Here is a 57,671-nt window from a genome sequence, read left to right on the forward strand (position 1 = left end):
TAATTTAAGTTGGTAATGTGATGTAGTATATTTTGAAACTGCTTGGAAGCCATATTGCACCTGCCGTTGTTGGGTTTCAGTACATTAACTATAGTTCACCAACACCGAAAGACAACATAGCCATAAAAAAACAGTATCTAGCATTTGCTTTAAGTAATCAAGAGTCGGTTAGTTGTTTTAGAATATCAGCCATAACTTGATTGTTATATTGATGGACGATGCGTTGACTCTTAAAAAGCTGTGGTAATTCAATTAACAAAACGACGATGATTAAAAATACGCCAAAGCTATAAATAGTGAGTATGCCAATTAGCATCAGCGTTAAATTCACCGCACCACGTTGAAATCTACCTAAGTAAAAGTGGTGTAAACCTGCGGCAAAAAACCAATTCAGTACCGCATAAGTATCAGGGTCTTTAACGAGACGCTTTTCTTGCTGGTAAAATAGTTTACGCTGTTCAGGGGACAATGCATTTACTTCTGAACGAAGCTGCTCTTCTTGAGCATTTAGTTGTTCTGATGTCATGGCATTAATAAGAAGCCTTAAGGAAGTGGATCGGATTTTACGGTTACACAGTCGGGGTTATTGCAACGCCGTATTCTTTTTACGCCAATAAACAGACCTTTCACTAGCCCATATTTAGTAATTGCTTGATGAGTAAACTCTGAGCAGGAAGGACTGAAATTACAACTAATATTAAAATGTGCCTTAGCGCCGCCATTTTTTTGATAGCGGCGAATTGCACTAAGCGTCATTGCTTTAAGCACGGTTTCTGCCTAACGTTAAGATCACAGCTTCGCGTGACCAAAATAGCAAAAAACGTTTGCTTTCGATAACCTGAAATACCAGTTGCCAGCCATTTTGTGCTTCATCATTAAGTGTTGCTTCTAGCCTTTTAAGTGGTAACCCGCTCGAACCTAGCAGCAATGTGCCACAGCCACCTTCAACAACATGCAATACTTTATATTCATTAAAATTAGACATCGAGTTTCCTATAGTTTGTTTTTTTTGATAGATAATTCTGTGATTTTAAAAGTGACACCTGAGACTAACCAGATATGATTTTCAACCTAATATAGCTGATTTTTGTATCATTTACTTAAAAAACAGCTGTTTTTCAATTTTTTTCGCAACTTTTTTCTAAGCCGATTTATCAACGCTAGTACAGTTACTTAGGGTCACTTAGCTCTCTTCATTTTAGCCTATTCACAGTTTGTCAACCTTGAATTATCAGTTCCATTACTTTAACCTTTATTTTTATTGAACGTTCAATTAATAAAAATATGCCTAAAGTTGGAATGGAACCTGTCCGTCGTCAGCAGCTAATTGACGCTACTATTAGTTCGGTTGCTGAATTTGGCTTACAAGCAACAACCATTAATAGTATCAGTAAAAAAGCAGGATTATCGTCGGGCATTATTAGTCATTATTTTGGTGGTAAGCAGGGCTTGATAGAAGCCACTGTGCGTTATTTATTAACCAATCTAAAACACGAGCTGATCAAACAAGTAACGCCAACAACGACCCCTGAGCAAAGGTTAATGCTGATAATAGAAGCTAACTTTGCCAGATTACAACAGCGCAGCGATACCACTAAAACTTGGTTAAGCTTTTGGGCGCAATCGATGCACGATGTTCAGTTGCATCGCTTACAGAACGTAAATAGCCGACGACTTCTTAGTAATTTAGTCAGCTCATTTAAACAATTGATGGGTGATGATGAAGCCAAACTTGCAGCGCAATTATGTGCGGCAATGATCGATGGCTTATGGTTAAGAGCGGTACTAAGTAAGTCTGATCAAGATCAATTTGCACATTGTGAACAGCTAGCAAAAAACTTTGTATGTTCACTTATCAAACAGTATGGAGCTTAATGTGACAACACCTGTTTATCAAAACTTTATCAATGGTCACTTTTTAAAAAATCAAAGTGGCGAAACATTTGCAGTTAAAAACCCAGCAACAGATGACGTAATTTATTATGTAGAAGTGGCAGATGCGTTTATTCAAAATGCGGCTATTCAAAGTGCTAAACAAGGATTTGCTGCATGGTCAACTATGAGTCCGATTGAACGTAGTCGTATCTTACTAAAAGCGGTTGCATTATTGCGCGAGCGTAATGATTTACTTGCAAAAATAGAAGTGCTAGATACCGGTAAACCATGGCAAGAAGCCGAGTGTGTTGATGTGCAAACTGGCGCTGATGTAATCGAGTATTTTGCAGGGCTAGCACCTGCCCAAGTTGGCCAGCAGCAAATGGTTGGCGAAGATTTTTATTATACCCGTAAAGAGCCATTAGGGATTTGTGCCGGAATCGGTGCGTGGAACTACCCGCTGCAAATCGCTTGTTGGAAATCAGGCCCAGCTTTGGCTGCCGGAAATGCATTTATTTTTAAACCTTCTGAAGAAACGCCACTTGGCGCAATTAAGCTTGCCGAAATATTCATCGAAGCGGGTGTACCTGCAGGCGTGTTCAACGTGGTGCAAGGTGCAGCAGAAGTTGGCCAGTGGTTAACACAATCAGCTGATATTGAGAAAGTATCGTTTACCGGCGAAGTAGGCACAGGTAAAAAAGTAGTTGCTAGTGCTGCGGGTTCATTAAAAGATGTCACCATGGAACTTGGTGGTAAATCACCACTGCTAGTATTTGATGATGCCGATATTTCACAGGCAGTAAGTGCTGCAATGTTAGGTAATTTTTATACGCAAGGTGAAATTTGCACTAACTGCACCCGTATTTATGTTCACAAAAATGTTTATCAGCAATTTATTGATGAGCTTAAAACACGCACTGAAGAAAATATTATAGCGGGCGATCCACTCGATCCTAACGTTAACTTTGGCGCATTAATTTCCAAAAAGCATCAACAATTAGTGATGAGCTATATCGATAAAGGCATCAGCGAAGGTGCAACGTTATTAACGGGTGGTAAAACGCTTAGCCCAGCCTCTGCACCAAACGGTTACTTTGTTGCACCAACGGTATTTATTGATTGCACTGATGATATGACGATCGTCAAAGAAGAAATCTTTGGTCCCGTAATGAGCGTATTAACGTTTGATGACGAAGATGATGTAATTCACCGTGCTAACGATACTCACTTAGGCCTTGCTGCAGGCGTGTTTACCAAAGATATTAAGCGCGCACACCGTGTTATTCATCAGCTGCAAGCAGGCATTTGTTGGATCAACAGCTACGGCAATTCGCCAGCAGAAATGCCTGTGGGCGGTTATAAGCAGTCAGGTATCGGTCGTGAAAATGGTATTGAAACACTTGATCATTACACCCAAACTAAATCGATTTATGTCGGTATGACTAATATAGAGAGCCCATTTTAATGACTGCACTAACGTATGATTACATCATAGTGGGTGCAGGGTCGGCAGGCTGTGTACTGGCTAATCGTTTATCCGAAGATAGCAGCAACCGCGTTTTATTATTAGAGACTGGCGGCAGCGATAAAAGCATTTTTATTAAAATGCCTACCGCGCTATCAATTCCGATGAATTCAGATAAATACGCGTGGCAGTTTCATAGTGAAGCTGAACCGTATCTAGATGATCGTCAAATGCACTGCCCGCGTGGCAAAGTGTTAGGTGGCTCATCATCTATTAATGGCATGGTGTATGTACGTGGCCATGCTAAAGACTTTGATGAATGGCAACAACATGGTGCACAAGGGTGGGATTATCAATCCTGTTTACCGTATTTTCAAAAAGCAGAATCATTCTATTTAGGTAAAAACGACTATCGTGGTGATCGTGGCCCTTTGGGTGTGAACAACGGTAATGAAATGGCGAACCCGCTTTATAAAGCCTTTATCAAAGCGGGCCAGCAAGCCGGATATGCAGCCACTGACGATTATAACGCAGCGCAGCAAGAGGGTTTTGGTCCAATGCACATGACCGTTAAAGACGGTGTGCGCAGCTCTGCAAGTCGTGAATATTTAGACCCAGTGAAGTCACGTAAAAACTTAGTTATTGTTACTGGTGCGTTGGCTGAAAAGGTGTTGCTTGAAGGCAAAAAAGCCGTTGGCGTGCAGTACAAAGTTAATGGCGATATTGTTAAGGCAAAGGCCAGTAAAGACGTTATTTTAAGTGCCGGTCCGATTGGTTCGCCGCATGTCTTGCAACTTTCGGGTATTGGCGACAGCGAAATACTTAAAGCCGCAGGTATCGAGGTTAAGCACCATTTACCTGGAGTTGGGCAAAACCTGCAAGATCACTTGGAGTTTTATTTCCAGTATAAGTGTAAGCAGCCAATTACCTTAAACGGCAAGCTTGGCCTTATTTCAAAGGGCCTTATTGGCGCGCGTTGGTTATTAAACCGCAGCGGTCTTGGGGCGACTAATCATTTTGAATCTTGTGCATTTATTCGCTCAAAACCGGGGGTTGAGTGGCCTGATATTCAATATCACTTTTTACCTGCGGCAATTCGTTATGACGGTAAAAGTGCTTTTGATGGCCATGGTTTTCAAGTCCATGTAGGGCATAACAAACCTAAAAGCCGCGGTGCAGTAACAATTAAATCGGCTGATCCATCGGTTGCACCTAAGATCCAATTTAACTATTTACAGCATCAAGATGATATTGAAGGGTTTAGAGCCTGTGTGCGTTTAACGCGTGAAATCATTGAGCAAAGTGCGTTTGATGATTACCGCGATGGCGAAATCCAACCAGGTAAAGAGATTCAAACCGATGAACAAATAGATGCTTTTGTACGTCAGGCAGTTGAGAGTGCTTACCATCCTTCATGTTCATGCAAAATGGGTGAAGATGAACTGGCAGTAGTAAACTCAAACACTCAAGTACATGGCATTGAGGGACTGCATGTGGTGGATTCATCAATCTTCCCAACGGTTCCTAACGGAAATTTAAATGCGCCAACCATTATGGTGGCAGAAAAAGCGGCTGATCTAATTTTAGGTAGGCCACCACTTAGTAAATCGCAAGCAAAGGTTGCTGTTGAATCTCAATGGCAAACTGTGCAGCGTAGTTCGGAGATCTAATAAAGTCACCTGCAGCATACTTTGTGCTGTGGGGCTTGCAGTGGCGCGCATCATAAGTTGTTTGTGGTGCGTTAATGCGAGACTAAAAACACGGAGACATAATGATGTATTTTCATTTATTTTGGGGAGGGAATTATGACCTTATGGCTTAGCGCAGGCATTATTTTCACCCTACTAACAATTGTTGCAATTTTAGTAAAATGGGGCAATGTAAAGTGTGTTGGCGTCACACCGGTAAGAACATTTACCTTTATCGCCATCTTATTCACATCAGGCTTAGATGTTGGCTTGATCATGTTTCCACTCACTGAGTTTGCAGGTTATGCAGACATAAAAGCAAGCCCAGAGTACGCGTTTGCCAATCCACTAGCTATCGAGTTTGGTTATTGGGGCTTTCTGATCTGGGGATTCTATTTCCTTACGTGCTTTTATTTCTGTGTAATAGAACCTAAAGTGAAATTTTTCGAAATTCCTTGGGTTAAATTAATCAATAATGTAGTTATTATTGGTACTTGTGCCTTCACCGCTTTCTTATTGCTCTCTAACCTACCTTGGTATTTACCTAGTCTAGGTGATGGTGAGTCGATTATTCCGTCATTTTATTTAATTGTATTCGCAGCTATTTGCTTTGCGGTGTATTCAAGCACCGATATTAAATATGTACGTTTTCTAAGTATTTCAACTACCTGGTTATTTATAGCGCTAATTGGTTTTATGTGGTTTGGCGCATTTATGGGCGAAAATGGCCAAGTGTCAGATTTTACAAATAATTTAACGTTAATTGGTAGTTACTTTGGCAATATTAATCAGTTTGTACTGCCACTCAATGATTACCATGAGTTTTATTTATTTTGGTGGTTTGCGTGGAGTATTATGATTGGTCAATTCACATCGCGTTTTGTCGGTGGATTAAAAACCTATCAAGTATTGGGGGCAATGTTAATTTTCCCTTCAATCCCAATCGCAATTTGGTTTGGCGTGCTTTATCAGTATCACGAAGCAGGTATTGCTACGCAAGGGATCAAAAATATTGCAATGGTATTTGTTGGCGTAGTGTTTGTGATCAACTCGCTTGATTCACTGATCCGTTTATACACCGACAATATGGGTATGACGGTTAAACGTTTAGGTAAATTTAAATATATTGCGCTAAATGTTGTCGCTCTTTCATTATTAACCCTATTATTTAAGCAGAACTTTCTACAAATCCAGTGGGTCGGGGTGTTAGTGATTGGTTTGTTCTTTGCGTGTGCAGCCTATATTGCCTATAGCAAAGTTAAAACTGTGAGTAACATTGATAGTTCGCCGAAAGACAACAAAATTGACTACACAAAAATTGAATCAGCTAGCTAGATATTAGCTTATACAGTAGCGAAGGAATTAACATGACAACACAAAAAACATTATTAGCAGTCGCATTACCGTTTGCACTTTTTTCAACCTCAGTATTGGCTGATTGGTCAGCAACCGTAACCGGCGCATCAGATTATACCTTTAATGGTGTGAGCCAAACGCAAAACGACCCAGCGCTACAAGGTAGCCTTGATTATTCATTTGGCGAGTCAGGCATGTATGCTGGCACGTGGGCGTCAAACGTTGACTTTGGTGACGACACAAATATTGAATGGGATGCTTACTTCGGTCGCTATGCGCAGTTAAATGAAGCGCTCAGTATTGATTACGGCCTTGCGTATTACAGTTACCATGGGCAAAGCAACTCAAGCGATGGTAACTACTTTGAAGCTTACACTAAATTTGGTTACGCAAGTGAGTTAGGGCAAACAGAGCTTAACTTCTGGTATAGCTGGGATTATTTTGGTACCGGCGCAGGTCATGTGATTTCTATGGTTGCACACACCATTGAACTTGCACCTAATCACGCACTGCGTGCCAGCTTTGATATTTCAAATTCACTCGATGGCGATAAGTTTGCATGGGATACCGATGGTAAATCGTATAACCACTATCGTCTTGCTTATCAAACAAGTTTAGCGGGTTTTGACATTGAGGTAGCGGGCGAGAACACCAGCCTAGATATTGATACTGCAGATGAGCGTATTGTATTGTCGATAGGCCGTACATTCTCACTATAATTACAGTGCTAGGCAATACTTTTTACATGCGCGGCATAAAGCCGCGCATTATATCTATAAGTCATAGATGATTCGTTATCATTTGTTACATAGAAAATAAACTATGTATTGATTAATTGGTGAAACATATAAGGCCATTGTTAAACCGTAAATTTAGCTATTCGTTGTTGCGCTTATCAGTGTTACGCAGCGAGATTTATAATGTCTCGCTGTACTCAGTCATGATCTGTTCAACCCAGTTAGCGATACGCTCATCACTGTGTTCGTATTGGCTGTCTTCATCAAGGGCTAAACCAACGAAGTGTTTGCCATCTTCGGTGAGTGCCTTAGAGGCTTCAAACTCATACGTGCTGTCGTTCGGCCACAATCCTAATAAAGTATATTGTTGGCTACTTATTTCATCATGTAACATACCAAGTGCATCTTGAAACCATTGACCATAACCTTGTTGATCGCCCATGCCAAATAAAGCGATGGTTTTGCCATTGAGATCAACATCTTTAATGTCGTCCCAAATCGACTCCCAATCTTCTTGTAACTCGCCAAAATCCCATGTGGAGATACCAAAGATGATAAAGTCGTAATTTTCTGCATTTTTTAATGGTTCATCTTTGATGTTATGCAGGCTGACAATGTCTTGACCGATAATATCGCGAATTTTTTCTGCTGCTATTTCTGTATAGCATGTGGTAGAACCATAAAATAAACCAATTTGCATCGTATTTATCACTGTGTATTTGCCTGATATGATAGGCTGAAGTTTACCGTAAGGTATTATTAATTGATACCTTGATAACTATGAGAATAACTGTGACCACGTTACCTGATCATGAGTCATTAGACTCAGCCATTACAGATCACGACGAACTACTCGGTAATAGCGATTATCTTGAATCTTTTTTAGATAACCTCTATTTAGAACAACACGTAAGCGATAACACTTTATCTGCGTATCGCAGCGACTTGGATAAATTTTGCCACTTTTTAAAAGGTCAAGATTTGCTCACCGTGAGTGGCCAAGATATTGAAAGCTATTTAGCGCATCGTGTTGATTTAGGTTTAAAGCCTCGCAGTACGGCGCGCAGTATTAGCGCGTTAAAGCGCTTTTACCAATACTTTGTGCGTGAAAAACACATTACTGATTCGCCAATGGTAAATATTGCTCAGCCTAAAGCGGGCCTATCATTGCCGAAAACGTTGTCAGAAAATGAAGTAGAAGCACTTTTGGCGGCGCCTAATGTTGAAGAGCCGATGGGCTTGCGCGACAAAGCTATGTTAGAGCTATTATATGCAACGGGTTTACGGGTTAGCGAGTTAGTTGGGTTGCGTATTGAACAAATTAATTTGCGCCAAGCGGTGGTGTTTGTTAAAGGTAAAGGTAATAAAGAGCGTTTGGTGCCGCTTGGCGAAGAGGCTATGTATTGGCTCGAGCAATTTTTAAAAGTGGGGCGCGCGCAAATGATCAAACATGCCACCGATTTTGTGTTTCCGTCAAAGCGTGGAGTCGGTATGACTCGACAAACTTTTTGGCATCGTATTAAACACTATGCTATTTTGGCAGCAGTTGAATCGCCTTTATCGCCCCATACGTTGCGCCATGCGTTCGCAACACACTTACTAAATCATGGTGCTGACCTAAGGGTTGTACAGATGATGTTAGGGCATAGTGATTTATCAACCACACAAATTTATACCCATGTAGCTAATGAACGGTTAAAATTGGTACATCAACAACATCATCCGCGCGCTTAGTGAGAATTTTTTCGTACTTCGGCGGTCTGAGTAGTTAAGAATTATCAGGATATAAGAGAACATTATGAAAAAGTTAGTATTAGCCGGTGCGATATTAGGCACCAGTATAAGTGCGTTTGCCAATGGCGTTGCAGCCATTCCTGATGCCAACGATCCAATCGTGACTAAGTTTGCAGAGCTAGGTGTTACTGTTAAGCAAATTAGCCCAAGCCCAGTGGCCGGTTTAAAAGAGTTGATCACTGATAAAGGCGTGCTGTATGCAAGCGCAGATGGTCAATACTTAATGCAAGGCACCTTGATTGATTTAAATAACCGTAACAATCTAACCGAGCAAGCGCTTAATGGCGTTCGTAAAGAAGGCCTAGCGCAATACGAAGACTCAATGATTGTTTACAAAGCTAAAAATGAGAAACATAGCATAACTGTGTTTACTGATATTAGCTGTGGTTATTGCCGTAAGTTACACCGCGAGCTTGATGATTTACTTGAAGCGGGTATTACCGTTAAGTATTTAGCGTTTCCACGTGGTGGTTTACAAGGCTCAGGCTATGCAGATCTAATGAATGTTTGGTGTGCTAAAGATCAACAAGAAGCAATGACAGCAGCAAAATCGGGCGCTGATACAAAAGTAATGGCCGGTTGTCATGCCCCAGTTGCAGAACATTATCAGCTTGGCCAAAGTTTTGGCATTAGCGGTACACCAGCAATTATTTTAGAAGATGGTACGATGATCCCAGGTTATCAGCCTGCGGCCGCATTAGCTGCTGCGTTAGACGCTAATAAATCGTCATAGTATTATGCTTTTTATAAAAAGGCCGTTAAGGCCTTTTTTTGTCTTTATTCCTTAATCTAAAAGTACCGCGCCTGCATGAAAAAATTAATTGTTGCTCGTGATCATCATGATGATTCACACCTGCCAAGTCATTTGCACCCTGTTATTAAACAAATTTATGCTAGCCGCCAAGTTAATCATGCCGATGAGCTAAATAATAGCGCAGCCACTTTGCATGACTTCAAATTATTTAAAGACATAGATAAAGCCACCGCTTTACTTCAACATGCTCTGCGAGCGCAAAGTAAAGTGCTGATCGTGGGTGATTTTGATGCCGATGGCGCAACCAGCACCGCTACCTTAATGCAAGGCTTAGCGATGTTTGGTTTTGTTCATTTAGACTATTTAGTGCCAGACAGATTCAGCTTAGGCTATGGTTTAAGTCCCGCGTTGGCCGAGCAAATAGTCACTATGGCACCAGATCTAGTGATCACTGTTGATAATGGTATTTCCTGTATTGCTGGCATCGCAATTGTAAAAGCCGCGGGCATTAAAGTGCTGGTTACCGATCACCACTTGCAAGGCGAACAACTACCCAATGCTGACGCTATCGTTAACCCTAATCGCCATGATTGTGAGTTTCCATCAAAATCAATCGCAGGAGTCGGGGTTGCATTTTATTTATTGATTGCGCTTAGAAGTGCATTGCGTGATGTTGGTCATTTTGCGCAGCAACCACCGCCTAACTTAGCCGATCTGCTTGATATTGTAGCGCTAGGTACGGTTGCTGATGTGGTGGCACTGGATGCCAATAATCGCACCTTAGTTCACCAAGGTCTAGCGCGAATTCGTAGCGGCAAAACACGCCCAGGTATTACAGCGCTGATTGAGGTCGCTAATCGTAACGCAGCGCGTTTAAGCGCCAGTGATTTTGGTTTTTCGCTTGCACCACGCTTAAATGCCGCAGGACGTTTAGATGATATGAGTTTAGGCATAGCTTGCTTACTAGCTACTGATATCAATCAAGCGCGACGCATAGCCGCTGAGCTGGATAGTTTAAACCATGAGCGTCGAGAGATAGAGCAGGGCATGCAACTTGAAGCACAAGCCGTGCTAGATAAGCTCGCTTTTAGCGATGAGCAAACACCGGATGCTATCTGTTTATATCAAGAAGACTGGCATCAAGGTGTGATCGGTATTTTAGCGGGACGTTTAAAAGAGAAATACCACCGCCCAACAGTAATTTTTGCTGGTGGCGACAACGGTGAAATAAAGGGCTCTTGCCGCTCGATTGAAGGCTTGCACATGCGTGACTTGCTTGAGCGCTTAAATACCTTGCATCCACATTTGATCAGTAAATTTGGTGGTCATGCTATGGCGGCCGGTCTGAGCATTAATGAGCAGCACTTTAGTGAGTTTAAACGTGAGTTTGAGCAGGCGGTAAGTGGGCAGTTAAGTGAAGAGCATAAACGCTGTATTATCTTAACCGATGGCGAGCTTGCTGATGACTGCTTTAGCATGGAGTTTGCAAATGTACTCAAACAAGCAGGGCCATGGGGGCAGCAATTTCCAGAACCCGTGTTTGAACACACTTTTGAACTCGTACAGCAGCGCATTGTTGGTGAAAAGCACTTAAAGCTGGTATTAAAACACCGTTCAGGGCGTTTGGTTGATGCTATTGCCTTCGGTATTGATGTGCGCGAGTGGCCTGATACTGAAGCGCGCTTGGTGAAATTGGCCTATCAGCTCGATATCAATGAGTTTAGAGGTAAATTTTCATTACAGTTAATTGTCCGTGAGCTGCAAAAAGTAGCTTAAAAAATATCTATTATCGATGCATAAAGTACTAATAAAACGCACGGTTTTTTGTTAAAATCGGGCGTTTTATTATTTAAAGCAAAATTTAAATAATTATTAGCATAATTTTACCTGGCGATTAGCCGCGTAAACCAGCCATTTTGGAGTAATGTACATGTTTGAAGTGAATCCTGTGATTAATCAAATCAAGGAAATTCGCGAACGTACTGAACTGCTTCGGGGGTACCTTTGACTACGCTCTTAAACAAGAACGTTTAGAAGAAGTTAACGCCGAACTTGAAGATTCAGCCGTATGGAATGAGCCCGAGCGAGCACAAGCACTAGGTCGTGAAAAGTCAGCATTAGAAGCGGTTGTTGAAACTATCGATAATCTAGTAACTGGTACTGACGATGTTGAAGGGTTGCTTGAACTTGCAGTTGAAGCAGAAGATGAAGAGACCTTCAATGAAGCACAAAGCGAACTGACAGACTTAAACGAACAGCTTGAAGGTTTAGAATTTCGTCGCATGTTCTCTGGCGCACATGACGCAAATGATGCTTACCTTGATTTACAATCAGGCTCAGGCGGTACAGAAGCTCAAGACTGGTGTAACATGTTATTACGCATGTATTTACGCTGGGGTGAAGCCAAAGGCTTTAAAGTTGAACTGGTAGAGGCCACTGACGGTGATGTTGCCGGTATTAAAGGCGCAACCGTGCGCTTTGTTGGTGAATACGCGTATGGCTGGTTACGTACAGAAACTGGGGTTCATCGTTTAGTACGTAAAAGCCCATTTGATTCAAGTGGCCGTCGTCATACCTCGTTTGCTTCTGCATTTGTTTATCCAGAAGTTGACGATAATATTGAGATTGATATTAATCCGGCTGATTTACGTATCGACGTATACCGTGCATCAGGCGCGGGTGGTCAGCACGTAAATACCACAGAATCTGCGGTACGTATTACCCACGTACCGACAAATACGGTAGTGCAGTGTCAGAACGAACGCTCTCAACATAAAAATAAAGCACAAGCGATGAAGCAGTTAAAAGCGAAGTTATTTGAGCTTGAGCTACAGCAGCAAAATGCTGAAAAGCAAACCCAAGAAGATGCCAAATCTGACATCGGCTGGGGCAGTCAAATACGTTCATACGTACTTGATGATGCGCGCATTAAAGATTTACGTACCGGCGTTGAAAACCGTAATACCCAATCGGTACTTGACGGCAATTTAGATAAATTTATTGAAGCCAGCTTAAAATCTGGCCTATAACCACCAAGCTAAAAAAGAGCTAAAAAATGACTGATCAAATCCAAGACGAAAATAAGTTAATCGCTGAGCGTCGTGGCAAATTAGACGCTATTCGCGCCAATTGCCCTGCTAACGGTCATCCAAATCAATTCCGTCGTGAGCATTACACGGCAGACTTACAGGCCGAGTTTGGTGATAAGAGTAAAGAAGAATTAGTAGAGCTTAACCACGTTGTGTCTATCGCGGGTCGTATCCTAGCTAAACGCGGACCATTCTTTGTAATTCAAGACATGAAAGGTCGTGTGCAAGCGTATGCATCAAAAGATGTTCAAAAAGATCTGAAAGAAAAGTACGGTCAATTAGACACCGGCGATATCATTGGTGTTAAAGGTGCGCTTAATAAATCAGGTAAAGGCGATTTATACGTAGAAATGACAGAGTATCAATTACTGACTAAGTCACTACGTCCACTTCCTGAAAAATTCCATGGCTTATCTGATCAAGAAACTAAATACCGCCAACGTTATGTTGATTTGATCACTAATGAAGCAACCCGTGAAACGTTCCGTATTCGTTCACAAGTAGTTGAAGGTATTCGTCGCTTCTTAGCAGATCGTGACTTTATGGAAGTTGAAACGCCAATGCTACAGGTTATCCCTGGTGGTGCATCTGCGCGTCCATTCGTGACTCATCACAATGCACTTGATATCGATATGTACTTACGTATTGCACCAGAGCTTTACTTAAAACGTTTAGTAGTAGGTGGTTTTGACCGTGTATTTGAAATTAACCGTAACTTCCGTAACGAAGGGTTATCAACGCGTCACAACCCAGAATTCACTATGATCGAATTCTACCAAGCCTACGCTGATTACATTGACCTGATGAACATCACCGAAGACATGTTGCGTACTGTTGCGACTAACGTATTGGGTAGCCCAATCGTTGTTAATACGACTAAAAACGAGAACGGCGAAGTGGTTGACTCAGTAGAGTATGACTTTGGCCAACCGTTTACCCGTTTAAGTATGGCGGATGCGATTTTAAAATATAATCCTGAGTTTAATGCTGCAGTATTCAATGATCCAGAAAATCACTTTGACGAATTAAAAGCGTACGCAAAGCAAGTGCACGTTAAAATTCCTGAAAATTGTGTGTGGGGCCCAGGTAAGTTCTTATGTGAAATCTTTGAAGAAACAGCAGAGCACATGCTTATTCAACCGACTTTCATCACCGGTTACCCGTGGGAAGTATCACCACTTGCTCGTCGTAACGATGAAAACCCATTTGTTACTGACCGTTTTGAATTCTTTGTTGGTGGCCGTGAGCTTGCAAATGGTTTCTCTGAGCTTAATGATGCACAAGATCAAGCTGAGCGCTTTACTCGCCAAGTGGAAGAAAAAGACGCCGGCGATGATGAAGCAATGCACTACGACGAAGATTACATTCGCGCACTTGAGTATGGCCTTCCGCCTACGGCAGGTGAGGGGATTGGTATCGACCGTTTAGTGATGCTATTTACTGACTCATCAACAATTAAAGATGTTATCTTGTTCCCGCATATGCGCCCACAAGCTGACTAATGCTATGTTAGATTAAGTTGATATTATAAACGCCGCTTTAATAGCGGCGTTTTTGTGTCTGTAGCGGGTCCCATCAATGGAAATTATACTAGCCTAGTAATAATAAAATTTTAATTTTAACGTATTGAATTATTTAAAAATAAAAATTAATTATATAAAATCATCAAAATGAACGAGCATTATTTCTAAGTTTAGCTAAACTATTGACTGAAAAAACAGCATAAAGCATGGTTTTTTAAACTCACGTCAATCTAAAGGGCTTATATAAACGGATTTTATATGAAAGATAATAAACCTGATTCACCCTCTGAAGTACTCAGTATTGAATTACAAAGAGAAACCTATTATCGAGCATGTATTGCTGAATTTCAGCAATTAGGCTACCAAGATCAATATCTCGAACAATTAACTGACGAATTAGTGCCTGTTCTCGGTGTATCTGCTGATATTAAAACTTCTTAATTTGATTAACGATTAAACAAAGTTGACTCTTTTTTGGCTGTTATGGGCGTTCTCTAACCATACAGTTACTTTAAACAAGAAAAGTGTTTGACATATTTTCTGAAATCTTTATTATACGCCCCACAAGACGGAGAGGTGGCCGAGTGGCCGAAGGCGCTCCCCTGCTAAGGGAGTATAGGGTTTGTAGCTCTATCGAGGGTTCGAATCCCTCCTTCTCCGCCATTTATTTTATAAATGGTTATCTTGTAAAGTAAAGAATGGGCGCATAGCTCAGCTGGATAGAGTACTCGGCTACGAACCGAGCGGTCGGAGGTTCGAATCCTCCTGCGCCCACCATTCTTTACACACTCTGCTTAGAGAATAAATAAGTAAATCAAAAGTGGGCGCATAGCTCAGCTGGATAGAGTACTCGGCTACGAACCGAGCGGTCGGAGGTTCGAATCCTCCTGCGCCCACCACTTTTTATTTACTACTGAGAGTTATATTAGTTATTGCATACTAATATGTCAGAGAAGACATTAAAATCGAAATAGAATGTGGGCGCATAGCTCAGCTGGATAGAGTACTCGGCTACGAACCGAGCGGTCGGAGGTTCGAATCCTCCTGCGCCCACCACTTTCTATTAGTGTTAATTTATAAAGAGCCCGACACATGGTCGGTTTTTTTATTTTTAAAATCCGTAATAAGCTTTGTTATTAATTAGCTTAATGCGTCAGTCAAAGTAAGACTTTAAAATCAAAATAGAATGTGGGCGCATAGCTCAGCTGGATAGAGTACTCGGCTACGAACCGAGCGGTCGGAGGTTCGAATCCTCCTGCGCCCACCACTTTCTATTTAAAGGTAACCGACGAGAGTCGGTTTTTTTATGCCTGAAATTTGCTGTAGGCTAGGGTTTATCCCGCACTTTTTAAAGTTGAAACCACCAACCGAGCGGTCAGAGGTTCACTCTTTGAAGATACGTCCTGCGCTCACCACTTTCTATTACTATTAAAGTTAATAGAAGGTAACCGACGAGAGTCGGTTTTTTATGCCTGAAATTTGCTGTAGGCTCGGGTTTATCCCGCGCTTTTTAAAGTTGAAACCACCAACCGATCGGTCGAAGGTTCACTCTTTGAAGATACGTCCTGCGCTCACCACTTTCTATTACTATTAAAGTTAATAGAAGATAACCGACGAGAGTCGGTTTTTTTATGCCTGAAATTTGCTGTAGGCTCGGGTTTATCCCGCGCTTTTTAAAGTTGAAACCACCAACCGAGTGGTCGAAGGTTCACTCTTTGAAGATACGTCCTGCGCCCACCACTTTCTATTACTATTAAAGTTAATAGAAGATAACCGACGAGAGTCGGTTTTTTTATGCCTGAAATTTAATAGAGCAACTGTCAATGAGGTTTGCTTTGAGATATGACAATTGTATGAACTTTTTATGGAGGCCGTTTTTATAGGATAATTTCATTTATCATATGCCTGTTATTTTATCACACTATGAGTTTTACGATGATCTCAAGAAGACAATTTATTATTAGTGCCGGTACACTCGCTTTTATGGGGCTTTCTCGTAGTACTTTTGGCAAAGTACCATTTCTTGACGTGAGTGAGCATTTAAGTGCCTATGGTCCGTTAGTGACTGATCCTAACAAGTTACTCGATTTACCAGCAGGGTTTAGCTATCAAGTTATATCAAAACTGGGTGATAAAATGGATGATGGCTTTACAGTGCCAGATAAAGCCGATGGTATGGGCTGTATTGCCCTTGATGATGAGCGGGTTGCATTAGTCAGAAACCATGAATTAAAACCAACTGATTTAGCAAAAGCAGATGTTAGCTTACAAACGCATAAAACGTCATTTGCTTATGACACTACTGCGCAAGGTGTTGCTTTGCCAGGAGGCACAAGTCATATTATTTATAATTTAAAAACCGGTAAAAAAGAGCAAGAATATTTGTCACTCACTGGCACGATCCGCAATTGTGCAGGTGGTATTACCCCATGGGGTAGTTGGCTTACTTGCGAAGAGACTGTTCTGACTAAAGCGGATGGCTTTAATCAAGATCACGGTTATATTTTTGAGATACCAGCCAACGCTAAAGGACTAGTAAACCCTGAGCCTCTCAAGGCAATGGGGCGGTTTAACCACGAAGCAGCTGCTGTTGATCCAACAACCGGTATTGTTTATCTGACAGAAGACAAAGGCGATAGTTTATTTTATCGTTTTATTCCTAATGAATACGGTAAGTTGAGTAAAGGAGGTAAACTTCAAGCTATGATGATTAAAGCACAGCCACAGTTTGATACTCGTAATTGGGTTACAGGGGTAATGCCTTTACAACACAATATGGCCGTTGAATGGGTTGATTTGGCGCAACCTGAAAGTCCAAAAGACGATTTAAGAATACGCGGCCACAAACAAGGCGCTGCACTTTTCGCTCGTGGTGAAGGGATACATTGGGGTGAAAAAGAACTTTATTTTTGTTGCACTAATGGTGGTCAAAAGCAGCTTGGTCAAGTGATGAAGTATCAACCATCAGCATTTGAAGGAACAGATAAAGAGCATCTAGCTCCAGGACACGTTCAACTATTTGTAGAAAGCACAGATAAGTCGTTATTTAACTTTGGTGATAATCTCACTGTTGCACCTAACGGGCACTTGATCGTTTGTGAAGATCAGTATACCGACGTGGTAGATAACCATTTACGTGGCGTAACACCTAGTGGTGATGTATATAATTTTGCCCGCTTAACAGCGCAAACCGAGTTGGCGGGAGCTTGTTTTTCTGCTGATGGCAACACCTTATTTGTTAATGTGTATTCACCAACAAAAACATTAGCGATCACAGGACCATGGCAGAGTTTTAAAGGCTAACTGGTGATTATTTAATGCTTATATACAAGTGCACTATGGCTATTTAGTAGTGCTAAGTGAGTTAATTTAAAATGCAGCCTTGCTGATCCGCTTCATACCTTAAAGTATAAACCGGATCAGCAAAGTATTTAGCTCAATTATTAATAACAATAACCAAACTAAAATAACAGGCTGAAGTTTAGGCGCAGGGTACGCGGCTCAATCGGGTGGAAGTGATTATCTTCAACGCCTTCAATAGGTTCACCAGCTAAGCGTGACGTGTAAAAGTAGTCAATATCGTGATCCGTACTATCAAATATATTTAATAGCTCAAGGCCCACTTTCCAATGCGTTTGTTGATAACTTACTAAACCATTAATGACTGTAAGCGGCTCTGAGCGTTTATCGCCATCACTACTGAGTATACGTTTGCCAATGTGGCGTACGCGCAGTGAAGACTGCCACTGCTGGGTAATATGCCAATTAATGCCAGTACTGGCAACCACAGGCACTGCACCTTCAATTCGATCGTCATTTGAATCGATATCTAAGCGTGAATGTGTAAATGAGGCCTCGGCGTCTAAACTCAAGGCATCATTAAGCCAATAATACGCACTGAGCTCTAAACCGTAGCGTTTTGATGCATCACTGGCTTCAGTGTTACCCGCATCACCCACAAATAATAATTCAGAATCTAAGCTTAGCCACCAGAATGCTGCTGATAAATTAAACCGTTGTTGATCAAAGTAGCGTAAACCCAGCTCTGCGCCATTGCTTTGCACCAGTAAATCAACCTTATCAGCAGACTCAAGTGTCACCGGATCTTGTTTAATAGTTGCTCCACGTGCATCATTTGAATGATACGACTGCCCCCAGTTGGCATAACCGGCTAGGTTGTCATTAAACAGGTAATTTAAGCTGGCTTTAAAGCTAACCAAATCATCATCTGCACTGCCTGAATTAATACTGTTATTGCTATCAACATCTGCGTCAAAGTAATCATAACGCACACCAAATGTGGCTTCGAGTGCTTGGCTTAAATTTACTTGTGATTGCCAATAGGCTGAGTAGCTGGCTTCGTCTACAGCATCTTCACGCACAGTACTTAAGCGTTGGCGCTGCTTGGTATTGTATAAACCAACTTGATCAATATCATCGCGGCGATATTCCACACCAACTGTATGCTGGATTAGCATATCTGCAAGAGTATCAGCAAATTGATAACTCAGTGCGCCACCACTAATTGTCCGGCTATCGACTTGTTGGAACTGATCGCCATGAATAGGATCATTTAAAAAGTAAGAGAAGTTAGAAAACAAGTCCATGTCGTAGTTGATCACATAGGCATTGGCTTTAATGTGCTGGCCTTGCCAGTTTGCCGATAAACTATAGCGACTAGAGCTGCCGCCTACGGTCGTATCGAGTGAACCTAGTGCACTGATAATACCTTGGTCTACAGCCCGTTGTGGAATTTGATCTGCGGAATTCCAGCTGTTGTCATAAGCCATTGCCGTGACAGATAAATCGCCATCCCATGCTTTACCTACATAGCGTACTAGGGCATTTTTTTTATCTACATCTTCATTGATATCTTGCCAAGGGCCATCATAACCTTGCCACTCACCGGCAATAATAATTTTCCCGTTAGCAATTCCAATCGAGCCTAATGCCATCACGCGTTGGTAATTGTCTTTGCCAATTGTAAAGTCAAGTTGTTGATGTTTTGGATTATCAGCTAGATTAAATTCAGCACTGCCAGCGGTCGAAAAGTCACCTTGAGCGGCGCCATACGCACCTTTTTGATAATCTATAGTCGAAATTGTTTCAGGAATAATAAAGTTAAGGTCGGTGTAGCCTTGACCATGCCCATGGCTGCGCATATTAATTGGCATACCATCAATGCTGGTGGCAAAGTCAGTACCATGATCGAGATTAAAACCGCGAATAAAATATTGATTAGCTTTACCTGAGCCGCTGTGCTGTGTGACGGCCATACCTGGGATCAGTTCTAGCATTTCTGCGCTACGTAACATTGGACGGTTTTCTATTTCACCTTGGCCAATTACGCCACTTGATGCACTAATAGCCTCACCAATAAGTCCCGTGCGGTGTCCGTATATGGTAATTTCTTCAATGTTTGCAAGTACATTGGTAGAGCAAAACAAGCTACCAGATAGAATTAAAAAAGTGCGCATTATCATTTCCTTATAAATAGATCGAAATGTTTATATTTAATACTAGTACGTTTTAAGATGTTAATCGGATGCAAATATTTGCTTGCTGTGGAAAATATGTTATTTTCAATAAAATATTCCAAAAATAAAAATCATAAGGAATTTAATTTTGATTGTAATGAAACTGAAAAAAGCGGGGCTGAATGTTTTCAGTGTGAGCTTAGTAACTGGGCTTTTTGGCTGTCAGAGTCAGCCACAGCAAGAGACTGTTGTATCGTTACAAGAGCAACATAAGACGTTCTATCAACAGGTGATGTTGGCTGCGCCTGTCTTACCGGCTGATTTAACAAATATTCCTATGCAGGCGCATTTAGTTGCTAATCGTGTTGCGCAATCGCACTATAAAACGGCGGCGCAGGTTAATTATAGTCAGTTAGGGTGGCAGCAACGCGTGGCAGCAGATTGGCACTATTTTGATATTCCGACATCGCAGGGTAAGTTGTTAGTAATTGATTACCAACAGCAAGGTAACCAACTAGCGTATCGTTATTTAGCAAATGGTACCCAGAATGATTTATATGAGCCATGGAGTTCATCTAAAATTCAAGCTTTTAGCGGTGCAATTGCAAAAGTACGGCAAATAAACCCAGAGCTTGGTGCACATGCGCTAATAGGTGATAGCAATGTTGCTGATTTGATCACTAGTATTAATAGCTACGAGCATTTTGGCAGCGCTGATGGAAACTCTAATGCAATAGCGAGCTACTTTATTAATGTTGCTGGGCGTGATTATTTAAGTAATTTATTTGCAGATAATTGGCTAAAGCTTAATGATTCTCGCATTATGTTTAAAGGTGCTTATGCTACAGAGATTTTTACTCCTAGCACGATTCGTTGGCAAAGTACTGATAGTGATGTTATTGCTAGCAATATCGCTTATTTTACTGTTAATACCGATGATCCTGCTTATTTAGACTACCGGTGTGATGGCTGTGGTTTAACCGGTAATAAAGCCATGACAACTTTGGCTCAAGCTGAGTGGTTAAAACGTTTAGCAAGCCACACTCGAGAGCCCTTAACTCAGCAGCCTTTACTACAAGCACAAGACATTGATGTACTATTTAATGGCACCGGCAATACGGATAAAACCGCTAAAGTGGGTGGTATGATGCAAGGGCTCAGTCAAATGATCACTGACTCTTTAGCGCAAGCGCTTGCACCAGACGATACTCGCCCAGCAAAACAAATTTTAGACGAGTTAACGCAGGGGCAATGGCGAGTTTGGCAAAAAATAGGTTGGGGTCCAAGCGAAACACGCTCAACCACAGAAACTGTCATGTTGGCTCATGTTTACTTACCGTTTATTCAAGGTGGACGCGAATTTACCTTAGCGGCACAAAATAGTGTGCCAGGTGCAAGTGAAAAAAATTTAGCCGTGGTTGGCTTAAAAATGCAGGCTAATTTTACGCATGCATTTAAACAGTTACTGATACCGCAAAAGCAATAATAAGTAGCACACAGCACGACTTACCAAGCAAATTGATAATAGGGAACCCACGAATGCGACATACATTTATCGCCCTGAGTATTTCATTAGCAAGTATTATTACCATGGCACCCGTCATTGCGGCGGCTAACACGTGGCAATCAGATGTCATCGGGGTCACTCAATCTCAATTAACCCCGCAGCACTGGTTAAGCCAAGTGACAGATAAAACTCTGATGAGTGCAGCGCAAATCGCGGCATTTAATAAACAATTGATTGCTGACAATGAACATATTGTCGATCCACTCGATTTTGCCTCTCAGCTAACTCGTGAGCAGTTAAAGGCATATATTCTCAGTATTAGTGCGGTACCAAAAAGCCCGCGTTTTTACCCTAATGGCGTGGCATTAAGTAATAAGCATTTTGCAAAATATCTAGCCAATTTGAATTTAGACGCTGTGGCAGATAATAATCAAGTTAGTTATGCCATGGTGGTAAAGCGCTCAGTCCTGCGTACTTTTCCAACGTCGGACCGAGTATTAAATAGTGGCTTAGATAATGACTTAGACCGTTTTCAAGAAAGCGGATTGTTCCCCGGTGATACAGTGGCTATTTTGCATGAAAGTGCCGATAAGAAATGGTTACTTGTGCGCGCTTATAACTATCTAGCATGGGCGCCCAAAGCTGATATTGCGATATCGAATAAAAGCACACTTCGTGAATTTAAAAATAACGATGACTTTTTATTGATAACTGGCGCAAAAGTAAATACTGCTTACGTGCCTAATGATGCCACTACATCGCAAGTGCAATTGGACATGGGCGTTCGTCTGCCTCTAATGCCTGCAGAAAAAACCCCTCATTTATTAAATGGCCAAAACACCTACGCTAATTATGTTGTGCAACTGCCAACCCGCGGGGAACAAGGTCAGTTAGTTATTAAGCCTGCCTTGATCAGTCGCAGCAGTGATGTGCATTTAGGGTATTTACCTTACACCCAACAGCATTTAATAAAACAAGGGTTTAAATTTTTAGGCGAACGCTACGGTTGGGGACACGACTATAATGGCCGTGACTGCACTGGTTTTGTTGGCGAAATATATAAATCATTTGGTCTATTAATGCCGCGTAATTCAGGTCAGCAGGGGAAGGGGGAGTATGGTACTAATCACCGTTTTGATAAAACCAGCAATGAAAGCGATAAATTAGCGGTAGTTAATAACATGCAAGTGGGCGATTTAATTTATATACCAGGCCATGTAATGATGTACTTAGGTGAACAAGACGGTCAACCGTATGTGATCCATGATGTTAAAGGGTTGGGTTATAACAAGGCTGATGGTAGTTTTTATTCAAGTTCACTTAATGGGGTATCGGTAACGCCTTTATTGCCACTGCGTTTATCGCAAACTCAGAGCTATTTAGACCGTACTTATAATATTAAGCGTATTCGCTAGGAGTTAAAAATGAAGATTACGGCGATACGTTTTGCCAAACTTAAAGTGCCATTAGTTACGCCGTTCAAAACAGCGCTGCGTGAAGTGAGCTATATTGAAGACTTAGTGGTGTTAATTGAAACCGATAAAGGCGAAATTGGCTATGGTGCTGCGGCGTCTACGCCAGTAATAACCGGCGATACTCACCAAAGTATCCTTAGCGTTATTAAACAATTTATAGCGCCAAAACTAATTGGTATGGAAATCGAAAACCTCAATCAAATTTGCCAAGTGATCCAATCAAGTGTGGTGGCAAATTACAGCGCTAAAGCCGCACTCGAGCTGGCTGTGTATGACTTGTGGGGTAAATTATATCAAGCGCCGCTGTATAAATTGCTCGGCGGTGGTAGTCAAACATTACGAACTGATATCACTATTAGCGTTGATAATATTGATAAAATGCTCAGTGATTGTGCTGTGGCTGTAGCGCAAGGTTTTGATATTTTAAAAGTAAAAATTGGCAATGATTTACAGCAAGATATCGAACGAGTGAAGGCGATTTATCAAGGTTTTGGCCAGCAAACGCAAATTCGTTTGGATGTAAATCAGGGCTGGAATGCTAAACAAACGGTGTTTGCTTTACGGCAATTAGAAAGCCACAATGTTGAATTAGAACTTGTTGAACAGCCAGTGAAAAGTGATGATTTTAAAGGTTTAAAGTATATTACTGAGCGGGTAAATACGCCGATCATGGCTGACGAAAGTGCCTTTTCGCCCAAGCAAGTAATTCAATTATTAGAGCAAAATGCTGTTGATATTATCAATATCAAAGTCATGAAAACGGGTGGCTTAAGTCGTGCTATTGAAATTGCCAATATTACTGCACAGTATCAAGCTGATTGTATGATCGGTTGCATGTTAGAAGGCAGTATTGCCGTTGCAGGTGCTGCGCATTTAGCGTCTGCAAAAGCCCAGCAGATCAGTAAAATAGACTTAGACGGTCCAGCGCTTGGACAATATGATCCGGTGCAAGGCGGTGTGGAATTTAATGGCCCAGCGATCACGTTAAGTGATGGTCCTGGCTTGGGGATTAAAAGTATCGACACATTACAACCGATAAACGATGGAATTTGGCCGTTATGAAAAAAATAATAATAACATTAATCACCACTGCAGCCCTCAGCGGCTGTGCAAATAGTGCAAGTACATCAGCAGCTGCAAGTGCTGCAGTTATCCCACAGCAAAGCCAACAGTTAGTGGTGGTGGTTGCAGATGATTGGCAAGCCATTGCCGCACAATTGTATCGATTTGAGCGTGTTGCAGGACAATGGCAACAACAAGGCCAAGGTCACAGTGTGGTACTTGGGCGCACCGGTCTTGCGTGGGGTATTGGTTTACACCCAGCTCAAGCGGGCGAACAAAAACAAGAAGGCGATGGTAAAGCTCCCGCTGGTATTTTTGAACTCGGCACCGCGTTTGGTTATTTAGATTCATTAAAAACCAATATGACCTACCAAGGTATGACTGCTGACGACTATTGTGTTGATGTCAAAGGTTCGCCATTTTATAACCAGCTAGTTAATAAGTCAGTGGTAGGAGAGGCTGCTGTCAAAGACTCGTCTGAGTGGATGCGCCGTGATATTTACAGCCAAGATAACCTTTACAAAAAAGGCTTAATGGTTAAGCACAATAGTCAAAATGTTGATGGTGCAGGCAGTTGTATCTTTATGCATTTATGGCGCGCAGAAAATAAACCAACTGCCGGTTGTACTGCAATGACTGAGCAGAATATGGATACCTTGTTAGCTTGGTTAGATGAACAGAAAAAACCATTGTTAGTGAGCTTACCTAGCGAACAATATCAACAAAAACAATTGCTTTGGAAGTTACCAGCGATTAAATAATACGTGTACAGCCACGCGATCGCGTGGCTTTACAAAGTAAATAATAAAATTGTTTTCTTTTTATTAATTTAATGGAATAATATATTCCATTAATTGGTTTGAAATTGGGATAATAAATGAGTGCACAATACACCTTGCTTGATTGGCTCGTATTCGCAAGCTACGGAGCAATTTTATTACTCAGTGGTTGGTGGTTTAACCGTAAGCGCGCCAACTCAAGTAAAGACTTCTTTTTAGGCGGTAATAGTATGCCGACCTGGATGGTGGCTATTTCGGTATTAGCTACTTCACAGTCTGCTGCCACTTTTATTGGTGGACCTGATCAAGGTTATCAAGGTGATTTATCGTATTTAGCGACGAACATTGGCGCATTCATAGCTGCATTTATTGTTTCTATTTTTCTGATCCCTAAGTTTTATCAACAAAAAGTGTACACCGTTTATGAACTGCTTGAAAAGCGCATAGGGCCAAAAGCTAAACGCCGCAGCGGCTTAATGTATTTATTTGGCCGAGTGTTCGCCAGTGGCGCACGTCTATATATGGCCGCGATTGCAGTAGCGATGATTTTATACGGTAATATAGCCGCAGAAAGTGTGATTATAGCGACTTTGCTATTAGCACTTGCGGGTTTGTTGTATACCGTATTTGGTGGTATTCGCAGTGTAATTTATTCTGATGTGCTGCAAAGTGTCGTATATGTCAGTGCTGCGATTGCCGTTATCTGGTGTTTGTTGGTACTGATCCCCGCTGATTTTTCAACTATTTTAGCAACCTTAAATGAGCCAACCCCCGGTGCTGATTCAAAGCTGGCGATTTTCAAATTTGATTTAGATTTTGGCCCAAGTGGGGTGTTCAATATGGCGTCGGTATTAACCGGCTTTGTATTACTTAACATTGCCGCCTTTGGTCTTGATCAAGATATGACACAGCGTCTACTGACGTGTAAGAGTGACAAAGAAGGCAGTAAAGCATTACTACTTTCTATCGTGATGGTTATTCCCGTGATGTTGGTATTTATCTTTATTGGTTTATTACTTTATATCGTTTATCAGCAGCCAGCATTAATGAACAGTGACGGTGCGCAAGTCGTACAAGAATTTAATGGTGAAAAAATCACTATTTTTATGTACTACGTACTTAATGAGGCTCCTGCTGGTGTTAAAGGTTTAGTTAGCGTCGGTATCATTGCCGCGGCCATTTCAACATTAAACTCCGGTTTAAGCTCGATGTCGTCGGTCATTGTACAAGATTTATATCGACCTTATTTAGCAGCTAAAAATAAGCAAGTTGCCGATAACCATTTTGTTAAAGCCGGGCGTATTGGCATGGCGGTTGTGAGCCTATCATTAGCATTAATGGCCATAGTTTGTTATTTCTGGCAGCAATACAGTGATATGCCGCTTCTTAAGTTTGCGCTGAGTGTCATGGTGTTTTCGTACAGTGGTTTACTGGGCGTGTATTTTACAACACTATTTACTAAACGTGGCAGTGAAGGCTCAGTATTGGCGGCGTTAATTGTCGGCTTTATGATCACTTTATTCATGCAACCATACATCATTGATTGGTTATTGCCGGCAGCAGATCGCTTCTATTTAGGCTTTACTTGGCAGTTATGTATTGGTACTGCGTTGTCGACTCTAGTGTGTTGTTTAGGTAAACCTCAACTTGCCCAGCGCGGCCAGTCAGCTGTAGGAGCCCAATAGGCATGAACATTGACTATATACTAGCTATTGATGGCGGGGGTACCAAAACGCTGGCGAAATTAGTGAATTTACATAGCGCTGAAGAATTTACTGCGCAGGCTGGTGCAGCCTCAGTTTATAACGATTTAAATACGGCGCTTACTAGTTTACAGCAAGTGATCACTAGCGTATGTGCACAAAGTGGCGCTAAGCATAGCCAAATTTTGGCGGTAATGGGACTTGCGGGCGGCTCGTCTAAAGTGCTGGCTGAGCGAGTAACTGCAAGCTTACAGCTAGACTGTGATATTAAATTTGCGCAATTGAGTATTGTAAGTGATGCAATCACCTCATTATATGGTGCAAATCTAGGTCAGCCAGTTGCAATGTTAGCGTTAGGAACGGGCGCTGTAGCAGCAAGATTATCCGCTGATGGAGGAACAAAATTAATTGGCGGCTGGGGTTTTTCGGTTGATGATTTTGGCGGTGGTGCGCGCTTAGGGTTAAGTGCTGTGCAATGCTTGTTAGATGAAATAGACCGCTTTGAGCAACCTAAAAGCCTGCTAACGCAACAGCTGAGTGAACAAGTTGGCCGTGAGCGAGAACAAATATCAAGTTGGTTAATGAAGGCCAAAGCGTTAGATTATGCGCGTTTTAGCCCTTTAATCTTTAGTTTAAAAACACAGTGTATAATAGCCGATACGGTGCTTAGTGAGCATGTTCGACAAGTCGAGAGATTGATTGAAAAATGTCGTGGTCAGAGCCAGTTACCAGTCATAATTATTGGCGGTTTAGCGGACGTAACCATTGCATTATTAAATGAAAATACACAACTGAATTTATCTCCCCGTCAAGGGGATTCGTTAGCCGGTGCGGTGATTTTAGCCAGCGACCGCATTAAACAAATTGAATACACAAGGATTACACAATGAGCCCTGAGTCTAATTTTAATCAGCAGCGTGCACTTTTAGAAGAGCTGAACGGGATTGTGTCAGAAGGACAAAACTTAGATACGTTGGATATAGATTTACTCGATAGTCGCGAAATTTTAACCAAAATAAATTTGGAAGATCAAAAAGTTGCCGCTGCTGTAAAGTTAGTGATCCCAGAGATAGCCAAAGCGGTCGATCATATTGTAACGGCATTTAAGCAAGGCGGTCGTTTAATTTATATTGGTGCCGGCACCAGTGGTCGCTTAGGTATTTTAGATGCTGTGGAATGCGCGCCAACTTACAGTGTCAGCGATCAACAAGTAATGGGAATAATTGCGGGTGGCGAAACGGCTTTTAAAAAAGCAGTTGAAGGTGCCGAAGATAGCTTAAAATTAGGCGTAGAAGATCTTAAAGCCGTTAATCTACAAGCTAAAGATGTCGTGGTAGGGATTGCCGCTAGTGGCCGTACACCTTATGTGCGAGCAGCCATTGAGTATGCAAAATCAATAGGATGTATCACCGTTGGAGTAACCTGTAATCCTAACTCCGCGGTAATGAAACTACCTGATATTGGCATTTGCCCAGTAGTTGGCGCTGAAGCAGTAACAGGTTCAACACGCATGAAATCGGGTACTGCACAAAAGTTAGTATTAAATATGCTCAGCACAGCCAGTATGATCCGCACTGGTAAGGTCTATAAAAACTTGATGGTTGATGTGAATGCCAGCAATGAAAAGCTGCATGCTCGTGCGATCCGCATCGTAATGCAAGCAACCGATTGCACTCATCAGCAAGGAGTCGATGCGCTTGCCCAAGCAAAACAAAGTGCTAAATTGGCTATTTTAATCATCTTAACAGGCAAAGATGCCGCCCAAGCTGAGCAAATGTTAACCCAAGCGGATGGTTTTTTACGAAAAGCGGTGGAACTATAAATGTTAATTAGATTATTGGTTATATTACAATGCCTAATTTTGAGCGCATGCGCCCACAACAGCACTGACGATGCAATCTTAACTGATACACCGCAAGTAAATTTAAGTGTTGGCGCTTTACAATATCAGCAGTACCTACCACAACTTGAGGGCAAACGAGTTGGCTTAGTCGTTAATCAAACTTCACAAGTTTATGGCACCCATATAGTCGACTTACTGCGTGAAAAAGGCGTGAATGTTACTAAAATATTTGCCCCTGAACATGGTTTTCGTGGCGACCACGATGCCGGCGCGCATGTAAAAAGTACGGTGGATGCAAAGACCGGTATTGATGTGGTGTCTATTTATGGCAGTAATAAAAAGCCAGATACCGCTGTATTAAGCGAATTAGACGTGATTATTTTTGATATTCAAGATGTTGGTGTGCGTTTTTACACTTATATCAGCTCAATGCATTACATGATGGAAGCTGCTGCTGAGAATAACATTGATTTTATTGTACTTGATAGGCCAAACCCAAATATTGCTTATGTTGATGGGCCAGTTTTAGATTTAAAATTTCAGTCTTTCGTTGGCATGCATGAAATTCCTGTATTACATGGTATGACAGTGGGCGAGCTGGCAAAAATGATCAAAGGTGAAGGGTGGATAAATAAAGCTTCGTCACTAAACTTGACGGTTGTGCCTGTGGCGCATTATCGCCGCGATATGACGTATAGTTTACCTGTTCAGCCAAGCCCTAATTTACCAAATGATCAGTCAATTGCATTGTATCCATCATTATGCTTTTTTGAAGCAACACCAATTACAATTGGCCGTGGTACAGACTTTCCATTTCAAGTGATAGGTTATTCACCGATTGCGTTAGGGGAGTTTAGTTTCACTCCGCGTGCTATTGAGGGAGCATCAATGAACCCTAAATTTAAAGGGATAGAGGTGCAAGGTCTTGATTTACGAGACAGTACAATCAAAGGACTAGATTTAAGTTTATTTATTACAGCCTACAAAACTTTAATGCAAAACGAGCAAACGTTCTTTGAACGTGCTGGCTTTATGGATAAACTTGCAGGCACTGATAAGCTGCGTTTAGCTATCGAAGCCGGCCAAACAGAGCTGCAAATCAAACAAAGCTGGCAACAAGATCTAGCTCGCTTTAAACAGCAACGCGCAGCATATTTGTTATATCAATAAGACTATTTTTATTTATAAAACTTTAAAACGCAGCTTAGGCTGCGTTTTTAGTTTTCAATTAATGTTGTCTTGTTTTAGCGTCAATCTCAAAACAGTAAAAATAGTCTCCATAAATGAACCACTACAATTAGTGGGGGTATTTGTAGCAGCGAGTTTACCTCGCGACAATAACGTTAAACCTTTGCCTACATGTTGGGATAAACCGCGACCTGCATTTTAACTTTGCCACAAGGTGGGTTAAAAGCAAATAAGGTATTTGTTTTGTATTGGGATGATTTGAGTTATTAGTCATTAAAAAGGGCATTAAAAAAGGCCACAATTGTGGCCTTACCATGGATGGGGAAATAAGCGCCCATTGAGCGCTTACTTTAATCCATAAGATTAAAACTTGAAGTTAACTGATAACTGTAAGCTACGTGGATTGTAGTAGCTACGCGATTCACCAAACTTCTCTTCAAGTACATACGGGTTTTTGTTATAACCTGTTTGACGATTAAATACATTGAAGAGATCTGCACGAAATTGTAGTTCCATATCACCAGAGAACTTAAAGTCTTGCGTATAGTTTAAGTCAAGTTGCCAATGGCTAGCAGTGCGACGACTACCAGCAGACTCTGCATAGCGGCTAATATGGCTTGTAGGGTATCCGTATGTTGTTCCATCCCATGCTTCCCATGCTTTACCTGATTGGAATACGAAGTACGCCCCTAAGTTAGCTTCCCAAGGAAGAGTATAGTAACCGTATACTTTTAACAGGTGAGGTTTATCACCTGAGAGTGTGCCATAGCGATTATCCCAAGGGTAACGACCGCGACCATCACCATAATAAGATGAACCAATAAAGTTATTCGCATCATTGCTTGTTGTGGTGTTATCTTGGTCAAAGTTGCCATAGTAGTGACTCCACACATATGAAGCGTTTACGTAGCTATTCTCACCCAAGTATTCGGCTTCAATACTCGCTTCCCAGTATTTGGTTTCGCCGCCATCAACCTCTGCAATTACATACGATGAACCACCAATTTCGTCGCGAATATCAGCTAAGTTAGCTACATATAAGCCTTTATCTGCAATGTGTTGCGGTACACCTTCGGCATCAACACCTGAGTAATCAGTTAGACGCGCATTGTTTGGCATATCCTCCCAAAAGTGCATGCCTTTACGGTGACGAACATGGGCACGTAATACTAAGTCAGAACCAACATACTTAGTGGTTCCGATAGTAAATTCGTTAATACGACGTGGTTTCATATCATCTTGGAATACTTTACCAGATGAACCATTTCTAGGTGAAGATGATAAAATATTACCAGCTTCATCTAGTAATAACTCAATTTCGGCACGAGTGTTTCGATCCCATGATGCTGCGCGAGATAATGAACTCGCTTCAGGATTATAAATCGCAAAGTTTGCAAATACGGAATCTTCGTCAGAATAAGTCCATGTTGCACCTAAACGAGGTTGCAGCATATCTTTCCAGTTGGTTTGGTACATTTGGTACTTGTGACCAGGAGCAACTTCATAGCCAGAAATAGTACCAGATTTAGCTTTTAAGCCTTGACCATACCAAGTGTCTTGGCTGACCAATAATCCTAAGTTATAAGTCCAATCACCCAATTCTATAGTATCGTTAATTTCAAAGTTTAGGCTGCGTGTTTCAGAGTTAATGCCTGATACAGGCGCGCCATCAGCCGTTGCTAAACTCATTTGTTGGACTCGAGCACGGTAGATAGCATTTGCAGGGTCAAAACCATCAGTGTTTGCATCAGCATCAACTAAGCCACCAATGTATGCAATTGAACCCCAACCGTTAGAGAGTCTGGTTAGTTGCTCTTCGCCTTCTTCCCATTTTGCACCAAAATGGAGTATGTGGTATGCATCGCCCCAGCTAAGTTCATGTTCTAAACTAACTTCAAAGGAATCACGATAAAAGTTTTGATTGTCATAAGTTGCGTATGCACCAACACCACCACCGCCTTTCATCACTGCGTCTTCAAGATAGCCATAGGTATTAATTAATGCATTTGCGCCAGCATTATATGCGGCGATTTGTGCTTCGCTAAATCCTTCATCTGGGTCATAACTTCTTAAGCTTGGGACAGAGAAATAACCCATTTGAGCTAAGTCATCAATACCAAGTTGGCTTGATAAAGAAGGGATTACACTCAATGGTGTATCAGGTTGTGAGCCTGTTTCTAATTCAAACTTACTATATTGGAACGAAAGTGTGGTTGCTGATCCTAAGATCCATGAACCATCTAAAGTAAAGATATCTTGATCAGCTTTACTGCCGACAGATACAGTGTCCATCTCGTAAGCACCAATCGAATCGCCTTTCACTTCTTTATCTGAGGTACGTTGTGAGATATTTATCAAAATATCATCAGTTGGTGCCCAGGTTAATTTACCAAAGTATTCGTCGCGGATACTCTCATAATCTTTTACTTCGCCATAGGCTGTGTTTTTGTTTGCTTTGGTCTCTTCAGGACGGTAATAAGAGGTATAAAAATATAATGTATCTTCAATCAGTGGACCGCTTAAACTTGCGGTTAACCAGTTTTTATCAAGCTCAAAGCTCTCTTCACCTACTGGCGTTGCAACAAAGGTTTTTGGTTGTATTTTGTATTCTATATTACCGTGAAACTCATCCGTACCAGATTTTGATACTGTGTCAATTGAAAAGCCACCAGAACGGTTAAAGCCAACCGCTTTTGCACCACCTCTGTCCATAGTAACAAAGGCAACATCGTGTGTTGATGGCTCTGAAGCTAAGTTGCCATACATCGGCAATGACACATTAACACCATCAAAGCCATATGAGTTATCAACACCTGATCCACCAGCTGATGGGCCCAACGTTGAATTTGCCGAAAGTTCTATACCAGGGACAAGCTTTAAAAGGTCTCGGTAATCTTGACCTACAGGGACATTATTAATTCCGTCTTCACCTAATGAGTTTGTGAGTGCTGATTTACCTTGGCGAAATAGTTTACTGCCTGTCACTGTAATTACTTCAACATTATCTTTTTTACCGCCAAGAACAACATTAGCACTTGAGGTTTGCTCTAGCAGTACATCAACAGTTATTGTTTGTGTAACGCCGCTGCTGTCTTCAAAGGTCAGCTCATAAGTGCCTGGTTTTAGTTGCGGGAGATCATAACTGCCATCTTCACGGGTTACCACCGTACGCGCTTTTGGCATGACGTTACTACGTGCAGTAATGGTTATACCCGCTAGTGATTGGTTTGCTTGCTCGGTTTTTACCTTACCTTTAATGCTACCGTTTAAATTCGCGAATGCAGGAGCACTTGCTAGCGAGGCAGCTATTATAGCGGTGGTTATTGCAGTTTTTGGCACTCGCAGAGCGCGATGTGTGGCCTGCGCTAACGAGCTTATAGTGAAGGTTGGTACATGTTTTTTCATTGTTTTCCCCGTCCTTATTATAATTAGCTTATCGCTCTGAACTTTGTTGATTCCCCAAACAGAGTTATAAACTTTGATCAATTGTTGCTATTCCATTAAACATGCGTTGCCATTAATGGTCAAGAATAAATTCTTCCTTATTTTGTTTGCATCTATAAATAAAATATATAAAAACTGGTTTCGTTATATTTTTTGTCAATATAAGCGTAAGGCTGGGGGAGTGTTTTCGCGATTTTTAGCGCAGTTACTCATATTTAATGTATTGAAATAACATGTTTTTGTGTTTTTCATTCTAAAGAAGGAGGATTTTTTATTGAGTTGGAACAATACTGTTGGAGTTACAATAATAATTATTGTTTATGAACTAAAAAATTTTGGTTGGCATGGAATAAAGAAATAATTTATAAATTAGCAAACGAGAGATAGGTTATTATTGCACGGCTGTTGTTAAAGTGGTTTTTATAATAAGAAAGGCCACAATAGTGGCCTTAATTCTTTAGGATGTCGTTGGTTAGTGATTTCTAAATTCACCAACAACGTCATTTGAATGCTCTAGTAATTTACGACCTTGACGACTCGATTGCGTTAAAGCGATAAATAGAATATCAATAACAAAGTCTTGCGCAGTACGGGCAAGTATCGATGATAAACGGACTGACTCTTCTTCTGCCACAGAGTAAAGCCTAACATTGGCTTGATCAGCAACAGGATTACTACCAAATTTAGTGACAGAGATCACGTAACTGTCGTTCTTCTTAGCCTGCTTTACCACTTCAGCAATTTCTCTGGTAACACCCGATTCACTGATCGCAATAACTAAGTCGCCTTTTGCAAAGGTTGATACATAGGCGAGCTGCGCATGACCATCAGGTTCAGCTATTGCTGGCATACCTAACTTTTGCAGCTTATAAGAGAAGTCTTTAGCCACCAGGGCAGAGCCCCCTAAACCACAAATTAAAATTCGCTTAGCTGATTTTAACAAGCTAACAGCCTGTTCAATGGCTAGCGCTTCATTGAGGTTTTTTGTTTCAGTAAGCACAGCAAGTTTACTACTGAGTAGCTTTTCTGCTATTTGCTCTAGTGAATCACTTAAGGTGATTTTACCATGCAGTTTTGGTTCTGATGTTTCATCATTGAGTGCATCAATGACAGCCAGCTTAAATGCTGGAAAGCCTTTGTAGCCCAGTTTTTGCGAAAATTTTACAACGCTTGACTGGCTCACGCCGACAACTTTAGCCAGCTCTACAGACGAAAGATTACGAATAGCATTAGCTGAGTTCAATGTGAAGTCGGCTAGCTTAGCTTCGCTGCTCGATAGGGACTGACGTAAGGCTTTAATTTTTACAAATGTAGACATACTACCCGCTTATTTTTATATTTGGCGTATTTATAGCATTAATCGAAATAAATTTGTACTTATTCTAGGTTCAAATGTAACCATCTTAGTTTTTACTCTTGTTCCTGTGCGTACAAAAAATAAATTATTCCCAATAGCCGCAATTAAGTTTTGGAATATTGTTTAAGAATAATTGGAATAATATAGTTTTAATTATCTAATTTTACAACACCAATAGCGCGAACTAACAGATTTATTTGCTAGTCGCTTGGGCACTGTTTTTATGGTGAGATAAAATATCTTTATTTAATTTACTTGTTGAAATAAATTATTTACAAATCATTTTACTGTGATAGGGTTTGGTTTATACAACTCAAATTGAGTTGTCCAAACTATAATAACAATATGAGAACTGGGTTTATTTAATGTATTGTTTACTAAAAGCACATACCGCTAATCGTGGTTTTGGGATTGCGCTTATTTACTTTGATCAGCAATGAGAAGGCTATGACGTTTTTATCTTGGTTTAAAAAACTTTGTTTAGTTACAACTGCCGCACTTTTGACTAGTTGCGCTTCAACACCTTACGAGTTTACACAATCTGCCAATTACAGTCATCGTGTTAAGTTTTTAGTCATGCATTACACCGCTATTGATTTTGAAAAATCGATGCGTGCTTTAGTCGATGAAGGTGGTTTAAGTGCTCATTATTTATTACCAGAGTTAAATGATCCTAGCTACCCTGAGGATGAATTAAAAGTAATTCAACTAGTTGATGAACATGATAGGGCGTGGCATGCCGGGACAAGCTTTTGGCAAGGCCGTGAAGATTTAAATGATCAATCAATTGGTATCGAAATTGTTAACGTACCAAGCTGTCACTATCCCGAAGTTAAACCTGATGAGCAAATGGAAAATGACGCCTCAAAACTGTGTATTTTCCCCGATTTTGACGCTAAACAAATAGCGTTATTGATTGAGCTCAGTAAAGGTATTTTAGCCCGTAACCCTGATATTGGCCCAACTCAAGTTGTAGGGCACTCCGATATAGCGCCTACACGAAAAAACGATCCAGGTCCGCGCTTTCCATGGTATCAATTGTACCAAGCTGGTATTGGTGCATGGTATGACAGTGACACGGTTGATAAATATTGGCAGCAATTTAATTTAGTTAAACCATCCATTAGTTTAATGCAAAAAGCGTTACGTGGTTATGGTTATGATGTACACGTGACTAATCAACTTGATCCACAAACCCTTGATACATTAAGTGCCTTTCAAATGCACTTTTTACCTTGGCATGTAAGCGGTAATGCAGATGCGCGCAGCGCTGCGGTATTGTTTGCTTTGATGCAGAAGTACTTTCCGAAAAAAGCAGCTAAGTTAATGTTGCAATATCAACAACAGCAACTTGCCCCAGAACCGATTATTAAGCCTTTAGCAAATGCGCAGGTTGTGTTGCAGGTACCAAATCCTAATCCAAGTTCTCGGACACTAGTTAATAACCGTGGCACGTTTAAAGCTTATAAAGGCCGAGGCGAAATTATCATTGAAAATAACACCGCAACGAGCGCGGATATTTTTATCAATGGTGAAAAAATAAATATTGCTCAGCCACTTATGGCAAATAATAGCTACAAATACAGCTTATCTAAACGGACTCACAACGGCACAAATACGTTCAAGGTTGAAAATGTGCAGCCTGAAGGAGCAAGTTTAACATTACGTTTTTCTTACCCAACTTTAGTAACTAAGCCCGTAAAGTCAGTGCAGTTTAATAACGTGGATAAATTGATCAACGAAGAAGTCGCGGCAGGATTTCCCGGTGCCGTACTGGCAGTGATCAAAGATGGTAAGTTAATTAAATTAAGCCACTATGGAGATGCTAAAAAATACCTTGCTGATGGCTCATTATTAGAGCAGCCACAGCAGATGAAAAGCGATACATTATTTGATATTGCCTCTAATTCAAAAATGTTTGCCACAAATTTAGCGTTAATGAAATTAGCCAGTGAAGGTAAAGTTGATGTAGAAAAACCGCTATTTTATTACTTACCTGAGTTTCGTGGGGCGGGCCGTGAGCAGCGGTTAGTCAAAGATTTACTGACCCACAGTGCAGGTTATCCAGCGGTAGTTGATTTTCATCGTAAAGATAATAAGTTTGGTGAGCGATTCTTTTCACAAAATAGCTTACGTACTAAAAACTTATTACTGACAGGCGTGCCATTTGTTGCGGGTCGTAGCGTTAAACATTTATATTCAGATATTGATTACATGTTACTCGGTGTATTAGTGGAGCGACTTTCCGGGCAGTCGCTGGATAATTATGTTGAAGGGCAAATTTATCAACCGCTTGGTTTAACCCACACCGTTTATAATCCATTGCAAAAGGGCTTTATAAAAAACCAAATAGCTGCCACTGAGTTAATGGGAAACACTCGTGACGGACGGATCAGCTTTGATAATGTTCGTACCGACGTTTTACAAGGACAAGTACATGACGAAAAAGCATTTTATGCCTTAGGTGGGGTCGCAGGTCACGCAGGACTTTTTAGTACAGGTCAAGACTTAGCTGTGCTTGCGCAGTTATTGCTGAATCGCGGTGGCTATGGTGATAAGCAAATATTTACCCCGCAAGTATTAGAGCAATTCATTGCCCCGCAAGCCAGCGATGAAAGTTATGGTTTAGGTTGGCGTCGTGCCGGTAACGGTGCTTTACAATGGCATTTTGGCCCGTACGCGAGCCCACAAGCGTATGGTCACACTGGCTGGACGGGCACGGTTACTGTGATTGATCCCGCTTATGACTTGGCGATAATTTTGCTTAGCAATGCTCGCCATACCCCGATTGAAGGGAATGAAACAGATTATGAATTTATGGGGAGAAAGTTTGAAACCGGTAAATATGGCTCAATTGTTTCGCTAATTTATGAAGCAATATTAAATAAGCATTGATCTAAATGGCAGTGTTCAGCTTATCGCTAATCGATTTAAGTTGTGTTTATTGACGAACAGATTAAGCTAATGAGTTTGTTCCAGCCTTTACAACAAAGGCCTGATAATAATTAGAGTGAGTCATAGACTCACCACAAAAAAGGTTACAGTATGTCTTGGTATTCAATTTTACCGCCACTAATTGCGATTTTGATCGTATTTTGGCGCAAAGAAGTCATTATGGCGCTACTTGTCGCTGTTGCTTCTTCAGAGTTTTTGCTGGCCTTGCAAGGTAACGGTAATACACTTTTTAATACATTTATAAATACCATAGAGCGCGTGGTGAGCGTAGCAAGTTCGCCAGGTAATAGTCGTATCCTAATTTTTAGTATCTTAATCGGTGCATTACTTGCTTACATACGCGAATCGGGCGGTGTTGCTGCAACGGTAAATGTGTTGATGAACAAAGGTGTGGCAAAGAGCAAACGCCAAGTGGGTTATTTAACCATGTTTTCAGGTATTGCGGTGTTTATAGAATCTAACTTAAGTGTACTGACTGCGGGTATTTTATCGCGGGGTTTATTCGATAAATTTAAAATGAGCCGTGCTCGCTTAGCATACATTATTGATAGTACCAGTGCTCCTGTGTGTATTTTGATTTTACTTAATGGTTGGGGGGCATACATACTTGGCTTGCTTGGTAATTATGAACTGTCAGAGTCGGCAGTCTCGGTGTTATGGGGCAGCATAGGCTATAACTTTTACGCCATCATCACCTTACTCATTGTGTTTTACACAATCTCGTTTGATAAAGTGCACGGCCCGCTTAAAAAGGCTGAAGAGCAAGTGGAATATCAAAAAACTGAGCTGCAAGAAGAAGTCAAAGGGACTAAAGCACGTTACATGTTAGTACCACTAATTACATTAATTGGTAGTATGGTCGGCTTTATGTATTGGTCAGGTAATGGTGATATTGCCAGCGGCAGTGGCTCTAAGTCGGTATTGTATGCAACTATTTTAGCTTGCGTTGTCGCCTACTTATTAATGGTAAGCTCTCGTCAATTTACTCACCATAAACTGGTTGATATTGGCTTTAAAGGCATGGGTGAGTTATTACCCTTAGTCGCGATTGTATTACTATCATTGACTCTCGGCGCCAGTTTAAAAGATTTAGGTACTGGCACTTTTGTTGCGGGCTTAGTGGGTGATTACTTACCTATTTACTTAGTCGTACCAGTGTTGTTTGTAACCGGTGCGGTGATCTCTTTCACAACAGGCACCTCATGGGGTACATTTGCAATACTTATCCCGATTGGTGTGCCATTAATTCAAGCGCTTGGTTTACCGCCGTCATTAGTGATTGCGGCAATTTTAGGGGGCGGCGTATTTGGCGATCATTGCTCGCCAATATCAGATACCAGTGCGGTGTCGGCAATTGCCTCAGGCTGTGACTTACTTACTCACGTTAAAACGCAAATGCCGTATGCATTATTCGCGGGTGGCTTAACGTTTGTTGCTTACCTAGTTACGAGCATTATTGTGTTGTAAAGAGTTAGCGAGCTTGCGAGAGTAAAGTTAGCTAGTCAGCGAAAAGCCTGCAAATTTGCAGGCTTTTTTATTGCTGAATTAACTTTTTATATTTGGCAGGGGGTATTTGTAAAATAGCGTTGAACTCATTGTTTAGGTGAGATTGATCGGAAAACCCGCACTCAAGGGCGAGTTGTGCCAAGCTTAGCTGTGGGTTTGCTTTTATAAGTTGTCTGGCTTGCCTGACTCTGTAAATACGTGCTAGGTGTTTGGCAGTGATGCCACAGGTGTTTTTAACGTAGCGCTCTAATTGCCGCTTACCTTTAGGGGGGTGCTCGTAAGCAGTACTTAGTGGGGTAAGATTGATTATTTTATGGATCAGTTTTTGTGTGTGCTCAATAGCCTAATGGTGTATTTTTGGTGCATTGAGGTGCGCCGACAACAAATCAATAAACGAATCTAAGTTAGCATATTGGTCAAGCGCCTGTGCTAAACCTGTTAAGGTTGCAGGCGCCACAAGCGAATGATTTACCTTTTGTAAATGGGCAAGTCCAGCGGGTTTAAACCGGATCCCACAAAAAACGGAGTCAGCAGTAAACGTTATTTTTGCTGACTGTGTTGATATGGTTTGCATGAAATAGGGGAATTTAATGGTTTTCCAGCTAAATTAAGACGCCCAGATAGCAAAAATATAACGCCTTTTGCGCCATCGCAGGGGAGCCAACTCTCCCCTGAAGATTGGGCGCTTGCAAACCAAACTGCTTGTACATAATCAGCGATATCGCCCGTTGGGCTGTAAATAGTTTATCGTTCATTAAACTCGACTGTCGGTTTAAACATTTTCACCATACGATTCCAGCTATTTATAGCATTAATTGCTACGGTGAGGGTAACTAAACTTGATTGATCAAATAATGCTGAAAGTGTTTGGTAAAAGTCATCATCAATGTTCTGTGACAAAGTCAACTTCTCGCAAAGCGCTAATGCAGCACGTTCTTTATCGTTATAAAGTGGCGTGTCTTGCCACGCATTGAGGGCAATAATGCGGTTAATGCTCTCGCCATACTCCAGTGCTTGTTTGCTATGCATGGCTAAACAATACGCGCATTGGTTTAACTGTGACGCTCTTAGTTTTAGCAGCTCCCAAATTGTCACTCCAAAGGTAGCCTCGACTTTCTGTTTGATCAGTACTTCTTGATCAATCAAGTAGGTCATTAACTCGGGTTCGATATTAAAGTAATTCGCTCTTTTCATAATAGTTCCAAATCGATAAATAACTACTAGCTAGTTTATTGACGGATAAATAAAAAGAATTGTAAAAAAACGACTTTTTGATTTGTTTTTAGTGTAGTCGTACCTCGCTAAAGACTTATCATACTATTACACAATAATAAAACGGTATAAGTCGCTGATATATTATATTTACACCCTAAATTAGCGAATTTCAATACTAATTTAGCTCTTAAGCTTTAAAAAGCTCACATCGACAATGACGTTAATTTACTTTTATTTAACAATTAACTTTATTTGTAATATAAATGATCCTAATATAAGTGCGCAAACGATAATTATTAACCGTTTGTACTTAAGTGCAGGATTCGCATTTTACAAAACACCATTCAAGGAATGGCATAAATTGGAGCAAAAGAATGAGCGTTATGACAACACTGATACAACGGCAAAAGACTTTGTTTTTACTTCTGTTATCTACTTGTAGCTTTGCTACATTGGCAGAAAATTGTACAACTATGCCCACCTCAGGTGGGATTTACTCTGTAATTAACCGTGGCTCTAGCTTGGCATTAGATGTAAATACGTCTGATACTAGTGGCGCACCGGATGTAATTAGCTATCAATATTGGGGTGGTGCAAACCAGAAGTTTGCTTTCACTAAAGGCAGTGATGGTTACTGGACTATTCGTTCGCAACATAATAACCAAGTACTTGATGTACTCAATTCGTCACAGTCTAATGGCGCTAATATTGTGGTGTATGACGATTGGCAAGGTGATAATCAGCGCTGGCAGCTGAAGGTGTCTTCATCGGGTGGCTTTAATATTGTTAATAAACTTACGCAAAAGTCATTAACTGTGGCGGGTTCGCAAAACGGTGCCAATGTGTATCAAAATGATGATGCGGGTGGCAGTTCACAGCGCTGGTATATCAACCCTGTTTCAGGTAGTTGTGGTAGCAGTAGTGGTGGCGGTCAAACAACAGCTGGTTTAATTGGTTTTGCAGCACAACCAGGTAATGATGGCCTTGCAACTACAACCGGCGGCGGTAATGTATCTCCTACTATTGTAACTAGCTGCAGTGCGTTAACAGCCGCATTAAACTCAATATCAACTGCGGTTATTCAAGTTCCTAACAATACAACGATTAACTGCCATACGGCAAACCGAACTGTTGCAGCATGTCCACTCGATTGTGGCACATGGGGCGATTACGGTAAAACCTGGTATCGCTTACCGGTTGGTAACCAAAGTTGTAGTGAATTAGGTAGCAGCTCCAACAACACGGTTAACGTTACACGTAATGACTCTCGTCTTCGTGTTCGCTCAAATAAAACCCTTGAAGGATTAGGGAAAAACTCAAAAATCATCGGCACAAGCTTAGTGATCAGTAATGATCGTAATATCATCATACGTAATATTTTACTTGAAGATATTAACCCTGCATTAGTTGAAGCCGGTGATGCTATTTCTGTTGATGACAGTAGCCACATCTGGATTGATCATATGGCGTTTAATAAAATTAGTGACGGTTATATTGATATTGGCAATAGCCAAAATGTCACTTTAAGCTGGAACCGCTTTTATGGTTATAATACGCAAGTGTGTGCTAACCAGCATTGGTATACGCATTTATTCAAAAACTCCCAAATAACGGCACATCATAACTTTTGGGATACAGCGGCAGGGCGCAACCCTAAAGTAGACGGCTACAATTCACGCGTTCATATGTTTAATAACTATTGGAAAAACATTACTTATTTTGCAATTAGTGCAGGTAATGGCGCTGAAGTATTAGTAGAAAACAATTACTTTGAAAACAGTGCAAAACCACATTGGAACCAAGGCTCAGGCTACTTTAGCGCGTCAGGAAATGTGTATACTGGTGTGTCAGCAACCGATCAATATCGCGACAATGGGGCTAACATCTTTAACGATATTCAGTTATACCCATACAGTTTAGACAATGCCAATAGCTTAGGCAGTCAAGTTGATGGCGGTACAGGGCCGCAGTAATACACCCAAACCACCTAAAAATGCAAAAAGCCCTCAATTTAGAGGGCTTCATCACATTGCTTGTATTACGCGTTAGATTTTACCATCAGGCACGATGCGGTAAATTCCCATACCATCAATACCCAGATATAAATCGCCATTAGGGTGGGTTGCAATACTGCGCACGCGGCCAGCACCTTCAAATAGCTTGCTGTGACCCGTTACTTTATTACCATCAAGTTCAACCAATACTAAGTGTGCAAACTTCATAGCGCCAACAAGCACATGACCTTGCCACTGCGGGTATTTGCTACTTGTAACAAACTCCATCCCAGAAGGCGCGATAGAGGGCACCCACACCCAATCGGGTTGTTGCATACCTTCGCGGCTTGTTTCATCAGTAATTTTGGTACCAATGTAATTAATGCCGTGAGTTACTTCTGGCCAACCGTAGTTAGCGCCTGCTTTAATAATATTGATTTCATCACCGCCGCGAGGGCCATGTTCATGACTCCAAATTGCCCCCGTTTCTGGATGCATAGCCATGCCTTGTGGGTTTCTGTGGCCATAAGAGTATATACTCTTTCGTGCGTTTGGCTGATTAACAAACGGGTTTGACTTAGGGATTGTGCCATCAGCATTAATGCGGTGAATTTTTCCTGCATCATACTCTAAGCTTTGTGAGTGAACATCACGCGCGCCGCGATCACCAATCGAAAAGTACAAGTAACCGTCTTTATCAAATTCAATACGCGAGCCGTAATGTTTGCTGGTTGTGGTGTTTGGCGTGCCGTCGAACAGCAGCTGCGAGTCGACTAGTGCCATATCTTTTAAGCGCGCACGCATAATGGATGTATTGTAGCCTTCTTCATCGCCTTCATAACCTGAGTAAGAAAAGTAGATCCAGCCATTGTCTTTAAAGTTAGGATCAAGCTCGATATCTAATAAGCCGCCTTGACCTTCCGCATGCATGTTAGGCAGCCCTGCAATTTTTTGTTCTAGCAGTTTGCCATTACGAATTAGCCTAAGCTCACCAGCGCGGTCTGTTACTAATAAATCTTGCTCGTTAAGCCACGCCATTCCCCAAGGAATATTTACCCCTTGAGCAACTAATTCAAGCTGATACTTATCAGCGCTTTTAGCGACAGAGATTTCTTGTTCCGCTTGCTGCACACACGCCTGCAAGGTAGATAAACTGACCATAGCAATAGCTAAACTGGTGTAAAAAGACGTCTTCATGATGACTCCAATTTTTTAAACACGATGTAAATAGAGTAGCGTGTTAATAGTTTAATTGTTATTAACATTTACTAAAGTGCGACTATTAGTAGAAAAAGCGGGATAAAAGTCGAGTTATTGCTGTTTCAAGTTTCGTCGTAGGAGATAGCTTAAGCTACGAATAAAAAATGATGGCTTCGTGCGGCGGGCGACGAGCTACGGCACAATCCTAGTACCTAGTCACTTCCTAGAACCTAGCCACTTTATATTGTAGGTCGTCCTTTAGGGCGAAAAAGTGAATATCACCACCGAGAGCACAAAGGCGCTTCGCGCTGCACAGAGGTTAAATATTGGAAGTAGGAGCAGGCTTTAGCCACGAAGGGTTTAACAGCAGTGATAAGTTAACCTGCGTAGGCGCCAAGCTTGCTGGCGCGCGAGGTTTGGTTGGCTAAAGTGCAACGATAAAACCAATGGGGACGTTTAAATTGTAGGTCGCCCTTTAGGGCGAAAAAGTGAATTTCACCATGGAGGGCACAGAGGCGCTTCGCGCTGCACAGAGGTTAAATAGTGGATGTAGGAGATGGCTTTAGCCACGAAGGGTTTAACAGCAGTGATAAGTTAACCACCGTAGGCGCTAAGCTTGCTGGCGCGCGAGGTTTGGTTGGCTAAAGTGCAACGATAAAACCAATGGGGGCGTTTAAATTGTAGGTCGCCCTTTAGGGCGAGAAAGTGAATATCACCACCGAGAGCACAGAGGCGCTTCGCTACACAGAGGTTAAATAGTGGATGTAGGAGATGGCTTTAGCCACGAAGGGTTTAACACCAGTGATAAGTTCACCACCGAGAGCACAGAGGCGCTTCGCTGCACAGAGCTTAAATATTGGTTGTAGGAGATGGCTTCAGCCACGAAGGGTTTAACTCCAATGTAAGGGTTAACCACCGTAGGCGCTGAGCTTGCTGGCGCGTGTAACTTTTGGTCATGGCTTGCTAACTTGTCGCTTTCAAACTCGCTAACTGTTTAAAGAAACCTTATTCAATGTTTTTTGCCAGATTGCTGGCAGCAACCAAGGGGCGGCTGCCGCCGGTCGCCCCTTGGAACCCCTCGGCGCCCCGAGCATCACGCTTAATCCTTCAATGCGTAATTGATGTGAACGTAAACGGCGAAGATAGGCCAACTTACACATCCTTGTACGCTCCCCAGTTCGGCCATCCATGGCCTCTCGTTCAAAGCTGCGCTTTTCACCCATGGCCTAGTTTCGCGTTATCGCGCATTGCCTACATGGATGTAGGTACTTAGGATTTGTCGGGAACAAAATCCTGCCATGCGCGATATTACTCATCAATTACTTATTTTCAGGGCGTGATGACGGGGGAAGGTTGTTAAACGTGAGATTAGAGTTTGCTCAAGGCAAGACAAAAGGTCTTCCTCAGTACATTTCTATGAGATCTATTGAAGAATTATATTTACCTGACTTTGTATGGCACTATATAAAAAATATATATTTAAGAGGGAATTTGATGGCCGATATAAATGACTTTGATTGGAGCACACCGCCAAATCGTAAGATAGATGAGTACTTTTCCGCTGATAAGTTAGATAGAGCTAGATACGCAACATTTCTCACAAGATTATTAATTCAAGAAGGTTTTGACGAAAATAGGCCGCAAGAAGAGCAAAAGAGAAACTACGTATTAAACTTAAATGCCGAGTGGGGCGCAGGTAAAACATATTTTCTCAAGCGCTGGTCGCAGGAACTCAAAAACTTTCCGGTTGTTTATATCGATGCTTGGCAACAAGATTACTCAGACGATCCTTTTCTAACAGTTATTGCTGGCATTATTAAGCAGCTTAGTGCGCAGGCAAATTTCGCTATTACTATTCCGAATAAAGCTGCGTCGATATTTAAAGCGGTTGCACCCGCCATTGCACAGGGGTTAACGAAAAAAATAACTGGTATCGATTTAAATGAGTTAAATACATTATTATTTTCAGATGATGAAGGTGGAGAAACTGAGAATGTAGAATCTAGCAAACAAAATAGCTCAGCTTTTTCACCCGCAGTTAAAGCTCTTGCTCAGAACCTTATTAAAGAGCATGAAGCGAAAAGTAAAAGCATCGAGGTAATAAAGTCTAAGCTAGCAGATTGGGTCAGTAAATTTGAGCAGCAGGAAGGTAAAGAATTACCTATTTTTGTCTTTATCGATGAGTTAGATCGTTGTCGCCCAAGTTATGCTGTGGAAATGCTCGAAACTATAAAGCATATATTTGATGTTAAAGGTATCGTATTTGTTGTGGCAACAGATACTGAGCAACTCCAACATACAATTAAGTCAGTTTATGGAGAAGGGTTTGATGCTAAGGTATATTTAGGTCGATTTTTTAACAGCCGCTATAGTTTAAAACGACCTGCACTAAGTGATTTTTTAAATGTGCATGCTGACAGAACAAAGTTTGATCCAGAATATCTCAAGAGCAGAAATATTCAAATCTTGCCTCAGACTGAAAAAGCTGAAACTGCGTTCGCTAATATTTCAGTTGTATTAGATGCTTTTCAAGTATCTGCGAGAGCTGCGATTCAAATTACGGAGCGTATTACAGCAATTATTGCTAATTTACCAAGCGGCAAAAAAGTTGATATTCTTGTTTTAGCTACTTTGTTCTGTATCTATGAAAAAGATCATCCATTGTACGAAGAGATCATAAGTGGACGATTTAAACGAGAAGGGAAAAATGACAAAGGTGAGCCTAGAAAAATTAGTCTAAGTGAGTTCCTAGAGGGACAAATTTTAGATATTTATGCTTCTACTGAACTTTTATATTTTATAGACCCTGAAATTTACACTACTAGATTCTATATTAGCAATATGACCTATCAAAGAAATGATTACTGTAAGGGAAACTACCCAGTATTATTATCTGAGTTTATAGAAAAGATTTTTTGTAAAATTTTTAATGGCTTTGAAAGTGATTTTGACTTCTTATATGCGGGTTTTGAAGACAGAATTTCTGAATTAGAAAAAGCTGAAAGGGAATTAGCTAACATTCTTTCTGGAATTTCTCAAAAAGTAACAATCCCCTGGGTAAACTATATTTATATCAAAGACAAATATGATCAAATTACTAAAGAACATTATCGTGATTTTGTAGAGCTATCTTCGCCGTTAGATTATATGGGAGATAGTTAATAAGCATGATAATTGACAATCTCTGTGTAGCGCAGCGCCTCTGTGCCCTCAGTGGTAAAAATCACCCCCTACACATCTTTACCCCATCTCCCGCATGTTTAAGCGCTATGATCTGGCCTTGGCTGTTGTGGGCCATGGCGAGCATGTCGCCTTTCATTATATTGCTCTCTATAGCGTGTTTGGTTTTTAAGTTATTCAATAGCGAGTCTTTTATTTGAATGAGTACTTCGCTGTGGCAGCTGGCGATGTACCAGTCGTTATCCACTTTTACTAATTGCCCGTATTCTATATAGCGTTGTTGGTGTAGGCGCAGGTCGGCGGCGAGTTTGTCATCGAGTTGTTGTTTTTGGCGGGTTATCTCACTTGAATAACTGCCCGCATTATCTACTTGGTGTACTTCTATAAAGTGGTAACTGCTTTGCTGTACGGCAAAGGTGTTGTTAAGTGTGTGTTGTTGTTCTGTGTTGTTATCTGTGGTGTTATCTGTGGTATTAAACACGGTAAAGCCCAGTACTACTAAAGCGCAGGCGAGGCCGGTCATTTGCAGGGGTAATAAAAATCGAGTCGGCTTTTTATTAGCTTTTTGATTCGGCATTTGCGTAAATAATGCCTGTTGTTCTGGCGTCAGTGTGTGGCGTTTTTTACGCTCACTAAAATGCTGGTTAAGTTGCTGCTCAAACTGTTCGTTATGCTTGTTCATGGTAGCCTCCTAATAATGTTTTTAAGTTTTGTTTTGCATAACGTAGCCGCGTTTTTACGGTTTCATGATTGCTTTGGGTGATCTGTTGTATGTCTTCAAGCGAAAAGCCTTCTTGCTGTAAGCTGAGCGCTTCGCGTTGTACAAAGCTTAGTTGCATTAAAGCGTGGTTAAAGACTTCGTAATCAAAGCTTTGCTGAGTATTAGGTGCTGCAATTGCAGTATCGTCTTCTAATTCTACAAAACGCTGTTGTTTGCGAAACTCATCGATTAACGCATTACGGGCAAGGCGGAACAACCAGGCTTTCGGGTTGTCTTGCGGTTGATAATAATGGCGTTTTTCCATCACTTTTAACCATGTTTGTTGGCTTATATCAAAGGCGAGTTGCTCATTACTTTGCGTGACTAAGTAATGATATAAATCGTTGCCAAACAAAGTAACGAGTTTAGTTAAGTGGCGATTGTCGCCACTTTTTGCGTAGTCAGCCAAGTAGTCGTTACTGGGCTGACTAATAAACCATGACTTTAAGCTTGTAAGCATAGGCACCCTTATCCGTTAATGAGCTTTTATTGCGTTTGGTCTAACTTAAAATCAAGTTGTACACTTTGCCCAGTTTGCATTTGTGCTACGCCATCAATCACTTTTGGGCGGTATTTCCAGCGTTTAATTGCCCGTAGTGCTTCACGGTCGAAAATGCGTTTTGGTTCTGCGTCAGTAACTTGTGCATCTATTACTTCACCGGTTTGAGATACATTAAAGCTTAATTGTACCCAGCCTTCAATGCCTTCTCGTGCGGCAATGGGCGGGTATTTAGGATTTATACGTACTATGGGGGTCGCATCACCGGTTGGTCGCTGTAAGTTAGCTTTTATATCGCCACCTATTTTATCAATACTTATATCTGGCGTTATTGCGGTTGTTACTATATTAGTATCAGTACTTGGCGGTGTACGCGGCGGCACTTTAGGCGGCGTTTGCATTTTAGGTGGCGGCGGCAAGGTTTGCTTGTGCTGCACTTTAGAATCTTCTGGTGCTTGGAATATTTCTACAATGATGCTGTCATCAATAAAGCTTGGCGCGCGTTGCTCGCCACTAATTAAGTACTGCATAAATGCAAATGCCGCAAAGGTCATGGCTGCACCGCCAACAATGGCCGTTGATGTTTTTAAAGCATGATTAGTGTGTGGTAAAGCTACTGTTTGCATAAGCAAATCCTCGATAAGTTAAGTGGTATTCATCACTAAAACGTGCGCTAGATTAAAAAGGGGTGAAATATTTTTAAAAAGTTTCGTGTTTGCTTATGGGCATTGGTTACAATGGCGGCTGTGAATTTTGGTTTTTATTTTATTAGGCAGTTATGCAACTTATTCAAATTGATAAAGCTCGTTATCGTAAGCATTTAAACCGCGTTATTATCGGCTGCGGCTTGGCGTTGGCTATTGGCAGTTTAGCAATCTCACAACTACTAATCGCGTTATTCCCTGATGAAAGTGGCAGTCATTTTCATTGGAATTTAATAGGTGTAGTTATTACTAGCCTAACAATTGGCTGGGCGCTGAATAAATACCGCACACATGAATATATGACCGAAGTGGTGTATGTGTGGGATCTCAAACAAGCATTGAATAAAATCACCCGAAAAATGGCAAAATTAAAAGCGGCGGGGCGAGAGGGAAATCCTCAAGCATTGTTAGCAATTCATTATAGTTATGCTGGCTCGCGGTTATTATGGCAACTAGACGATAACACTATCACCATGGATGAATTAGCTATTAAGCAAGCTGAGCTTGACAGTGTGGCGGCTAAGTTTAATGTGACGTTAAACGTTGATGATTATGATGATGTTATTTTGAAGCAATTTTAGTTGCCTTTTTGTTTCTAAAATGTGTAAAGTAGCGTTCGCTTTATAATAAAAAACTTAAAAGGAACTTTAATGACATTAAACAAGCTTTGCCTAGGTGCTTTGCTAACGATTTGTACTTTTTCATCTAATGCAAACGATGTTAATTTTTCAATCGGTGGCGGCTACCCTTACTTTGTTATACCAGAGGTATCATTATCAGCAGCACAAGGTACACAGCGCTGGTATGCTAACTATAAAATAGGCTTAGATGATGGTTTTTCTGTCGGGTTTGAACATGCGCTAACGAGCGATAAAAAGCATGCTTTAGGCTTAGTTGTTGGCGCCATTGGTGCACAAGATGATGGTCGTGAGTGTTCGGATACTGATGATAAAGACATTGGTGAGGCATTTGGTAATATTTTTGGCTGTGCACTATCAGGTATGTTTGATACAGAAACGACCAACGGTGTAGGCGTGAGTTATAGTTACCTTTTTAGTGGTTTAAATGAAGGCGGTTGGCGCGTTCGTTTTGAATTAGGCTACGGTGAAGGCAGCAACAGTAATGAAAAACGCGCTGATGGTGGCGTGAGTATTAGTTACGAATTTTAATAATTGCATTAGCTTATATAGGCTTTAGTGATAAATTAAAGCCTACCTCTACCTTGTAATACATAGTGAGTCATCTGATGTAACTGGTTATTTAATTCCTCTTACTAGCACCGCAAATTCCAACCCTGCTTGGTAAATACTACCTGAAAATAGACAACCCACTTGATGGTCGAGCCAGACTTATACCTCTATGCAGCTGTGATTAGTTAGCTGTAAAATCACATTTCATTCAGTTAAATGTAAACGCAGTGGGTGGTGTTTACGTATCACGATGATCAATGCTTAATGATGTTAGATAGGAATCATATGAATAAAATTAACCACAGAAAACTATTAAACAGTAAATGGACGGCCGTTTCACCCGTCAATAAAGAAAAGCATTTTATGATTACCGATATGGAGTTTGATGAAGAGGGCGTTGTTATCAGCTGTGTTATTGAAGCGGTGATGTCAAAGCGTTCGATGGAAATAAATTGGCATGATTTAAAAGATCAACAGCGCTGGTTACAAGGTTGGAAGTAACCTTGGTATGCAGGTTTTAATTTTATTGGTATCTTATGAATGCATGTTGATGCTAGTGGATGAAATTTAATCATGAAAAAAATACTGATCGTTTGTTTAGGTAATATTTGCCGCTCACCGACTGCGGAGGCGGTGTTAAAGGCTAAAGCATTACAGCGTGGATCACAGTTTGAAATTGACTCAGCGGGTACCGCAGGCTACCACATTGGTAATCCTCCCGATAAACGCTCGCAAGCGGCGGCACTTAAACGTGGCTATAGCTTTGAGGGGATACGTTCACGACAAGTCAACGCTCATGACTTTGAGTACTTTGATTTGATCCTCGCTGCAGATAAAGCCAATTTAGCTGATCTAACTGCACTTTGTCCGGCGCATTTGCAGTATAAGCTGTCGTTATTTTTAGCTTATGGAACCTGCGTTGATGAGATCCCCGACCCTTATTATGGTGGCGAAAATGGTTTTGAACAGGTACTTGATTTAATCGAGGATGCCAGTGACAAAATACTCGATACCTTACAAAAATAGCCCAGTCATGCTGGGCTTAAAACGTGTTTATAAACAGTATTACAAACACTGATGTTATTAGTAATTACGTGTATTTACCTGCCAATTTTAAAGTCTAGCTGCACTTGAGCTTTTGCAACCACTGCTTTTCCGTCTTCAAACTTAGGGGCATAACGCCACTTTTCCATTGCTTTAATGGCTTCTTGTTCAAATGCTTCACCACCTTCAGATTTAATGATAGTGATATTTTTTACAAAGCCAGCGGTGTTAACGTCAAATTCCATTTGCACTGAACCATCTTGCCTAAACCTTGCTTTACTATCTGGGTAGTTAGGTTCTTGACGATAAAGTGGGGTTTGTTGCTGGTTTTCTTGCCACGGCACCATTTTAGCTATAGCTAAACAATGTTTGGTCGCTTCGTCACTTTTACCTGTTTTTTCATAAAGGTGAACTAATTTAGAGTGAGCACTAAGCTCTGTTTCATGATCGAAGCTAAGCGCATCATCAAATACACTTACAACTCGATTTAAACGCTCAATCGCTTTAGAATATTGTCTTTTACCTTCTGCAAAAGCGGCAACTAAAAAGTCAGCTTTGATCCGCTCTACTGAGTTCTCAGGTAAGTTTTGGCTGTAAAACTCGTCTGCCTCAAGTAGGTAACGTTTGGCTTGGTTGTATTTCTTCCCTTGAAAGCCATACGCTAATCCTTGTGCTGCAGCCAGTTTCATATCTGCTACTAATTTTGGGACTTTTTGGACTGCAGCGATTTCAATAACTTGTTTGTATAGGGCGTCGGCTCTATTTACCGAATCAGTATTGGTTGCCATACCAAGCAATGCATCGATGAGTTCAATGCTACTTGCTGGATGATTAGCCGCTAAAATAGTGTAAGCCTGCTCAAACAAGGTAAAACGTTTTTGTTTGTTTTCTGCAGGGTATTGATGAAGCTCATTAGCATAGTTTATGGCTAAATTTGCAGTGTTATCTGATTTATCTCCATAGATTTGCTTACCTAGCAAATAGGCTTGTTCAGCTTTATCTTCTGCGCCTTTGCCTTGTTGCTGTGCATCAAGGTATTGCTGGTAAACTATTTTAAATTGACTATGTATAGATTCATCGGCGTGACTATAACCAGAATAGGCGATGGCAAGACAAAGTAGTAGAGAGGAGGCTTTCATAATGTTCCTTATTATTATGTTTAATTAAATTATACCAAATAGGTACAACCATGTCATTGATTTAGAGTATCGGGTAAGAATTTTGTTTTTGGTGGGGTGGAATTGTCGATTTAGCGCAGGGCAATGCTTGAATTGCGAGTAACTGCCTCAATATAGTTATTACTCATTGCGGTGTTGTATTATTTTCAATGCAGTTTGTTTTTGTGATATTATCACGTTTGCATTATCGCATTACTTTTTAATTTTGGATTTGTCGTGGCGCAAGTAAGAGCTAGAGTCCAGCTAAATGTTGGCAAAAACAGTGATATACCCGCAGAAATCGTGTCATTTAGCGATTTAAAAGATGGCCAAGAGCATGTTGCTTTGGTGTTTAATCGTGCTGATAGCGAGCAGTCTGTGCCGCTTATTCGTATGCATTCTGAATGTTTAACCGGTGATGTATTTCATTCATCACGGTGTGATTGTGGTGAACAACTCAACGAATGTATTGAAATGATGCATCAACAAGGTGGTATTTTACTTTATTTACGCCAAGAAGGGCGTGGTATTGGTTTATACAATAAAATTGACGCCTATGTATTGCAATCACAAGGTATGAATACCTATGAAGCAAATAATCATTTGGGCTTTGCTGATGACTTACGTGACTTTTCTGACGCGGTATTAATGCTAGAAGCGATGGGGTTGGCTCATGTAAAGCTGATGACCAATAATCCTAAAAAGCTTAATGCTTTGAAAGATGCAGGTATTGAAGTTGAATCAGTGGTTGGCACGCATGCACACATTAAAGCTGGTTTAGCGGGCAATAAAGCATACCTAGAGACGAAAATTAAGCATGGTGCGCATATGTTAGATATAAAGAAGATTAAAAAACCGTAATTTTAAGCTGTCGTCTATGTAATCCCATCCAACGCCGAGTTATACTCGGCGTGTTTTGTTGTTAATTTAAGAGCAAGTATGTCAATTGAATTACGAGTATTTAAGGCCGATGCAGGGCTGAAATGGTTTAAAGCAGGCTGGCTTATTTTTAAAACTCAGCCTTTTACCTTTATTTTTATGCACTTATTTATAGGTATTATTGGTTTACTATCGCTATTTTTACCTTTTTTACAAATTATAGCAGCCATTGCCACGCCATTCTTAACTGCGGGGTTTTATCAAGCGGTGATCACCAAACAGCAAGGCGGCAAAATTATGTTGGCCGATATCCTAAAGCCGTTTACCGCCAAGGGTAATCGCATGGGGCTGCTTCGTTTAGCGCTTTATCAAATGGCGGCAGGTGTGCTAATGGCCTTGTTAGCTGCTGGCTTATTTGCTGAAGCTGTTGAGATTATGAGTAATCCGAATGTCGATCCTAACATTGCCTTGCAGCAAGTAATTGATAGCATCTCGATGGCAAATTTGGCGCTGTTTTTAATTGCGTTATCGGTGTATTTAACGGCTTTTTCTTATGCAGTGCCGTTGGTTTATTTTAATCAACAAAAACGTATTTTTGAGGTGCTAAAAAGCTCACTTATGGTGTTTTACCACAACATGGCACCATTGAGTGTATATGGGGCAATTACTGCAGGCTTGATGATGCTTTCAATGTTTTTATCATTCTTGCCGCTGTTGGTTTTAATGCCAATTTGCTACATTAGCTTTTTTGTTTCTTATCAAGCTATTTTTATGCCGATCGTACCGCCTGCAGAGGCAGAGCCTGTTGCGCCGCAGCATAATGATCAAAGCGGTCGTTTTGACGCATAATGGCTGAAGAAATGGATGAAGCATTACAAAAGAAGTTAAAAAATTATGTACTTTGGTTACTCGGGCGCCAAGAATATTCGCGTCGAGAGTTAACCCAAAAATTACAGCAAAAAGAGGCGACGCCTGAATTTATCGAAGCTTTATTAGATTGGTGTGAAGAGCACAATTTTATAAATGAGCAGCGTTATGTTGAAGGTTTTGTACGTCGCCACATTGCTAAAAAACATGGCTTAAAACGTATTCAAAGCGAAGCCATGGGCAAAAGGATTGACCGAGCACTGTTAGAAAGTGTGATTGAATCATTCGAAATTGATTGGTTTGGGTTAGCGCAGGATGCGTATTTAAAGAAGTATTCAAATTCACAGGACGACTTCGATCACAAAGAAAAAGCTAAGCGCGTGCGCTACTTAATGTATCGAGGGTTCAGTTACGAACAAATAGATTTTGCAATGCAAGCACAGTAAAAATGGGTGAGACGTTCACATGCAGCACATGACTACCGCACAGATCAGGCAACAGTTTTTAGATTTTTTTGCCTCTAAACAACACCAAATTGTTCCATCAAGCTCGCTTATTCCGGGTAACGATGCGACGTTATTATTTAATAACGCCGGCATGGTGCAATTTAAAGATGTATTTTTAGGCGCCGAAAGCCGCCCTTATAACCGCGCAACTAGCTCACAACGTTGTGTGCGTGCCGGTGGTAAGCATAATGATTTAGAAAATGTAGGCTACACAGCACGCCACCATACATTTTTCGAAATGTTAGGTAACTTCAGCTTTGGTGATTACTTTAAGCAAGACGCGATTAAGTTTGCGTGGGAGTTTTTGACTGACGTTGTAAAACTGCCGAAAGAAAAACTGCTCGTTACTATCTATCATGATGATGAAGAAGCATTTGGTTATTGGGCTAACGAAATTGGTTTGCCTGAAGATCGCATTATTCGTATTGCTACTTCAGATAATTTCTGGTCAATGGGTGATACTGGCCCGTGTGGTCCATGTTCTGAAATTTTTTATGATCATGGCGAACAGATTTGGGGCGGACCTCCAGGCTCACCTGAAGAAGATGGCGACCGTTTCATTGAAATTTGGAACTTGGTATTTATGCAGTATAACCGTCAAAGCGACGGTACGATGGAGCCGCTTCCTAAGCAGTCTGTTGATACAGGTATGGGTCTTGAGCGCATTGCTGCAATTTTACAAGGCGTGCATTCAAACTACGAAATCGATTTATTCCAAGGCTTAATTAAAGCTGCTGCAGAAGTTACCAATGCACAAGATATGGATGATAAATCACTGCGCGTAGTGGCGGATCATATTCGTTCATGTGCGTTTTTAATTTCTGATGGGGTTATGCCATCAAACGAAGGCCGTGGTTATGTACTGCGCCGTATCATTCGTCGTGCAGTTCGCCATGGTAACAAGCTTGGCGCACAAGGTTCGTTCTTCTATAAGTTAGTTGCTGCGCTAATCGAACAAATGGGTCAAGCGTATCCAGAGCTTGCAAAACAGCAAGAAATCATCGAAAAAGTACTGCGTATTGAAGAAGAGCAGTTTGGCAAAACTCTTGAGCGTGGTTTAGCTATTTTAGAAGAAAGCCTGACTGATTTAACTGGCGATGTGATCCCAGGTGAATTGGTATTCAAATTATATGACACCTATGGTTTCCCTGCCGATTTAACCGCAGATGTAGCGCGTGAGCGCTTTATGACGATTGATGAGCAAGGCTTCCAAGAGTGCATGGCTGTACAGCGTAAAACTGCACAACAAGCTGGTAAATTTGGTGCTGACTATAACCAGCAATTAAAGTCTGACAAACACACTGACTTTAAAGGCTATGACGCAACGCACTATAGTGGCACTGTGATTGAAATGTTCGCGCAAGGTGAAGCTGTATCAGTACTTGAAGATGGCCAACAAGGCATTGTGGTACTAGATCGCACACCGTTTTACGCTGAATCTGGTGGCCAAGTTGGCGACACCGGCACATTAACGGTAGCTGGCGGTGAGTTTACAGTAACTAATACTACTAAACTTGGTAATGCATTCGCGCATCACGGAACAGTGATGGGGCGTATTGGTGTGAATGATAAAGTTGACGCTAACATTGATGATAAGCGCCGTGATCGTGTTAAAAAGAATCATACAGCGACGCATATTTTACATGAAGCACTACGTCAGTTATTGGGCGATCATGTGTCGCAAAAAGGTTCGCTCGTAGACCCTGAACGTTTACGTTTTGACTTCTCGCATTTTGAAGCAGTCACGAAAGCTGAACTACGTGAAATTGAGCGAGTTGTGAATGACGAGATCCGTCGTAACTTTGCACTAAATACTGAGCTGATGGCAATCGATGCCGCCAAAGAAAAAGGCGCAATGGCGTTATTTGGTGAGAAGTACGATGATGAAGTTCGCGTAGTGACTATTGGTGATTACTCTATAGAACTGTGTGGTGGTACTCACGTAAATCGTGCTGGTGATATCGGTTTATTCAAAATAGTTTCTGAGAGCGGTATTGCTGCCGGTGTGCGCCGTATTGAAGCGGTAACAGGTGCTGATGCAATTGCTTATGTAAGTGAGCAAGAGCAACACCTAAACGACGTAGCGGCTCTTGTTAAAGGCGACAGCGCATCAGTACTTGAAAAAGTAACTGCCTTGCTTGAAAAGTCGAAAGGGCTTGAAAAACAAATAGCACAGCTAAGCGACAAGCTAGCCAGTGCTGCGGGTGCATCATTAATTGATTCAATTGTTGAAATTAACGGTGTTAAATTACTTGTGGCAAACGTTGAAGGCACTGAATCAAAAGCCTTACGCGGCATGGTTGATGACCTTAAAAACAAGATTGGCTCAGGTGTTATTGCACTTGGTGTTGCTGATGGCGACAAAGTAAGCTTAATTGCTGGTGTGACTAAAGACTTAACTGGCAAAGTGAAAGCCGGTGAGCTGGTAAATCACATGGCATCACAAGTTGGTGGTAAAGGCGGCGGTCGTCCTGATATGGCGCAAGCTGGTGGCTCTGAGCCGCAAAACTTAACTGCAGCACTTGATAGCGTAACCGCTTGGTTAACTGAGCGTACTTAATAGCTCAGTACGTAAAGTTGATTTAACACTTTAGGAGGCTCAATTGAGTCTCTTAAGGTGTATACTCTAAATCTGCTTTAACAGCTAAGCCACGTCCTAAATTTATAGCTAAAACGGCATACCTTACTAAATACACACTACCGCATTTTTTATTGCCACTGGATTTACCTTAATTACGAAAAAACTCGGAACCATCCCCATAAACTCTCCACAGCGATGATAAAACTAATTTTTATTGAAACTTTTTCTCGATAACTGCGTCCAAATAGTTAAGATTAATCATAACTTTGAAAAAATAGGCTATGCTTATATCGACTACCGTTATAGTGCACAGAAAAGATTTTAGTAACTACTTGAAGTATTAAATGACAACCACCATTATATTAACAGTAAAGAAATTTCTGTTGGTTGCTCAGTTACTAAAGTCGCCATTGAGGCAGTGACTATGAAATCATATCCTAGTGTAGTAAGTTTGTTTTTATAGATTAACGTAAACACGTATCAAGATCTGATATTAAAATATTAGTTTGAATAGATGAAACATACTTAGAATTGGCAATAGGCGCATTATAAAGAGTTTTTTTAACAGAAAATGAATCGATTTAGAGTTTTTACTTACTATTAAGGCTTATTTTCTTTAATATACAGACGCGGAATCTTTTAATTTATTGGAATACGGGAGCAAGAGAATGCTAATACTAACTCGTCGAGTAGGTGAAACCCTAATGATTGGTGACGAAGTAACTGTCACTGTACTAGGTGTTAAAGGAAATCAAGTACGTATTGGTGTTAATGCACCTAAAGACGTTTCGGTACACCGTGAAGAAATTTACATGCGTATTCAAGCTGAAAAGTCTAACCCAAATCCGGGCAATGCTTAATCAATTTAATTGATATGAAAGAGCCACTATTTAGTGGCTCTTTTTTTTATGTATTCAATAATCTCATCACTCAGTACGCTGTTTGAAACGTACTGCATGCCGCGACGACTTTTTAAAATAATACCGCGAACAGTAAAAATTACTTCATCAATATCTTGCCATGCTAGCTGATAGCTTTTATGTGGGTTTTCGCTTTTAAAACCGCTTTCATCAATAGTTAACGTTGCCTCAGAGCCTGATGCTCGACTAAGCATTTGCCGCGTTACCCACCAAGGCCTGCGATAATAAAAAGCAACACATTCAAGTACTGCGGCCATGATCAAGAAATTTCCTAAATAGTGTTTTTCTAACCAATAAATAGCTGTAAGTCCTAAACTAACCAATAATACTAAAAAAACATATTTCGGCTTTGCTTGTGCGCTGTAAGGCAGAGACTCATCAAAACATTCGTAAAAGTA

49 protein-coding genes and 5 tRNA genes (1 of these 54 running past the window's edge) are annotated in these 57,671 nt (G+C 41.1%); 38 read left to right on the forward strand and 16 right to left on the reverse strand.

Features of this window, described 5'->3' with window-relative positions; genetic code table 11:
• Positions 1-157: 157 nt before the first annotated feature.
• The 3 genes from H5186_RS15990 to H5186_RS16000 are packed head-to-tail and all read right to left on the reverse strand — an operon-like array spanning position 158 to position 985.
• Complete coding sequence (locus H5186_RS15990) at positions 158-526, reverse strand: TM2 domain-containing protein (RefSeq protein ID WP_182718001.1); 369 nt, start codon at positions 524-526, stop codon at positions 158-160.
• A 17-nt stretch (positions 527-543) separates the two neighbouring features.
• Entirely contained in the window at positions 544-756 is a 213-nt protein-coding gene (gene yidD / locus H5186_RS15995; protein ID WP_220491300.1) for a membrane protein insertion efficiency factor YidD, read from the reverse strand.
• Between the two features lie 4 nt (positions 757-760).
• The gene (locus H5186_RS16000; protein ID WP_145240804.1) at positions 761-985 is read right to left on the reverse strand and encodes a DUF4177 domain-containing protein; all 225 of its coding nucleotides are present in this window, start codon (positions 983-985) and stop codon (positions 761-763) included.
• 299 nt (positions 986-1,284) lie between these two features.
• Here H5186_RS16000 and betI point away from each other — a divergent pair, with 299 nt between their 5' ends.
• From betI to H5186_RS16025, 5 genes are all read left to right on the forward strand, one after another.
• Positions 1,285-1,875, forward strand: a complete 591-nt coding sequence (gene betI, locus H5186_RS16005) for a transcriptional regulator BetI (RefSeq protein WP_145240806.1) — start codon at positions 1,285-1,287, stop codon at positions 1,873-1,875.
• Between the two features lies 1 nt (position 1,876).
• Positions 1,877-3,340: a betaine-aldehyde dehydrogenase gene (gene betB / locus H5186_RS16010; RefSeq protein ID WP_145240808.1), complete on the forward strand. Its 1,464-nt coding sequence runs from the start codon at positions 1,877-1,879 to the stop codon at positions 3,338-3,340.
• Positions 3,340-5,010 carry a choline dehydrogenase gene (betA, locus tag H5186_RS16015; protein ID WP_182794676.1) on the forward strand — a complete coding sequence of 557 codons (1,671 nt, stop codon included), beginning with the start codon at positions 3,340-3,342 and terminating at the stop codon, positions 5,008-5,010. Before betB ends, betA begins: the two co-directional genes overlap by 1 nt.
• A 135-nt stretch (positions 5,011-5,145) precedes the next feature.
• Positions 5,146-6,363, forward strand: coding sequence for a BCCT family transporter (locus tag H5186_RS16020; RefSeq protein ID WP_182718003.1), 1,218 nt, complete (start codon positions 5,146-5,148; stop codon positions 6,361-6,363).
• A gap of 32 nt (positions 6,364-6,395) precedes the next feature.
• Positions 6,396-7,103 carry a TorF family putative porin gene (locus H5186_RS16025; RefSeq protein WP_145240814.1) on the forward strand — a complete coding sequence of 236 codons (708 nt, stop codon included), beginning with the start codon at positions 6,396-6,398 and terminating at the stop codon, positions 7,101-7,103.
• A 196-nt stretch (positions 7,104-7,299) separates the two neighbouring features.
• Here H5186_RS16025 and fldB read toward each other — a convergent pair whose 3' ends face one another.
• Positions 7,300-7,821: a flavodoxin FldB gene (gene fldB, locus H5186_RS16030; protein WP_149981789.1), complete on the reverse strand. Its 522-nt coding sequence runs from the start codon at positions 7,819-7,821 to the stop codon at positions 7,300-7,302.
• Positions 7,822-7,901: 80 nt separating this feature from the next.
• Between fldB and xerD the strand changes: the two genes are divergently transcribed.
• The 12 genes from xerD (at position 7,902) to H5186_RS16090 (ending at position 17,584) form a co-directional block, all read left to right on the forward strand.
• Complete coding sequence (xerD, locus tag H5186_RS16035) at positions 7,902-8,855, forward strand: site-specific tyrosine recombinase XerD (protein ID WP_220491296.1); 954 nt, start codon at positions 7,902-7,904, stop codon at positions 8,853-8,855.
• Positions 8,856-8,919: 64 nt separating this feature from the next.
• Positions 8,920-9,648, forward strand: a complete 729-nt coding sequence (gene dsbC / locus H5186_RS16040; RefSeq protein ID WP_145240834.1) for a bifunctional protein-disulfide isomerase/oxidoreductase DsbC — start codon at positions 8,920-8,922, stop codon at positions 9,646-9,648.
• A 75-nt stretch (positions 9,649-9,723) separates the two neighbouring features.
• A complete protein-coding gene (recJ, locus tag H5186_RS16045; protein WP_182740130.1) occupies positions 9,724-11,445 on the forward strand; it encodes a single-stranded-DNA-specific exonuclease RecJ in 1,722 nt (573 codons plus the stop codon).
• A gap of 154 nt (positions 11,446-11,599) precedes the next feature.
• Positions 11,600-12,698, forward strand: a protein-coding gene (prfB, locus tag H5186_RS16050) for a peptide chain release factor 2 (protein WP_145240838.1) whose coding sequence is annotated in 2 segments (ribosomal slippage) — positions 11,600-11,674 and positions 11,676-12,698 — 1,098 coding nt in all. Because the reading frame shifts where the segments join, the coding sequence is not laid out codon by codon here.
• Positions 12,699-12,724: 26 nt separating this feature from the next.
• Positions 12,725-14,260 carry a lysine--tRNA ligase gene (gene lysS, locus H5186_RS16055; protein WP_145240841.1) on the forward strand — a complete coding sequence of 512 codons (1,536 nt, stop codon included), beginning with the start codon at positions 12,725-12,727 and terminating at the stop codon, positions 14,258-14,260.
• 279 nt (positions 14,261-14,539) lie between these two features.
• Positions 14,540-14,722, forward strand: a complete 183-nt coding sequence (locus H5186_RS16060) for a hypothetical protein (protein ID WP_145240843.1) — start codon at positions 14,540-14,542, stop codon at positions 14,720-14,722.
• Between the two features lie 129 nt (positions 14,723-14,851).
• A tRNA-Ser gene (locus H5186_RS16065) sits at positions 14,852-14,944 on the forward strand.
• A gap of 37 nt (positions 14,945-14,981) precedes the next feature.
• Positions 14,982-15,058 (forward strand) — tRNA-Arg (locus tag H5186_RS16070).
• A gap of 45 nt (positions 15,059-15,103) precedes the next feature.
• Positions 15,104-15,180 (forward strand) — tRNA-Arg (locus H5186_RS16075).
• Between the two features lie 80 nt (positions 15,181-15,260).
• Positions 15,261-15,337, forward strand: a tRNA-Arg gene (locus H5186_RS16080).
• A gap of 134 nt (positions 15,338-15,471) precedes the next feature.
• A tRNA-Arg gene (locus H5186_RS16085) sits at positions 15,472-15,548 on the forward strand.
• Between the two features lie 668 nt (positions 15,549-16,216).
• Positions 16,217-17,584, forward strand: a complete 1,368-nt coding sequence (locus tag H5186_RS16090) for an alkaline phosphatase PhoX (protein ID WP_149981742.1) — start codon at positions 16,217-16,219, stop codon at positions 17,582-17,584.
• 158 nt (positions 17,585-17,742) lie between these two features.
• On the opposite strand, the gene H5186_RS16095 is transcribed toward H5186_RS16090, so the two are convergent.
• Positions 17,743-19,758 (reverse strand): TonB-dependent receptor, encoded by a 2,016-nt coding sequence (locus H5186_RS16095; RefSeq protein WP_182760994.1) that lies wholly within the window; start codon positions 19,756-19,758, stop codon positions 17,743-17,745.
• 148 nt (positions 19,759-19,906) lie between these two features.
• On the opposite strand from H5186_RS16095, the gene H5186_RS16100 reads away from it, so the two are divergent.
• The 8 genes from H5186_RS16100 (at position 19,907) to H5186_RS16135 (ending at position 29,297) form a co-directional block, all read left to right on the forward strand.
• On the forward strand, positions 19,907-21,244 hold the full coding sequence (locus tag H5186_RS16100; RefSeq protein WP_182760995.1) for a hypothetical protein: 1,338 nt from the start codon (positions 19,907-19,909) through the stop codon (positions 21,242-21,244).
• Positions 21,245-21,297: 53 nt separating this feature from the next.
• Positions 21,298-22,680, forward strand: a complete 1,383-nt coding sequence (locus H5186_RS16105; RefSeq protein WP_182760996.1) for an NlpC/P60 family protein — start codon at positions 21,298-21,300, stop codon at positions 22,678-22,680.
• 9 nt (positions 22,681-22,689) lie between these two features.
• Positions 22,690-23,802, forward strand: a complete 1,113-nt coding sequence (locus H5186_RS16110; protein WP_149981738.1) for a dipeptide epimerase — start codon at positions 22,690-22,692, stop codon at positions 23,800-23,802.
• The gene (locus H5186_RS16115; RefSeq protein WP_182794677.1) at positions 23,799-24,563 is read left to right on the forward strand and encodes a L,D-transpeptidase; all 765 of its coding nucleotides are present in this window, start codon (positions 23,799-23,801) and stop codon (positions 24,561-24,563) included. The genes H5186_RS16110 and H5186_RS16115 overlap by 4 nt, the downstream gene beginning before the upstream one ends.
• A gap of 116 nt (positions 24,564-24,679) precedes the next feature.
• Positions 24,680-26,266 carry a sodium:solute symporter gene (locus tag H5186_RS16120; protein ID WP_182718009.1) on the forward strand — a complete coding sequence of 529 codons (1,587 nt, stop codon included), beginning with the start codon at positions 24,680-24,682 and terminating at the stop codon, positions 26,264-26,266.
• 2 nt (positions 26,267-26,268) lie between these two features.
• Positions 26,269-27,174: a BadF/BadG/BcrA/BcrD ATPase family protein gene (locus H5186_RS16125; RefSeq protein WP_182794678.1), complete on the forward strand. Its 906-nt coding sequence runs from the start codon at positions 26,269-26,271 to the stop codon at positions 27,172-27,174.
• Positions 27,171-28,106 (forward strand): N-acetylmuramic acid 6-phosphate etherase, encoded by a 936-nt coding sequence (gene murQ / locus H5186_RS16130; RefSeq protein ID WP_145240861.1) that lies wholly within the window; start codon positions 27,171-27,173, stop codon positions 28,104-28,106. Before H5186_RS16125 ends, murQ begins: the two co-directional genes overlap by 4 nt.
• The gene (locus tag H5186_RS16135; protein ID WP_182794679.1) at positions 28,107-29,297 is read left to right on the forward strand and encodes an exo-beta-N-acetylmuramidase NamZ domain-containing protein; all 1,191 of its coding nucleotides are present in this window, start codon (positions 28,107-28,109) and stop codon (positions 29,295-29,297) included.
• Between the two features lie 381 nt (positions 29,298-29,678).
• Here the strand turns inward: H5186_RS16135 and H5186_RS16140 are convergent, their stop codons facing one another.
• A complete protein-coding gene (locus H5186_RS16140; RefSeq protein WP_182739905.1) occupies positions 29,679-32,720 on the reverse strand; it encodes a TonB-dependent receptor in 3,042 nt (1,013 codons plus the stop codon).
• Positions 32,721-33,231: 511 nt separating this feature from the next.
• Positions 33,232-34,077 carry a MurR/RpiR family transcriptional regulator gene (locus H5186_RS16145; RefSeq protein WP_145240869.1) on the reverse strand — a complete coding sequence of 282 codons (846 nt, stop codon included), beginning with the start codon at positions 34,075-34,077 and terminating at the stop codon, positions 33,232-33,234.
• A gap of 486 nt (positions 34,078-34,563) precedes the next feature.
• Here H5186_RS16145 and pbp4b point away from each other — a divergent pair, with 486 nt between their 5' ends.
• Both pbp4b and H5186_RS16155 read left to right on the forward strand, forming a co-directional pair.
• Positions 34,564-37,011: a penicillin binding protein PBP4B gene (pbp4b, locus tag H5186_RS16150; RefSeq protein WP_182794680.1), complete on the forward strand. Its 2,448-nt coding sequence runs from the start codon at positions 34,564-34,566 to the stop codon at positions 37,009-37,011.
• A 150-nt stretch (positions 37,012-37,161) separates the two neighbouring features.
• Positions 37,162-38,538, forward strand: coding sequence for a Na+/H+ antiporter NhaC family protein (locus tag H5186_RS16155; RefSeq protein ID WP_182718013.1), 1,377 nt, complete (start codon positions 37,162-37,164; stop codon positions 38,536-38,538).
• Between the two features lie 67 nt (positions 38,539-38,605).
• Here the strand turns inward: H5186_RS16155 and H5186_RS23395 are convergent, their stop codons facing one another.
• From H5186_RS23395 to H5186_RS16170, 3 genes are all read right to left on the reverse strand, one after another.
• Entirely contained in the window at positions 38,606-38,917 is a 312-nt protein-coding gene (locus tag H5186_RS23395; RefSeq protein WP_182761018.1) for a helix-turn-helix domain-containing protein, read from the reverse strand.
• 3 nt (positions 38,918-38,920) lie between these two features.
• Entirely contained in the window at positions 38,921-39,151 is a 231-nt protein-coding gene (locus H5186_RS16165) for a hypothetical protein (protein WP_182794681.1), read from the reverse strand.
• Between the two features lie 170 nt (positions 39,152-39,321).
• Positions 39,322-39,771, reverse strand: a complete 450-nt coding sequence (locus H5186_RS16170; protein WP_182718015.1) for a carboxymuconolactone decarboxylase family protein — start codon at positions 39,769-39,771, stop codon at positions 39,322-39,324.
• 404 nt (positions 39,772-40,175) lie between these two features.
• On the opposite strand from H5186_RS16170, the gene H5186_RS16175 reads away from it, so the two are divergent.
• A complete protein-coding gene (locus tag H5186_RS16175) occupies positions 40,176-41,765 on the forward strand; it encodes an RICIN domain-containing protein (RefSeq protein WP_259398478.1) in 1,590 nt (529 codons plus the stop codon).
• A gap of 72 nt (positions 41,766-41,837) precedes the next feature.
• Here H5186_RS16175 and H5186_RS16180 read toward each other — a convergent pair whose 3' ends face one another.
• Positions 41,838-42,983, reverse strand: coding sequence for a PQQ-dependent sugar dehydrogenase (locus H5186_RS16180; protein ID WP_182794682.1), 1,146 nt, complete (start codon positions 42,981-42,983; stop codon positions 41,838-41,840).
• Between the two features lie 1,365 nt (positions 42,984-44,348).
• Here H5186_RS16180 and H5186_RS16185 point away from each other — a divergent pair.
• Positions 44,349-46,148 (forward strand): P-loop NTPase fold protein, encoded by a 1,800-nt coding sequence (locus H5186_RS16185; protein ID WP_310737090.1) that lies wholly within the window; start codon positions 44,349-44,351, stop codon positions 46,146-46,148.
• A gap of 61 nt (positions 46,149-46,209) precedes the next feature.
• Here H5186_RS16185 and H5186_RS16190 read toward each other — a convergent pair whose 3' ends face one another.
• The 3 genes from H5186_RS16190 to H5186_RS16200 are packed head-to-tail and all read right to left on the reverse strand — an operon-like array spanning position 46,210 to position 48,051.
• Entirely contained in the window at positions 46,210-46,848 is a 639-nt protein-coding gene (locus H5186_RS16190) for a hypothetical protein (RefSeq protein WP_182794683.1), read from the reverse strand.
• A complete protein-coding gene (locus H5186_RS16195; RefSeq protein WP_182739898.1) occupies positions 46,835-47,386 on the reverse strand; it encodes an RNA polymerase sigma factor in 552 nt (183 codons plus the stop codon). Before H5186_RS16195 ends, H5186_RS16190 begins: the two co-directional genes overlap by 14 nt.
• A gap of 26 nt (positions 47,387-47,412) precedes the next feature.
• Positions 47,413-48,051 (reverse strand): energy transducer TonB, encoded by a 639-nt coding sequence (locus tag H5186_RS16200; protein WP_182759493.1) that lies wholly within the window; start codon positions 48,049-48,051, stop codon positions 47,413-47,415.
• 152 nt (positions 48,052-48,203) lie between these two features.
• Here H5186_RS16200 and H5186_RS16205 point away from each other — a divergent pair, with 152 nt between their 5' ends.
• The 4 genes from H5186_RS16205 to H5186_RS16220 all read left to right on the forward strand — a co-directional run bounded on the left by H5186_RS16205 (position 48,204) and on the right by H5186_RS16220 (position 50,345).
• Positions 48,204-48,710, forward strand: coding sequence for a DUF3087 domain-containing protein (locus H5186_RS16205; protein ID WP_182739897.1), 507 nt, complete (start codon positions 48,204-48,206; stop codon positions 48,708-48,710).
• A 69-nt stretch (positions 48,711-48,779) separates the two neighbouring features.
• Positions 48,780-49,298: a hypothetical protein gene (locus tag H5186_RS16210; RefSeq protein WP_149981696.1), complete on the forward strand. Its 519-nt coding sequence runs from the start codon at positions 48,780-48,782 to the stop codon at positions 49,296-49,298.
• A gap of 306 nt (positions 49,299-49,604) precedes the next feature.
• The gene (locus tag H5186_RS16215) at positions 49,605-49,820 is read left to right on the forward strand and encodes a TIGR02450 family Trp-rich protein (RefSeq protein WP_149981694.1); all 216 of its coding nucleotides are present in this window, start codon (positions 49,605-49,607) and stop codon (positions 49,818-49,820) included.
• Between the two features lie 72 nt (positions 49,821-49,892).
• Complete coding sequence (locus tag H5186_RS16220) at positions 49,893-50,345, forward strand: low molecular weight protein-tyrosine-phosphatase (RefSeq protein ID WP_145240896.1); 453 nt, start codon at positions 49,893-49,895, stop codon at positions 50,343-50,345.
• Positions 50,346-50,419: 74 nt separating this feature from the next.
• On the opposite strand, the gene H5186_RS16225 is transcribed toward H5186_RS16220, so the two are convergent.
• Complete coding sequence (locus tag H5186_RS16225; RefSeq protein WP_145240898.1) at positions 50,420-51,502, reverse strand: energy transducer TonB; 1,083 nt, start codon at positions 51,500-51,502, stop codon at positions 50,420-50,422.
• 255 nt (positions 51,503-51,757) lie between these two features.
• Here H5186_RS16225 and ribA point away from each other — a divergent pair, with 255 nt between their 5' ends.
• The 5 genes from ribA to csrA all read left to right on the forward strand — a co-directional run bounded on the left by ribA (position 51,758) and on the right by csrA (position 57,213).
• A complete protein-coding gene (ribA, locus tag H5186_RS16230; protein ID WP_145240900.1) occupies positions 51,758-52,381 on the forward strand; it encodes a GTP cyclohydrolase II in 624 nt (207 codons plus the stop codon).
• 78 nt (positions 52,382-52,459) lie between these two features.
• The gene (locus H5186_RS16235) at positions 52,460-53,248 is read left to right on the forward strand and encodes a BPSS1780 family membrane protein (protein WP_149981689.1); all 789 of its coding nucleotides are present in this window, start codon (positions 52,460-52,462) and stop codon (positions 53,246-53,248) included.
• Positions 53,249-53,259: 11 nt separating this feature from the next.
• Positions 53,260-53,712, forward strand: coding sequence for a regulatory protein RecX (locus H5186_RS16240; RefSeq protein ID WP_182718042.1), 453 nt, complete (start codon positions 53,260-53,262; stop codon positions 53,710-53,712).
• A gap of 19 nt (positions 53,713-53,731) precedes the next feature.
• The gene (alaS, locus tag H5186_RS16245; RefSeq protein ID WP_145240904.1) at positions 53,732-56,332 is read left to right on the forward strand and encodes an alanine--tRNA ligase; all 2,601 of its coding nucleotides are present in this window, start codon (positions 53,732-53,734) and stop codon (positions 56,330-56,332) included.
• Positions 56,333-57,021: 689 nt separating this feature from the next.
• Positions 57,022-57,213: a carbon storage regulator CsrA gene (gene csrA, locus H5186_RS16250; RefSeq protein ID WP_004587515.1), complete on the forward strand. Its 192-nt coding sequence runs from the start codon at positions 57,022-57,024 to the stop codon at positions 57,211-57,213.
• Positions 57,214-57,239: 26 nt separating this feature from the next.
• Here the strand turns inward: csrA and H5186_RS16255 are convergent, their stop codons facing one another.
• Positions 57,240-57,671, reverse strand: the 3' portion of a protein-coding gene (locus H5186_RS16255; RefSeq protein WP_145240906.1) for a YcxB family protein. The gene runs 36 nt beyond the window's last position; only the last 432 of its 468 coding nucleotides appear in the window; its start codon lies off the right edge, out of view — the gene reads right to left on this strand; the stop codon is at positions 57,240-57,242.

This window comes from Pseudoalteromonas sp. SG41-2 (genome assembly GCF_014164535.1).
GTDB lineage: Bacteria > Pseudomonadota > Gammaproteobacteria > Enterobacterales > Alteromonadaceae > Pseudoalteromonas > Pseudoalteromonas rhizosphaerae.

Bases quoted from the DNA above. Each gene is read 5' to 3' on its own strand.
- murQ (WP_145240861.1), top strand. From the start codon at position 27,171: ATGAGCCCTGAGTCTAATTTTAATCAGCAGCGTGCACTTTTAGAAGAG.
- H5186_RS15990 (WP_182718001.1), bottom strand. From the start codon at position 526: ATGACATCAGAACAACTAAATGCTCAAGAAGAGCAGCTTCGTTCAGAA.
- H5186_RS16190 (WP_182794683.1), bottom strand. From the start codon at position 46,848: ATGAACAAGCATAACGAACAGTTTGAGCAGCAACTTAACCAGCATTTT.
- H5186_RS16125 (WP_182794678.1), top strand. From the start codon at position 26,269: ATGAACATTGACTATATACTAGCTATTGATGGCGGGGGTACCAAAACG.
- H5186_RS16200 (WP_182759493.1), bottom strand. From the start codon at position 48,051: ATGCAAACAGTAGCTTTACCACACACTAATCATGCTTTAAAAACATCA.
- H5186_RS16155 (WP_182718013.1), top strand. From the start codon at position 37,162: ATGTCTTGGTATTCAATTTTACCGCCACTAATTGCGATTTTGATCGTA.
- H5186_RS16170 (WP_182718015.1), bottom strand. From the start codon at position 39,771: ATGAAAAGAGCGAATTACTTTAATATCGAACCCGAGTTAATGACCTAC.
- lysS (WP_145240841.1), top strand. From the start codon at position 12,725: ATGACTGATCAAATCCAAGACGAAAATAAGTTAATCGCTGAGCGTCGT.
- H5186_RS16140 (WP_182739905.1), bottom strand. From the start codon at position 32,720: ATGAAAAAACATGTACCAACCTTCACTATAAGCTCGTTAGCGCAGGCC.
- dsbC (WP_145240834.1), top strand. From the start codon at position 8,920: ATGAAAAAGTTAGTATTAGCCGGTGCGATATTAGGCACCAGTATAAGT.
- H5186_RS16225 (WP_145240898.1), bottom strand. From the start codon at position 51,502: ATGAAAGCCTCCTCTCTACTACTTTGTCTTGCCATCGCCTATTCTGGT.
- H5186_RS16215 (WP_149981694.1), top strand. From the start codon at position 49,605: ATGAATAAAATTAACCACAGAAAACTATTAAACAGTAAATGGACGGCC.
- H5186_RS16210 (WP_149981696.1), top strand. From the start codon at position 48,780: ATGACATTAAACAAGCTTTGCCTAGGTGCTTTGCTAACGATTTGTACT.
- H5186_RS16025 (WP_145240814.1), top strand. From the start codon at position 6,396: ATGACAACACAAAAAACATTATTAGCAGTCGCATTACCGTTTGCACTT.
- H5186_RS16180 (WP_182794682.1), bottom strand. From the start codon at position 42,983: ATGAAGACGTCTTTTTACACCAGTTTAGCTATTGCTATGGTCAGTTTA.
- H5186_RS16060 (WP_145240843.1), top strand. From the start codon at position 14,540: ATGAAAGATAATAAACCTGATTCACCCTCTGAAGTACTCAGTATTGAA.
- H5186_RS16115 (WP_182794677.1), top strand. From the start codon at position 23,799: ATGAAAAAAATAATAATAACATTAATCACCACTGCAGCCCTCAGCGGC.
- H5186_RS16175 (WP_259398478.1), top strand. From the start codon at position 40,176: ATGACAACACTGATACAACGGCAAAAGACTTTGTTTTTACTTCTGTTA.
- xerD (WP_220491296.1), top strand. From the start codon at position 7,902: ATGAGAATAACTGTGACCACGTTACCTGATCATGAGTCATTAGACTCA.
- pbp4b (WP_182794680.1), top strand. From the start codon at position 34,564: ATGACGTTTTTATCTTGGTTTAAAAAACTTTGTTTAGTTACAACTGCC.
- recJ (WP_182740130.1), top strand. From the start codon at position 9,724: ATGAAAAAATTAATTGTTGCTCGTGATCATCATGATGATTCACACCTG.
- yidD (WP_220491300.1), bottom strand. From the start codon at position 756: ATGACGCTTAGTGCAATTCGCCGCTATCAAAAAAATGGCGGCGCTAAG.
- betI (WP_145240806.1), top strand. From the start codon at position 1,285: ATGCCTAAAGTTGGAATGGAACCTGTCCGTCGTCAGCAGCTAATTGAC.
- betA (WP_182794676.1), top strand. From the start codon at position 3,340: ATGACTGCACTAACGTATGATTACATCATAGTGGGTGCAGGGTCGGCA.
- H5186_RS16240 (WP_182718042.1), top strand. From the start codon at position 53,260: ATGGATGAAGCATTACAAAAGAAGTTAAAAAATTATGTACTTTGGTTA.
- H5186_RS16235 (WP_149981689.1), top strand. From the start codon at position 52,460: ATGTCAATTGAATTACGAGTATTTAAGGCCGATGCAGGGCTGAAATGG.
- fldB (WP_149981789.1), bottom strand. From the start codon at position 7,821: ATGCAAATTGGTTTATTTTATGGTTCTACCACATGCTATACAGAAATA.
- H5186_RS16195 (WP_182739898.1), bottom strand. From the start codon at position 47,386: ATGCTTACAAGCTTAAAGTCATGGTTTATTAGTCAGCCCAGTAACGAC.
- H5186_RS16105 (WP_182760996.1), top strand. From the start codon at position 21,298: ATGCGACATACATTTATCGCCCTGAGTATTTCATTAGCAAGTATTATT.
- H5186_RS16145 (WP_145240869.1), bottom strand. From the start codon at position 34,077: ATGTCTACATTTGTAAAAATTAAAGCCTTACGTCAGTCCCTATCGAGC.
- H5186_RS16020 (WP_182718003.1), top strand. From the start codon at position 5,146: ATGACCTTATGGCTTAGCGCAGGCATTATTTTCACCCTACTAACAATT.
- H5186_RS16135 (WP_182794679.1), top strand. From the start codon at position 28,107: ATGTTAATTAGATTATTGGTTATATTACAATGCCTAATTTTGAGCGCA.
- H5186_RS16220 (WP_145240896.1), top strand. From the start codon at position 49,893: ATGAAAAAAATACTGATCGTTTGTTTAGGTAATATTTGCCGCTCACCG.
- H5186_RS16110 (WP_149981738.1), top strand. From the start codon at position 22,690: ATGAAGATTACGGCGATACGTTTTGCCAAACTTAAAGTGCCATTAGTT.
- H5186_RS16205 (WP_182739897.1), top strand. From the start codon at position 48,204: ATGCAACTTATTCAAATTGATAAAGCTCGTTATCGTAAGCATTTAAAC.
- H5186_RS16165 (WP_182794681.1), bottom strand. From the start codon at position 39,151: ATGCAAACCATATCAACACAGTCAGCAAAAATAACGTTTACTGCTGAC.
- alaS (WP_145240904.1), top strand. From the start codon at position 53,732: ATGCAGCACATGACTACCGCACAGATCAGGCAACAGTTTTTAGATTTT.
- H5186_RS16120 (WP_182718009.1), top strand. From the start codon at position 24,680: ATGAGTGCACAATACACCTTGCTTGATTGGCTCGTATTCGCAAGCTAC.
- H5186_RS16090 (WP_149981742.1), top strand. From the start codon at position 16,217: ATGATCTCAAGAAGACAATTTATTATTAGTGCCGGTACACTCGCTTTT.
- H5186_RS16000 (WP_145240804.1), bottom strand. From the start codon at position 985: ATGTCTAATTTTAATGAATATAAAGTATTGCATGTTGTTGAAGGTGGC.
- csrA (WP_004587515.1), top strand. From the start codon at position 57,022: ATGCTAATACTAACTCGTCGAGTAGGTGAAACCCTAATGATTGGTGAC.
- H5186_RS16095 (WP_182760994.1), bottom strand. From the start codon at position 19,758: ATGCGCACTTTTTTAATTCTATCTGGTAGCTTGTTTTGCTCTACCAAT.